The 57,671-nt window shown below is 41.4% G+C and carries 45 protein-coding genes and 9 tRNA genes (1 of these 54 running past the window's edge); 30 read left to right on the top strand and 24 right to left on the bottom strand.

Going from position 1 to position 57,671, the window contains the following annotated elements:
• Positions 1–37 carry the 3' end of a hypothetical protein gene (locus L1068_RS00270; protein ID WP_054979496.1) on the top strand. The gene continues 353 nt to the left of window position 1, outside the view, so the window shows 37 of its 390 coding nt (coding positions 354–390); its start codon lies beyond the left edge, outside the window; its stop codon occupies positions 35–37.
• A 90-nt stretch (positions 38–127) separates the two neighbouring features.
• On the opposite strand, the gene L1068_RS00265 is transcribed toward L1068_RS00270, so the two are convergent.
• Entirely contained in the window at positions 128–883 is a 756-nt protein-coding gene (locus L1068_RS00265; protein WP_237128562.1) for a Nif3-like dinuclear metal center hexameric protein, read from the bottom strand.
• 152 nt (positions 884–1,035) lie between these two features.
• Between L1068_RS00265 and L1068_RS00260 the strand changes: the two genes are divergently transcribed.
• Positions 1,036–1,428, top strand: coding sequence for a hypothetical protein (locus L1068_RS00260; protein ID WP_237128561.1), 393 nt, complete (start codon positions 1,036–1,038; stop codon positions 1,426–1,428).
• Between the two features lie 77 nt (positions 1,429–1,505).
• On the opposite strand, the gene L1068_RS00255 is transcribed toward L1068_RS00260, so the two are convergent.
• From L1068_RS00255 to L1068_RS00245, 3 genes are read right to left on the bottom strand one after another with little or no spacing between them, the layout of a single operon-like run.
• Positions 1,506–2,483 carry a glutathione S-transferase family protein gene (locus L1068_RS00255; RefSeq protein WP_237128560.1) on the bottom strand — a complete coding sequence of 326 codons (978 nt, stop codon included), beginning with the start codon at positions 2,481–2,483 and terminating at the stop codon, positions 1,506–1,508.
• A gap of 10 nt (positions 2,484–2,493) precedes the next feature.
• Complete coding sequence (locus tag L1068_RS00250; protein WP_237128559.1) at positions 2,494–3,192, bottom strand: pirin family protein; 699 nt, start codon at positions 3,190–3,192, stop codon at positions 2,494–2,496.
• Positions 3,193–3,208: 16 nt separating this feature from the next.
• Positions 3,209–3,661, bottom strand: a complete 453-nt coding sequence (locus L1068_RS00245; RefSeq protein ID WP_010560360.1) for a DoxX family protein — start codon at positions 3,659–3,661, stop codon at positions 3,209–3,211.
• A gap of 142 nt (positions 3,662–3,803) precedes the next feature.
• Between L1068_RS00245 and L1068_RS00240 the strand changes: the two genes are divergently transcribed.
• Positions 3,804–4,715, top strand: a complete 912-nt coding sequence (locus L1068_RS00240) for a LysR substrate-binding domain-containing protein (protein WP_237128800.1) — start codon at positions 3,804–3,806, stop codon at positions 4,713–4,715.
• 141 nt (positions 4,716–4,856) lie between these two features.
• Here L1068_RS00240 and L1068_RS00235 read toward each other — a convergent pair whose 3' ends face one another.
• Together L1068_RS00235 and L1068_RS00230 are read right to left on the bottom strand one after the other, a co-directional pair.
• Positions 4,857–5,678, bottom strand: coding sequence for a M90 family metallopeptidase (locus L1068_RS00235; protein ID WP_237128558.1), 822 nt, complete (start codon positions 5,676–5,678; stop codon positions 4,857–4,859).
• A 63-nt stretch (positions 5,679–5,741) separates the two neighbouring features.
• Positions 5,742–6,689: a hypothetical protein gene (locus L1068_RS00230; protein ID WP_038641117.1), complete on the bottom strand. Its 948-nt coding sequence runs from the start codon at positions 6,687–6,689 to the stop codon at positions 5,742–5,744.
• A 65-nt stretch (positions 6,690–6,754) separates the two neighbouring features.
• Between L1068_RS00230 and L1068_RS00225 the strand changes: the two genes are divergently transcribed.
• Complete coding sequence (locus L1068_RS00225) at positions 6,755–9,121, top strand: helicase-related protein (RefSeq protein ID WP_237128557.1); 2,367 nt, start codon at positions 6,755–6,757, stop codon at positions 9,119–9,121.
• Positions 9,122–9,168: 47 nt separating this feature from the next.
• Here L1068_RS00225 and L1068_RS00220 read toward each other — a convergent pair whose 3' ends face one another.
• From L1068_RS00220 to L1068_RS00195, 6 genes are all read right to left on the bottom strand, one after another.
• A complete protein-coding gene (locus tag L1068_RS00220; RefSeq protein WP_237128556.1) occupies positions 9,169–9,909 on the bottom strand; it encodes a hypothetical protein in 741 nt (246 codons plus the stop codon).
• A gap of 173 nt (positions 9,910–10,082) precedes the next feature.
• Positions 10,083–10,823, bottom strand: a complete 741-nt coding sequence (locus L1068_RS00215; protein ID WP_237128555.1) for a hypothetical protein — start codon at positions 10,821–10,823, stop codon at positions 10,083–10,085.
• Between the two features lie 77 nt (positions 10,824–10,900).
• Entirely contained in the window at positions 10,901–11,650 is a 750-nt protein-coding gene (locus tag L1068_RS00210; protein ID WP_237128554.1) for a hypothetical protein, read from the bottom strand.
• Positions 11,651–11,768: 118 nt separating this feature from the next.
• A complete protein-coding gene (locus tag L1068_RS00205) occupies positions 11,769–12,416 on the bottom strand; it encodes a CatA-like O-acetyltransferase (protein ID WP_237128553.1) in 648 nt (215 codons plus the stop codon).
• A gap of 106 nt (positions 12,417–12,522) precedes the next feature.
• Positions 12,523–13,563 (bottom strand): Glu/Leu/Phe/Val dehydrogenase dimerization domain-containing protein, encoded by a 1,041-nt coding sequence (locus tag L1068_RS00200; protein WP_010560366.1) that lies wholly within the window; start codon positions 13,561–13,563, stop codon positions 12,523–12,525.
• A 464-nt stretch (positions 13,564–14,027) separates the two neighbouring features.
• Positions 14,028–15,554, bottom strand: coding sequence for a fumarate hydratase (locus L1068_RS00195; RefSeq protein ID WP_237128552.1), 1,527 nt, complete (start codon positions 15,552–15,554; stop codon positions 14,028–14,030).
• 156 nt (positions 15,555–15,710) lie between these two features.
• On the opposite strand from L1068_RS00195, the gene pabB reads away from it, so the two are divergent.
• The 3 genes from pabB (at position 15,711) to L1068_RS00180 (ending at position 19,131) form a co-directional block, all read left to right on the top strand.
• Complete coding sequence (gene pabB / locus L1068_RS00190) at positions 15,711–17,066, top strand: aminodeoxychorismate synthase component I (RefSeq protein ID WP_237128551.1); 1,356 nt, start codon at positions 15,711–15,713, stop codon at positions 17,064–17,066.
• Positions 17,067–17,086: 20 nt separating this feature from the next.
• Positions 17,087–17,659 carry a CoA pyrophosphatase gene (locus L1068_RS00185; RefSeq protein ID WP_237128550.1) on the top strand — a complete coding sequence of 191 codons (573 nt, stop codon included), beginning with the start codon at positions 17,087–17,089 and terminating at the stop codon, positions 17,657–17,659.
• Positions 17,660–17,754: 95 nt separating this feature from the next.
• Positions 17,755–19,131, top strand: coding sequence for an L-serine ammonia-lyase (locus L1068_RS00180; protein ID WP_237128549.1), 1,377 nt, complete (start codon positions 17,755–17,757; stop codon positions 19,129–19,131).
• Positions 19,132–19,194: 63 nt separating this feature from the next.
• Here L1068_RS00180 and cysB read toward each other — a convergent pair whose 3' ends face one another.
• Complete coding sequence (cysB, locus tag L1068_RS00175; protein WP_100913165.1) at positions 19,195–20,172, bottom strand: HTH-type transcriptional regulator CysB; 978 nt, start codon at positions 20,170–20,172, stop codon at positions 19,195–19,197.
• Positions 20,173–20,394: 222 nt separating this feature from the next.
• Here cysB and L1068_RS00170 point away from each other — a divergent pair, with 222 nt between their 5' ends.
• From L1068_RS00170 to L1068_RS00160, 3 genes are all read left to right on the top strand, one after another.
• Positions 20,395–21,939: a response regulator gene (locus L1068_RS00170; protein ID WP_237128548.1), complete on the top strand. Its 1,545-nt coding sequence runs from the start codon at positions 20,395–20,397 to the stop codon at positions 21,937–21,939.
• Between the two features lie 2 nt (positions 21,940–21,941).
• Positions 21,942–22,625, top strand: coding sequence for a HAMP domain-containing sensor histidine kinase (locus tag L1068_RS00165; protein ID WP_237128547.1), 684 nt, complete (start codon positions 21,942–21,944; stop codon positions 22,623–22,625).
• 109 nt (positions 22,626–22,734) lie between these two features.
• Complete coding sequence (locus L1068_RS00160; RefSeq protein WP_237128546.1) at positions 22,735–23,496, top strand: hypothetical protein; 762 nt, start codon at positions 22,735–22,737, stop codon at positions 23,494–23,496.
• A 48-nt stretch (positions 23,497–23,544) separates the two neighbouring features.
• Here L1068_RS00160 and L1068_RS00155 read toward each other — a convergent pair whose 3' ends face one another.
• The 3 genes from L1068_RS00155 to L1068_RS00145 all read right to left on the bottom strand — a co-directional run bounded on the left by L1068_RS00155 (position 23,545) and on the right by L1068_RS00145 (position 27,404).
• Positions 23,545–24,141 carry a CBS domain-containing protein gene (locus L1068_RS00155; protein ID WP_237128545.1) on the bottom strand — a complete coding sequence of 199 codons (597 nt, stop codon included), beginning with the start codon at positions 24,139–24,141 and terminating at the stop codon, positions 23,545–23,547.
• A gap of 88 nt (positions 24,142–24,229) precedes the next feature.
• Positions 24,230–26,479, bottom strand: coding sequence for a response regulator (locus L1068_RS00150; RefSeq protein WP_237128544.1), 2,250 nt, complete (start codon positions 26,477–26,479; stop codon positions 24,230–24,232).
• Between the two features lie 124 nt (positions 26,480–26,603).
• The gene (locus L1068_RS00145) at positions 26,604–27,404 is read right to left on the bottom strand and encodes a M48 family metallopeptidase (RefSeq protein ID WP_237128543.1); all 801 of its coding nucleotides are present in this window, start codon (positions 27,402–27,404) and stop codon (positions 26,604–26,606) included.
• Positions 27,405–27,607: 203 nt separating this feature from the next.
• On the opposite strand from L1068_RS00145, the gene L1068_RS00140 reads away from it, so the two are divergent.
• Entirely contained in the window at positions 27,608–28,786 is a 1,179-nt protein-coding gene (locus L1068_RS00140) for a Bcr/CflA family efflux MFS transporter (RefSeq protein ID WP_237128542.1), read from the top strand.
• A gap of 75 nt (positions 28,787–28,861) precedes the next feature.
• On the opposite strand, the gene grpE is transcribed toward L1068_RS00140, so the two are convergent.
• Together grpE and L1068_RS00130 are read right to left on the bottom strand one after the other, a co-directional pair.
• A complete protein-coding gene (gene grpE, locus L1068_RS00135; RefSeq protein ID WP_237128541.1) occupies positions 28,862–29,443 on the bottom strand; it encodes a nucleotide exchange factor GrpE in 582 nt (193 codons plus the stop codon).
• Between the two features lie 56 nt (positions 29,444–29,499).
• Entirely contained in the window at positions 29,500–30,444 is a 945-nt protein-coding gene (locus tag L1068_RS00130) for an HrcA family transcriptional regulator (RefSeq protein WP_237128540.1), read from the bottom strand.
• Positions 30,445–30,515: 71 nt separating this feature from the next.
• Here L1068_RS00130 and nadK point away from each other — a divergent pair, with 71 nt between their 5' ends.
• From nadK to recN, 3 genes are all read left to right on the top strand, one after another.
• Entirely contained in the window at positions 30,516–31,394 is an 879-nt protein-coding gene (gene nadK, locus L1068_RS00125) for an NAD(+) kinase (RefSeq protein ID WP_237128539.1), read from the top strand.
• Between the two features lie 210 nt (positions 31,395–31,604).
• Positions 31,605–32,123 (top strand): hypothetical protein, encoded by a 519-nt coding sequence (locus L1068_RS00120; protein WP_237128538.1) that lies wholly within the window; start codon positions 31,605–31,607, stop codon positions 32,121–32,123.
• Between the two features lie 164 nt (positions 32,124–32,287).
• Positions 32,288–33,952, top strand: coding sequence for a DNA repair protein RecN (gene recN, locus L1068_RS00115; RefSeq protein ID WP_237128537.1), 1,665 nt, complete (start codon positions 32,288–32,290; stop codon positions 33,950–33,952).
• A 99-nt stretch (positions 33,953–34,051) separates the two neighbouring features.
• Here the strand turns inward: recN and L1068_RS00110 are convergent, their stop codons facing one another.
• From L1068_RS00110 to L1068_RS00095, 4 genes are all read right to left on the bottom strand, one after another.
• Entirely contained in the window at positions 34,052–35,467 is a 1,416-nt protein-coding gene (locus L1068_RS00110) for an FAD-dependent oxidoreductase (RefSeq protein WP_237128536.1), read from the bottom strand.
• 10 nt (positions 35,468–35,477) lie between these two features.
• Positions 35,478–39,935, bottom strand: a complete 4,458-nt coding sequence (gene gltB / locus L1068_RS00105) for a glutamate synthase large subunit (protein WP_237128535.1) — start codon at positions 39,933–39,935, stop codon at positions 35,478–35,480.
• A 479-nt stretch (positions 39,936–40,414) separates the two neighbouring features.
• The gene (locus L1068_RS00100; protein WP_237128534.1) at positions 40,415–41,314 is read right to left on the bottom strand and encodes a transporter substrate-binding domain-containing protein; all 900 of its coding nucleotides are present in this window, start codon (positions 41,312–41,314) and stop codon (positions 40,415–40,417) included.
• Positions 41,315–41,390: 76 nt separating this feature from the next.
• The gene (locus L1068_RS00095; RefSeq protein WP_010560386.1) at positions 41,391–41,723 is read right to left on the bottom strand and encodes a Grx4 family monothiol glutaredoxin; all 333 of its coding nucleotides are present in this window, start codon (positions 41,721–41,723) and stop codon (positions 41,391–41,393) included.
• 494 nt (positions 41,724–42,217) lie between these two features.
• On the opposite strand from L1068_RS00095, the gene L1068_RS00090 reads away from it, so the two are divergent.
• The 4 genes from L1068_RS00090 to L1068_RS00075 all read left to right on the top strand — a co-directional run bounded on the left by L1068_RS00090 (position 42,218) and on the right by L1068_RS00075 (position 47,789).
• Positions 42,218–42,799: a Fe-Mn family superoxide dismutase gene (locus L1068_RS00090; protein ID WP_010560387.1), complete on the top strand. Its 582-nt coding sequence runs from the start codon at positions 42,218–42,220 to the stop codon at positions 42,797–42,799.
• Between the two features lie 223 nt (positions 42,800–43,022).
• A complete protein-coding gene (locus L1068_RS00085; RefSeq protein WP_237128533.1) occupies positions 43,023–44,945 on the top strand; it encodes a PrkA family serine protein kinase in 1,923 nt (640 codons plus the stop codon).
• 38 nt (positions 44,946–44,983) lie between these two features.
• A complete protein-coding gene (locus L1068_RS00080) occupies positions 44,984–46,264 on the top strand; it encodes a YeaH/YhbH family protein (RefSeq protein WP_237128532.1) in 1,281 nt (426 codons plus the stop codon).
• A 16-nt stretch (positions 46,265–46,280) separates the two neighbouring features.
• Positions 46,281–47,789: a SpoVR family protein gene (locus L1068_RS00075; RefSeq protein ID WP_237128531.1), complete on the top strand. Its 1,509-nt coding sequence runs from the start codon at positions 46,281–46,283 to the stop codon at positions 47,787–47,789.
• Positions 47,790–48,063: 274 nt separating this feature from the next.
• On the opposite strand, the gene L1068_RS00070 is transcribed toward L1068_RS00075, so the two are convergent.
• Both L1068_RS00070 and L1068_RS00065 read right to left on the bottom strand, forming a co-directional pair.
• Complete coding sequence (locus tag L1068_RS00070; protein ID WP_237128530.1) at positions 48,064–51,210, bottom strand: HD domain-containing phosphohydrolase; 3,147 nt, start codon at positions 51,208–51,210, stop codon at positions 48,064–48,066.
• A gap of 84 nt (positions 51,211–51,294) precedes the next feature.
• A complete protein-coding gene (locus L1068_RS00065) occupies positions 51,295–53,028 on the bottom strand; it encodes a DEAD/DEAH box helicase family protein (protein WP_237128529.1) in 1,734 nt (577 codons plus the stop codon).
• 205 nt (positions 53,029–53,233) lie between these two features.
• On the opposite strand from L1068_RS00065, the gene L1068_RS00060 reads away from it, so the two are divergent.
• The 12 genes from L1068_RS00060 (at position 53,234) to L1068_RS00005 (ending at position 57,427) form a co-directional block, all read left to right on the top strand.
• On the top strand, positions 53,234–53,848 hold the full coding sequence (locus tag L1068_RS00060) for a 50S ribosomal protein L25/general stress protein Ctc (protein ID WP_237128528.1): 615 nt from the start codon (positions 53,234–53,236) through the stop codon (positions 53,846–53,848).
• A gap of 19 nt (positions 53,849–53,867) precedes the next feature.
• Positions 53,868–54,458, top strand: a complete 591-nt coding sequence (gene pth / locus L1068_RS00055) for an aminoacyl-tRNA hydrolase (protein WP_010560394.1) — start codon at positions 53,868–53,870, stop codon at positions 54,456–54,458.
• Between the two features lie 32 nt (positions 54,459–54,490).
• Positions 54,491–55,582 (top strand): redox-regulated ATPase YchF, encoded by a 1,092-nt coding sequence (gene ychF / locus L1068_RS00050; RefSeq protein ID WP_237128527.1) that lies wholly within the window; start codon positions 54,491–54,493, stop codon positions 55,580–55,582.
• A 716-nt stretch (positions 55,583–56,298) separates the two neighbouring features.
• Positions 56,299–56,375: transfer RNA gene (locus tag L1068_RS00045), tRNA-Met, on the top strand.
• 110 nt (positions 56,376–56,485) lie between these two features.
• Positions 56,486–56,570 (top strand) — tRNA-Leu (locus L1068_RS00040).
• Between the two features lie 37 nt (positions 56,571–56,607).
• Positions 56,608–56,682: transfer RNA gene (locus L1068_RS00035), tRNA-Gln, on the top strand.
• A 21-nt stretch (positions 56,683–56,703) separates the two neighbouring features.
• A tRNA-Leu gene (locus L1068_RS00030) sits at positions 56,704–56,788 on the top strand.
• 48 nt (positions 56,789–56,836) lie between these two features.
• A tRNA-Gln gene (locus L1068_RS00025) sits at positions 56,837–56,911 on the top strand.
• A 94-nt stretch (positions 56,912–57,005) separates the two neighbouring features.
• Positions 57,006–57,090 (top strand) — tRNA-Leu (locus tag L1068_RS00020).
• Between the two features lie 48 nt (positions 57,091–57,138).
• Positions 57,139–57,213: transfer RNA gene (locus L1068_RS00015), tRNA-Gln, on the top strand.
• Positions 57,214–57,215: 2 nt separating this feature from the next.
• A tRNA-Met gene (locus L1068_RS00010) sits at positions 57,216–57,292 on the top strand.
• A 50-nt stretch (positions 57,293–57,342) separates the two neighbouring features.
• Positions 57,343–57,427 (top strand) — tRNA-Leu (locus L1068_RS00005).
• The last annotated feature ends 244 nt before the right edge of the window (positions 57,428–57,671 follow it).

Here is a 57,671-nt window from a genome sequence, read left to right as displayed (position 1 = left end):
TGACCAGCAAATTACCATTTTAAAAGGTGGTTACTAGCTAATACACTGTATTCTCAGCGGTATATTGCTACGGAAGTCAGCAAATAGAACCAAATAAAAAAGCAGCGTAATCGCTGCTTTTTTTGCATTAAACTGGATTGTCTATATCAATAAATTCAACGTCTAAATCAAATTTTTCCGCTAAATATTCACCCACAGCCTTTACACCATAACGTTCAGTTGCATGATGACCTGCTGCAAAAAAATCGATACTTTGTTCGCGCGCACTGTGTATTGTTTGCTCTGACGCTTCACCCGTCAGGTAGGCATCGATACCTTGGCTTGCGGCTAAATCAATATAGCCTTGGCCACCGCCTGTACACCAGGCAATGGTCTCTATGTTTTTGCCACGTACACTTTCAACTAACGGTTTGCGATTAAGTACATGTTCTATTTTATCGGCAAACTCTTCAGCGCTCAGTGGTGTTTTTAAGCGCCCTTTCACTGCAATGCTTGGTTCACTGTAAGGATCAAGGCCTGCTTCATACTCAATATCTAATAACTCAGCGAGCTTGGCATTATTGCCAAGGGTTGGGTGCACATCAATTGGCAAATGATAGCCAATTAAGCTGATGTCATTTTTGATTAAGGCACCAATGCGACGCTTTTTCATACCCGTAATCGGATAGGCTTCGCCTTTCCAAAAATAACCATGGTGAACCAAAATCGCATCCGCATTTTTCTCTATTGCGGCATCAATTAACGCTTGGCTTGCTGTTACGCCAGTAATAATTTTGCTAACGGTGTCTTTTCCTTCTACTTGAAGGCCGTTTGGACTAAAGTCTTTTACCTTATGGGGGGCGAGTAAACTATCTAATTCTTGGAGCAATTTAGAAAGTTGCATTATGCATACCTATAAGTTGTTTTTGATCATTGAATTGTCCTTAACCTACCGCTAAAAATAAAGAAAATTCTCAAAAAATTGAAAAATGACGTGAAACTAGGTATAAATGTATTTTTAACAGTAATCTTCGTATCAAATAAACGGGATATACGATGAGTAAACTCGATAAAACTGAAGTGCTTGCTGCGTTTGAAAAAGCGTATGAAGCAGCAAATGGTAAGAAACCTGAGATCACAGCAAAAAGTGGTTGGTACAGTGTAGATGGCGGTAAAAACGTTCGCCTTGCTGATTTAGTAACGCTAACAGAAGAACTTTCTTCTGGTGCGGCACCGGCAGCAAAAGAAGAAGCGCCAGCTAAGCCTGCTGCTAAAAAAGCACCGGCTAAGAAAGCAGCGACTAAAAAAGCAGCGCCAGTAACTGCAACTAAAGAAAAAGAATACACAGTTACTAAACCAAATGCTGAAGGGTTTACTGCTGAAGAGTTCTGGATTAAAGAACTTGCTGAGCGTGACCACGACACTCGTCTTCCACGCGGTGTTGTTTAATAGCTAATTAGCTATTAAAAGTAAAAAAGGCAGCGTATAAGCTGCCTTTTTTATTGCCTGTAATTCAATTTTTCATTTTAAAGTGACGAACGATTATGCGCGCTGCTGTAATCCACTTTTGGCCCAACTGGTACCACTTGCGTTGGGTTAATCATAGTGTGGCTAAAATAGTAATGGCGTTTAATATGATAAAAATCGACCGTTTCAGCCACGCCCTTCACTTGATAAAGCTCACGAATATAATTTGCAATATTCGGATACGACTCAAGCATACGTTGATTACATTTAAAGTGTGAAAAATAAACCGCATCAAATCGTATTAAGGTTGTGAACAAACGCCAGTCTGCCTCAGTAATTTGTGTACCTACCAAGTAGCGCTGTTTAGCCAAAATGGCTTCAACTTTATCAAGTGCATTAAAAAGCTCAATATACGCCCCTTCGTATGCGTCTTGTGTTGTCGCAAAACCCGCTTTGTATACTCCGTTATTAATACTGTGATAAACAAATTCGTTAATTTCATCAATTTCAGCCCGTAAATGCAGAGGATAATAATCATGCTCGCTGCCTGTTAAATGATTAAAGGCAGTGTTAAACATGCGAATAATCTCTGACGACTCATTACTGACGATACAGTTTTGTTTTTTATCCCAAAGCACAGGTACGGTAACACGGCCGCTGTAGTTTGCGTTATTACGCGTATATATTTGATGCATATAATCAAAATCAAACAATGCATCGCCCGTACTGTGCTGTGTTTTATCAAATGTCCAACCATGTTCTAACATGTCTGGGCTTACAACAGATACAGAAATATGCTGCTCTAGCCCTTTTAAAGCGCGAAAAATAAGGGTACGGTGAGCCCATGGGCACGCCAGAGATACATATAAATGGTATCGGCCAGATTCTGCAGCAAACCCATTTGTACCTGAAGGACCCGCTTCACCGTCTTGTGTGACCCAATTACGTAACTGCGAAGCTTCACGTTCGAACTTACCTTTACTGTTTTTGGTGTCGTACCACTTATCGTGCCATTTACCTTCAACTAATAATCCCATGATCTACTCCTTAAACCTGTGGTAATTCAAAAATAATTATTGTCGCTGGGGTGTTAGATACGTTTTCAAATACTAATTCAGTTTCATCTAACACTTTTGCACCATCACCACTTTCAATTTGAGTAGCATTAACTAAAGTGCTGCCTGAAACTTGATGTACATACACAGGTTCATTATTTGCTTCAAATAAATACTGCTGCTTTGGTTCAAGGATCAGTTGATATAGCTTTGCATCTTGTTTTATCGCAAGCGTGCCATTTTCGCCATTTGGCGTAACAATCGTCGTTAAACCAGCTTCTTTACCAAAATCTTTTTGTTGATAACCCGGTTTACCACCAAAGCTATTCGGCTCAATCCAAATTTGTAAAAATCTCAGTTGCTCTTCATTTGATGCATTGTATTCACTGTGAAAAATACCTTTGCCTGCCGACATTAACTGAAATTCACCTGCTGGAAGCGTTTTGATATTGCCCGCACTGTCTTTATGTTCAATGGTGCCTGACAACACATAGCTGATAATTTCCATATCGCGGTGGCCATGGGTATCAAATCCCGCGCCCGGTGCCACAACATCATCATTAATAACACGAAGGGCTGAAAAGCCCATGTGTTTAGGGTCGTAGTAATTTGCAAAAGAGAAGCTATGTTTGCTCTTAAGCCAGCCATAGTCAGCGCCGCCGCGCTCATGTGCTTTTCTAAGTGTGATCATCGTGCTTCCCTCTTAATTAAGCGTGTTGTGTCAATTTATCTGAAATAAGCGCATCCAGTGAAGCTTTACCCGCACCCGAGAACACTAAAGAAATACTTGCTGCCAACAAAGCTAAGCCAAACTCATATCCATTGTTAGACATAAACAGTCCGTTTTCAAAATGCACAGTAAAGATTGCAACAATCATAGTGCCTGCAAGTGCTAACGCCGCTGGACGAGTTAATAAGCCAAGTAAAATAAATAAACCGCCAAAAAACTCCGCACTGCCAGCCATTAGCGCCATTAAATAGCCCGGTGCCAAGCCAATAGATTCCATCCATGCACCCGTGCCTTCAAGGCCATAACCACCAAACCAAGCAAATAATTTTTGCGCGCCATGTGCCATAAAAATAATGCCGATAGGTAATCTTAACGCCAGTGCTGCGTAACCGGCTTGGCTTGATGTCAGTGTTGTTAATAGTGTTTTCATATTTTATTCCTCAAAAATTTTAAACTTATCTAATTTATTAAAGCATCTGCTTAACTGATGAAATTAAGTATAAGCATGCTAAACTCAATAAAAAATCGGAACATTTTGAACCCTTAGTTCAAATTTTTTGAATAAAAGAATTATGTATCAAGCCATCACTATTGACGCCTTAAAAGCACTCGATGCTATCGATAAAAAAGGCAGTTTTGCCGCCGCAGCCGAATCACTTTATAAAGTGCCTTCGGCGCTAAGCTACACTATCAAAAAACTTGAAGAAGACATTGGCACGCCACTGTTTGACCGTTCAAAACAGCGAGCAGTACTCACCCCTGCGGGTAAGTTGGTGCTAGAACATGGCAGGCAAATTTTGCATTCCACCAGCAAAATGCTCGATGCCGTAAGCCAATTAGAATCAGGCTGGGAAAAACGCTTGCGCATCGCTCGTGATACCGTGATCCCAGAAGGTGTCATTTTTGAGTTGTTAAAAGAGTTCACCAAACGGCCTGAACAAGTTGATATTCAACTAAGCGTTGAAGCCTTAGGTGGCGGCTGGGATGCCTTACATAGTAAGCGTGCCGATATTGTTATCGGTGCAACAGGCGAATTGCCAAAAGGCGTGTATCGCACCCACAAAATCGCGGAATTAAGCTTTATCTTTGCTGTCGCAGCATCGCACCCTTTGGCAAAGGTTACTACACCACTGGACGACGATGATTTAAAACACTACCCCGCGATTGTGGTATCAGACACTTCCACTTTGTTGCCAGAACGAAGTACCGGGCTATTTAGCGCCAAGCAAGTAATCAATGTTAATTCAATGCAGGCAAAACTCACTGCCCAACTTGCCGGTATTGGTGTGGGATTTTTGCCAAGTCATATTGCTAAACCGTATCTTGCAAATGGCGAGCTAGTGCAAAAAGAGTGCACCATTCCAAGACCAAAACAAGACTTATACATTGCGTGGCATAAAGATAATCAAGGCAAAGCCTTTCAATGGTTTATTGAAAGGCTTACCCAAGCTAACTGGCAGATTGATACCAATTGCATTAATTAGCTGGTCATTTATTGCGACAGAGAAATGGCTCAGAAACAAGGCTTATAATTCGACATGTAGTTGTTCTACTTAAGAATTTTAAAACGCAGTTTATGGGTCATTTAACTCGCTAGAATGTTCAAATGATTAATAAAATTGGTATTAGTTCCAGCGCCTTGGGTCAAAGCCAAAGTAATTAAGCAATAAATCAAAAATGACCGGATCATAGGCTTTTAATTCGCTGGGTTTTTCAATAAAGGTTTCGGTGATTACTGCGAAAAACTCCGCTTCATTGGTGGCACCGTAACTGTGAATAACGTGGGGCATGCCATACGCCACATGCGCTTTTAACATATTGTAGGCACGAGAGAATTCGCGTCCCCAACTTTCATAGGTAAGTTTGTCTTTTAATAGCGGCGTGCCTGTTGTTGCACCAGTTTCTTGATCGAGTTGATGGGCAAACTCATGAAATACTAAATTATGGCCATCGTTTGGTAAACGGTTACCGTTAAGTACATCATGCCATGAAAGCACTAAAGTCCCACCCGGCCACGACTCCCCTTGCCTAACTGTTTGATGAAAACTCACAAGGCCTGCGCCATCACGGCTTTCTGAATTTGCATAGTAGGCGCTTGGGTAAAGCAAAATTTGCTTTACGTTTTTATACAGCGGCCAAGGTTTATTAAGTACCAACACACAAGCATCGGCCGCCACTATCAATTTCATTGCGTGGTTTACTACTAAACCATCGCGTCCTAAAAAGTCTTTGGTCGCTAAAAACCAGATGATGTGTTTTTCTAGTCGTGCGCGCTCGCTATCTGTCATTCGGCGATAAATCGGCATGTACTTAAGTAATACATTGCGATCGCTGTCGCTTAATGTGCGATCTTTTAGTTTATGTTCCCAGTAAATAGTGCGTAGCGTATCGAAATGCCAATAAGCAGCGATAAATACCAAGGTTAATATTATTAGTATGAAGTCCATGCTCCCCCCTTCTCTATTTAATTGGGTGAAGCATGGGATTGTTCAAGGTAGGGAATATATTATTTAGTTCTTTCTTAAAACAACAACGTCACGGAAAATTGATTCGCTCATGCGATGCGGTGCTTCAAACTCAAGTGCACTAAGGCCTGCCGCTTCAAAAACCGCAATCAGCTCTTTGCGCTTTGGAATGTACTTATTAAACGCAATAACGCAAATACCGTCTTTATGCAGTAAATCTGCCCATTGCGGCGCACATTCTTCTAACACAGCAATTGGGTTGCGGGTTTTTTCAGTCGTAAAGTGTTGCACACCGTAAGGAATATCACTAATGATTAAATGCTGCTTTTCACGCTTTAATAAATCACACGCAGTAGTCGCATTACCATTAATAATCCGGGTATTAACGCCATTAGCAGTAAAATCAATAAACTTACCCTTGTTTTGTTTATTGGCTTTACCAATAAAACCCTCTTTTAGCTCATGCTTTTGGCGATGCAGCTTAGTCCATTTTTTGGCAAAGGTTCTAAAGTCCAATACCGCATTTGGGTCTTGCTCAATGCCTTTTGATTTTATGCCGTAACGCATTGCCCACATTAAAGTAGTGCCGCGCCCGCACATAGGGTCTAGCAATTTAATCTTGCTGACGTCTTTTTCTTTACAGAAACTTAAACCCACATTGAGCAACAACTGCGTTAAAATTTCATTGGTTTTGCCTTTGTATTTGCTACCAAATACAAAATCACTGTGTAAGTTAAAATCAGTATTTAGCGATAGCGGCGTTAATGTGCCCGAATCATAACTAAAAATGCCTTGTACAAATGATAAACGAGCTAGTGCTTCAAGTTTTTGCTCTGGCAATTGGGTTTGCAAAAATTGCATGCCGCCAATCTCGTTTAGTGTCAGATCATACTCGCCAATACACTGTTTAAACTCTTTTTGTGCAATATCGATGGTTTCGTTAAAATAAGCACCGTTTGCAACAGGTGAAATTAAAATCGCAATGTCTTTCAAAACATTATCCTAATAGACAAATAATACCGTCAATTATATCGCGACTCGGACAAAGAAATAAACGCATGCTACCAATCAACCAGATTAAAACCGATTTTTTAGCCCATATTGGCAACAACAATAGCTATCAACCAATTATTGTCAGCGCCAATACGGGTACGGGTAAATCAACCCAATTGCCACAGTGGTGCACACAAAGCGGTAAAGTATTGGTTATTGAGCCAAGGCGTATTGCCTGTACGAGCCTTGCCGAGCGCGTCGCAAACGAAATGCAAACATCCCTTGGCGACAAAGTGGGTTATGCCATTCGTTTTGAAGTACATGCAAACGACAACACCGAGATTGTATTTGTAACCCCAGGTGTGGCACTGCGTTGGTTAAATGAAGGGTTATTACAAGATTTCAATACCATTATGCTCGATGAGTTTCATGAGCGCCGCTGGGACACCGATTTACTGCTGGCTTTACTGCTTGAGCACAATAAAACCAACAATCAACGCCATAAGCTTGTGATCACCTCCGCAACATTAAACGCTGAGCAACTTATTAACTATTGCCAAGGCATACATTTACACGCTGAAGGTAAAGTGTTCCCCGTCGAAGAGCATTACCTTGCTCCCGCTATGCGTGATATGCCACATAAAGACAACCTCACTGAGCGCATGGCATTTGCCGCTGAAAAAGCGTATCAACTTGGCAGCCAAGATGTATTGGCATTTTTGCCCGGCAAAGGGGAAATTCAACTTTGCGCCAGTTATTTGCGCGCACGATTGAACGACCAATTCGATATAATCACCTTGCATGGTGCAAGCCCCATCAGCGAGCAAAAACGCGCTTTGCAACCAGGGGAAAAACGCCGCCTTATTTTAGCGACTAACGTGGCAGAAACATCCTTAACCATTCCGGGTGTTGACGTGGTGATTGATTCAGGGCTTGAGCGCCGCACACATATTCGAAACGGCCAAAGTGTGTTGGATTTAACTGCCATCGCCAATGACTCCAAACTACAACGCCGAGGCCGTGCGGGGCGAATTACTAAGGGTGTCTACTTAGCACTCTTTGGTCAACACGCACCGCTTGAAGCCCATACACCCCCTGAAATTCAGCGAGAAAACTTAACAGATATGATGTTGGCAGCCGCGGCAAATAATCATGCCCTTGGCAATTTGCGCTTTATCAACCCACTGTCACAACAAGCCCATGATTTAGCGCTTTCAACGCTTAAAACCATTAATGCCATTAACGATGCGGGTATTGCAACTGACTATGGTAAAGCCCTTGCGCCATTACCCATCGACGTTTCGCTTTCCCATTTAGTGGCAAGCATGCCGAATAACCGCCTAAAACAGGCAATGGCCGACCTTGCAGGTGCCCTAAGCGTGCCAGCAAAACTGTTCACCCTAGATAAAAATTCAGAAAAATTTATACAATTAGAAAATGACTTTCCTAACCTGTGTGACTTTAGCTTGCTCATTGGCTTAGTGCGTGGAAAGTTTTTAGAGTATATCAGCGCAGAAGAAAACGCCCTTGTTGAGGCCAAACAATTTGCCAGCCAGCTGCGTAGCCATTTTGATTTACCCGAACTCAGTAAATACGCCAGTTACAACATCACTGAATTGCAACACGCCATTGCCGCATTACTGCCAAGCTGCGTGTATATTAAAAAGCAAAACCGCCGTGGCAGTTACAATAATGGTAAGCAAGAAGTAGTGATTGCCAAAGACAGCTACTTAAGTAACGAGCCCGACGCCCTACTGGTACTCAAAACCTACAGCCTAGCTGGGCGTGCAGTAAAAGACCGAAAAACACTGGCAACTAAAGTAAGCCCCATAACAACCAACGCTATTATTGATAATAACTTAGGTGAAGCAAAGCTATGCTCATCTGAAATTACTGAGCAAAATGAATTAATAGGCAATTACCAATATCAATACGCAGGCACCATATTAAAATCATTTAGCGCCGCAGTTAAAAGCCATGAATTTATTACCGCCACCGTTAACCTAATTGAAACTGGCGTGCTTTGTGAATCACTCTATGATGAATTAACACAGGAATACCAGCAGCTTTGTCTTTACCAAAATGTACATAGCACCGATTGGCAATTATTAGCACCACACGAACAAATCACACGGGTATTAAGTGATTTAGAAATAAGCTCGCTTGATGAGCTGGCACTTCTTAATAACAGTGATTTTGCCTATGGCTTAGTTGATGACTACACATGGCAGCAATTTTGTGAGCTGTACCCGCTAACAGTGGTGTTGCCACAGCAACAACTCAGGGTGGAATACTTTATAAGCGCAAAACGCGTGGTGCTTCATTACACGAGTGGTCAGCGTGTAGAAGCCCCAAAAAAGTGGGAGCTACCCAATTTTAATGGCGCAAAAATACAATATCGCCGCGCCAGTAAATTGGTGGATATTAAATAACCAGCTGAATCACAATACTCTGGTTTGCTGCGTTTTACAGCAAACCATTACAGTCCATAAAAATGTTTCGTCCTTGGCTTTTTAATTTCGTCCTGGCAATTCAAGCTGTCATAACAGACAATTTCTGGGTAGCGATAAAACCACTCTTTATAAATGGGGTTGTATTTCGCCTTAATGCGGGCCTGCTCTTCGGGCGAAAACTGCGGTAAATACTTTTCTCGCATCATGCGAATTTGTTGATAAACCGCGTTTCCTAAGTTATATCGCTCTCTGTGGTATTGCTGCTCCCCCGAGTGGTGCTCTTTGGTACTCGGCGCAAACTGCGCCATTTTGGCTTTACCTTCTTTAGCCCACCCTTCAATGCGTGCTAATTTCGCTTCAAACGGTTCGGCATCAAGGGTGAGCGGAATTGTTTCATCCGCGCGACTTGGCGCAATCCCTCTTTCGGTAAATGAATTAGAATAAAGCGGGTGCGCCAACGTAAAGAGCATATTGGCGTAGGCATTTGATATAAATAGTTGCAGCTTTTCCCGCGGAAAAACCACTGCTTGATTAGCGTAGCCGAGCTTTTTATGGCGATAGTGGTTGTAGCTATCATCACGGGGGCAGCCGCCATGACCACAGGTTTCAACATGGGCCGATGTGATAACAAATGGCTCTGGCGATTCAATGCCATCTTGCGGCTTTACCGTCACCGCAATGGGCCCGCGGTAGCCGTGTGACTTATCCATCAAGCTTGTGCACCCGGCCAAAACCAAAATGCTAAGTGTTAAAAATAAGCGTTTCATTTTATTGTTCCTTGTAAAGCGCCGTTAGCCTTGGTATTGGGGGATTAAATACCAAAATAGACTCGCCGATGATATGGGTGATCCTAGGGTGAGTGGTATTCGTGTCATGGGCTATACCTGTTAGGCTCACTCCTGATAGTGTTAAGCAGAACACTAATTTCGCCAGTTTAAAATTACAGTCCATAAAAATGTTCCGTCCTTGGTTTTTTAATATCGTCTTGGCAATAGACTTCTTGTCCGCAGGTGGTTTCTGGGTAGCGGTAAAACCACTCTTTATAAATGGGGTTATATTTTGCCTTAATGCGGGCCTGCTCTTCGGGCGAAAACTGCGGTAAATATTCTTCTCGCATCATACGAATTTGCTTTCTAACGGCATTTCCTAAATTGTATCGCGCTTGCTCGTATAACGTTTCATTTGAATGATACTCTCTAGTCCCCCGCGCAAACTGCGCCATTTTGGCTTTACGATCATTCGCCCACCCTTCAATGCGTGCTAATTTTGCTTCAAACGGCTCGGCATCAAGAGTAAGCGGAATTGTTTCATCCGCGCGACTTGGCGCAATCCCCCTTTCGGTAAATGAATTAGAATAAAGCGGATGTGCTAACGTAAAAAGCATATTGGCGTAGGCATTTGATATAAATAGTTGCAGCTTTTCCCGCGGAAAAACCACTGCTTGATTAGCGTAGCCGAGCTTTTTATGGCGATAGTGGTTGTAGCTATCATCACGGGGGCAGCCACCATGACCACAGGTTTCAACATGGGCCGATGTGATAACAAATGGCTCTGTCGATTCAATGCCATCTTGCGGCTTTACCGTCACCGCAATGGGCCCGCGGTAGCCATGTGACTTATCCATCAAGCTTGTGCACCCGGCCAACACCAAAATGCTAAGTGTTAAAAATAAGCGTTTCATTTTATTGTTCCTTGTAAAGCGCTTTGTTGTCTTATCATATTGTTGTTATTGGCCATTTTTAGTCACTTTTCGCTACACTAGAGCGCGTTAAAGTGCTGTGTTCGTGGTTTTTGTGCATCTTGTTCACAGTGTGCTTCTAGGTCGCAGTTTGTCTCGGGATAACGATAAAACCATTTTTTAATTATCGGATTATATTTTGTGGTAATTTTGGTTTGGTCTTCAGGTGTAAATTGCGGCAAATACAATTCGCGCAACATGCGAATATGCTCGTTTACCGCTGCGCCTAGCTGATAACGCGCTTTTAAGTATTCAGCTTTACGAGACAGAAACTCTGGATCTTTTTGGTTAAACCCAAACTTGAGCATTTTTGTATTTTTCGTATCGGCGTCTTTCTCTAAGCGTTTAAGTCGCTCTTCAAAATACTCAACTTCAATGGTTAAGGTACTTATCTCAGCCTGCTCTGCTTGGGCAAGCGTGACTTCTTTGGTTAGTTGCCCATAGTTCGGGTGATAGATTGAAAAGGCAATTGTCGCTTGCGTGTTCGCGTCTGCGCCCTGAAATGCTTTAAAAGGAAATACCACAGGTATGTTGATATAGGTTGATTTTAAATGGCGATAGTTGTTATCACTATTAGGCGTGTCACATCCTGTGTTGTTACAGGCTTTAACAAGTGCTGACTGGATAAAAATAGGTTCATCCGGCGCTGCACTTGCTTCTACGGTGACTTTAATTGGCCCATGACCTTGATAAGGTTTGTCGACCGTTTTGCAGGCGGTTAGCATAACTAAGCAGGCAACCGTTACGCCAATATAAAGAGGAGATTTCATTTAACACGTCCGTTTGTTTTCCTTAAGTCGGTACATGTTAACGAGTAGCAATTGCTAACTCAATAATATTACTGATTTTTTATAAAAATAAAGCTGCATTATGCTGCTTTAAAAGAGCTTAACTTAAACTTTTAGCAAGTGCTGTCATTTCTTGCTGTAGCACATTTACAAACTGCGCAACGTGAAAGCCGTCCATTAAGCCGTGGTGCACATCAATGTTGAGTGGCATGGTGCCAAGCTGTTTATCAAATTTACCAAACACATATTTGGGAATGCCATTTTGCTCACCAAACGGTGTTGCATGGGAAAAGCCTGTAAAATCAAGCCAGGGTAACACCGACACATGAATACAGTTAAGGCGTCCTTCTATTGAGTTAAACTCTTCTGAGAAAAATGGCTGACTGATTGCTTTTTCAAATGCAATTTTGCCTTTTTCACTAAATTCAGCAAAGCCTTCAGCATAAGGTAAGTATGAAATCTTAAAGAGGTTTTGCTCATCTAATTGCACCGCGTTAATTTCAATTTTATCGCACAGCCATACTTGGTTGTTATCAATACGGTGGCAAACAGGTTGGTAAGTATTATTGGCTCGCAGCAAAGCGTAAAGGCAAGCTAAATAGAACGACTGACCACTTTGCTTACATGCGGCAAACAATTCACCCGCATCTATACGCACACAGACCGAAAAGTACGGGTTTGCTAAGTCTTTAAAAAATGAAAAGTGTTCGGCGCGTTGCCAGGTAGAGAGGTCGATTTGAGTTGCCATAATCTTAAAATAAAAATGCCCGCAATTGCGGGCACCTTACCGAGCATAGCATGAACTTTCAAGCTCATTCTTTTACTCGTGTTTTTACAAGCAAAAAACGGGTAAATTACAAACCGTTTTCGATGATTTCTTGTGCTAGTTCGTCTGCAATAATATGCGTTGACTTTTGCTCGTCTTCTGAACGCTTGAAGATTTCGCTTAGTGTATCGAAAATACCTTCAACGTGTTTAGTTGCCGCTTCTGCACTGTAACCTTCTGGCGCTGTTTCGTAGTAAACGTTGATGATACCACCTGCGTTAATTACGTAATCTGGCGCGTATAAAATGCCTTTTTCACGAATAATTTCACCGTGACGTGGCTCTGCAAGCTGGTTATTCGCACAACCTGCGATAATGCCTGCTTTAATGCGAGGAATAGTCTCATCATTGATTGTTGCACCTAGTGCACACGGCGCGTATACATCAACATCTAGGTCGTAGATTTCGTCAATGTTAACTGCAGTTGCGTTAAAGTCGTTAACTACACGGCTAACACGCTCTTCGTTGATGTCCGTTACAAACAGCTCAGCACCTGCTTCGTGTAGGTATTTACACAGTGTGTAAGAAACCGCGCCAAGACCTTGTACTGACACTTTTACGCCCGCTAAGTCTTGATGACCGTGCTTGTGTTGGTAAGCCGCTTTAATACCTAAAAACGTGCCTAGTGCTGTAAACGGTGATGGGTTACCGCTTTTACCTTCAAGACCAAGTACATAGTTTGTTTCAGTATTCATTACAGCAACGTCATCACAGGTGATGTTTACGTCTTCTGCTGAGTAATAACTACCACCTAAACGCTCTAAATGACGACCAAATGCTTTAAATAGTGCATCTGATTTGATTTCTTTTGCATTACCGATGATTACTGATTTACCACCACCGAATGGTAAGCGCGCAACTGCATTCTTATATGTCATGCCTTTTGATAAACGCAGTACATCGTATACTGCATCTTCGTCACTTGCGTAATCCCATAAACGACAACCACCCACTGCTGGGCCTAATTTAGTGCTGTGTACAGCAATAATTGCTTTTAAGCCAGTTTCTTTGTCTGCACAAAAAACAACGTTTTCGTGGTTATCAAATTCAGTACGATTAAAAACAGTCACACGACTCTCCAACTTGTAAATGTTTAACGCACATAATAAGTATGGCGTTAAATGAACGGGTTATTCTTGGTTTGCACCGACTCTAACATTATCCTTTCATCAAGACTACAATTTTAGATGAACAACCCAGTTAAACTTACAATTAAACATATTCAATTTAAACTATACTCATTTCAATTAAAAACAATGCAATTACAGACCTATTCCAAGCAAAATATCGCAAAGATCCGCTAATATTTAAATTGTAGATTGACGTTTACGTAAGCGATAAGCTTGAAAGATAAGAGAGCGTAAAGAAGAAGTTACAGGGTTCAGGGTTCAGGGTTCAGAGCTTAATCAATGCGTGAATACAGCTCAAGCATAATTTCCAATCGTTTTTTGTCAGTTAAGCTCTAGAGTGATGCAATAAAAAAGAGCGCATATGCGCCCTTTTTATTTTGTTAAACTATTTGCTCGACCAAAAATTATTTTAGTTTTGCGTCTAGCTCTTCAATTTTTGCTTTCCAGATTGCAGGGCCTGCACTGTGCGCGTTGTTACCTTCGCTATCTACCGCTACCGTTACTGGCATATCTTCTACTTCAAACTCGTAGATTGCTTCCATACCTAAGTCTTCAAACGCAACCACTTTTGCTTTCTTAATTGCTTTTGATACTAAGTACGCTGCACCACCCACTGCCATTAGGTAAATTGACTTATTGTTTTTGATTGATTCAACTGTTGCAGGGCCGCGCTCTGCTTTACCAATCATGCCAACAATGCCTGTGTTCTCAAGCATTAAGTCAGTAAATTTATCCATACGTGTTGCCGTTGTTGGGCCCGCAGGACCTACTGCTTCGTCGCCTACTGCATCTACCGGGCCTACGTAATAGATAAATTTATTGGTGAAATCAACACCCTCAGGTAAGCCTTCACCTGAATTAATCATGTCTTGCAAACGCTTATGCGCTGCGTCACGACCAGTTAAAATCTTACCGCTTAGCAGTACTGTTTCGCCCATCTTCCAATCGGCTGTGTCTTCTTTTGTTAAGGTATCAAGGTTAACACGGCGTGTATCTTCACCTACTTCAAATGTTACTTCTGGCCAATCTTCTAGCTTAGGCGCTTTAAGATCCGCAGGGCCTGAACCGTTTAATGTGAAGTGAACGTGACGCGTTGCCGCACAGTTAGGGATCATCACTACAGGCTTAGACGCAGCGTGTGTTGGTGCTGTTTTGATTTTAATATCAACAACGGTAGTTAAACCGCCAAGGCCTTGTGCACCAATACCGGTTTTATTTGCGCGCTCAAAAATCTCTAAACGAAGCTTTTCTTCCGCTGTTTCTGCGCCGCGCTCCATTAACTCATGAATATCTACCGGATCCATCAGTGATTCTTTTGCAAGTACTGCTGCTTTTTCAGCTGTACCACCAATACCTATACCTAACATGCCAGGTGGACACCAGCCCGCCCCCATAGTTGGTAACGTTTTTTCAACCCAAGCTGCTACATCGTCTGACGGGTTAAGCATAACCATTTTAGTTTTGTTTTCAGAGCCGCCGCCCTTTGCCGCAATCATTACTTCGACTTCAGCGCCTGGCACCATGTCGATATGCACAACTGATGGCGTATTATCTTTAGTGTTTTTACGGCTGCCTGCTGGGTCTGCAACAATTGATGCACGCAGTGGGTTATCTGGGTTAAGGTATGCGCGGCGTGTGCCTTCATCAACCATTTGCTGAACCGTCAAGTCGGTTTTATCCCATTTAACGTCCATACCCACTTTAACGAAACACGTCACAATCCCCGTATCTTGACACAGTGGGCGCTTACCTTCTGCCGACATACGTGAATTAATTAAGATTTGCGCAATCGCATCTTTAGCCGCTTTGCTTTCTTCTTTTTGGTACGCCTTATCAAGCGCTTGTACGAAATCTAGTGGGTGATAAAACGAAATGTATTGCAATGCATCTTCGATGCTGTCAATAAAGTCTTGCTGACGGATAGTGCTCATTATGTATCCTTATTATATGCCGTGACGGTGGCAAATGTTTACAGTGTGAATAGTGTCAAACACAGCTTACTCATGCAATCTGTGCAGTAATTCGTTAAACTATGCATGTATAATAACCTCCCAACTCGTTTGCGACCAGTCTGGTAGTTAAAGTTAATGATAAATGAACAATTAATATGCAAAAAATTAGACTTAGCGCTAACTAGCGAGCACGTTTTTAGTTTTTTTGCAGATTTGCAGTATGCCATTTTCTTAGATTCGGCAAACCCAGCACACCCTAATAATCGTTTCGACATTATTGTGATTGATCCCATTTCACTGATTGAAGTGAAAAACAATGTGACTTATGTTGATAATCACCAAGTTAAGTGTGATGGTTTTAGTGCAATACACCACGCAATTAGCCCTTTTGCAAAAGTCGAAGCCCCATTTGATTTACCATTTTCTGGCGGCGCTTTAGGTTTATTCAGTTACGATTTAGGCCGCTCAATTGAAGTGATGCCAGAAATTGCGAAAAACGATATCGATTTAGGCCAAATGATGGTGGGTATTTACCCCGATGCCCTGATATTTGATCATCACGAAAACCAGTGGTTTTATATCGCACAGCCATGTTGTGATAGCGAAACACGGCTTAATAATTACCTTGCACCGCTTACAGGCACTGAAAGCGAGCGCATGCCATTTGCCTTAACAACTAAGTGGCAATCAAACCTGACTAAAGATGGTTATGGTGAACGTTTTAATAAAGTGCAAGAATATTTAAAAAGCGGCGATTGCTACCAAATCAATCTAGCACAGCGCTTTGATGCACGTTTTACTGGCAACCCTTGGCTCGCCTATTGTAAGTTGCGAAGTGCAAACCAAGCACCCTTTTCGGCTTATATTAATACTGGTGAGCAACAAATACTTTCACTTTCACCTGAGCGTTTTATTCAGGTAAAAGAACGTCAGGTTGAAACTAAACCAATTAAAGGCACAGTGCCGCGCAGCACAGATGCAAAAATTGATGACGCCAACAAAGCACGCCTTGCAAATTCAACCAAAGATCGCGCTGAAAACGTGATGATCGTGGATTTACTTAGAAACGATTTAGGCAAGGTTGCTAAACCGGGTACCGTTGAAGTACCTAAGCTCTTTGATATTGAAAGCTTTAACGCAGTGCATCATTTGGTATCAACGGTTACATCTACCCTTGCCGATGGTTACAGTGCGATTGATCAATTAAAAGCAGCGTTTCCCGGCGGATCGATCACTGGTGCGCCAAAAATCCGTGCAATGGAAATTATTGAAGAATTAGAACCTCATCGCCGTTCAATCTATTGCGGCTCAATTGGCTATATTTCGGCCTGTGGTACCATGGATACCAGTATAACCATTCGCACCCTCGTTTGTGAGAAAGGTAAAATTTATTGCTGGGCTGGCGGTGGTGTAGTTGCCGATTCAACTCTTGAGTCTGAACTGCAAGAAACATACGATAAGGTAAATCGTATTTTACCTGTACTTGAATAGCTACCCGCTTTGGACCTGTTATGCAGTTAAGTGAATTTCTCGCTCGTTTTCATATTCAGCAGCCGAATAATGAGGTTGGCTTTCCAGTACAAATGCGCAATATTGCCAAGCAAAGCGCTGTATTGGTACCGCTGGTTAATGTGAACGATGAAATTCATTTATTACTGTGTAAGCGTCCTGACTATTTAAAGCATCACCCTGGGCAAATTTGTTTTCCTGGCGGTAAACTTGAGCAGTCAGACGATAATTTACTTGCCACAGCGCTGCGTGAAACACATGAAGAAATTGGCATTGTGGTTAATAACAACCATGTGATTGGTGATATGGATAGTTATTGGACCCTTACTGGGTTTGAGATAAAACCTTATATTGCTCTACTGCCCGAAAAGCCCAATTTATCGCTTGCTAGCGATGAAGTGGCTAATGCTTTTTACCTGCCACTTGCGGCTTTGATTGATCAAACAAATTGGCAAGATATTCAATTCACCCGCCAATTTTCGTCCTATACTCTTACAGGGTTCCAAACCGAGTATGGTTTGCTTTGGGGTGCGACGGCGCAAATTATCCGTAATTTGATTAAACATCTAAATTAAGCACATAAGCATTAATCATACTAATTAAAGTTAACAAGTTTATAAATTAGAGTTATGATACTCGGCCGTTCAATGGTTAAGTAAGAGATATTCGTATGATAAGTGCATTCGATATGTTTAGTATCGGCATTGGCCCTTCCTCCTCCCATACAGTGGGCCCGATGCGCGCTTCAAGACTGTTTGTTAAGTCATTACAAGAGCAAGCGCTATTAGAGCAAGTAACCAGTGTTCGCTGTGAATTGTTTGGCTCACTCGGACAAACAGGTATTGGTCATGGTTCGGGTAAAGCGGTTATTTTAGGTCTAGCTGGTCACGATCCAGAAACTATTGATGCCGATCTGGTACCAAGCATTTTAGATAAAATCGAAAAAGAAGAAACTATCTATCTTGATCAAAGCCATGCTGCGGCATTTCCAAAAAAAGACGCCATTGTATTTCACCGTCGAAAAACTCTGCCAAAGCATTCAAATGCAATGGAATTACAAGCATTTAATGGCGATGAATGTGTCTTCCGTGAAGTTTTTTATTCTATCGGTGGCGGTTTTATCGTACGCGACGCTGACTTTGAGAAAGAAAAAGAAGCGGCACTGACGATACGCGAAGAAAACCCTGCACCATACCCATTTGATACGGGCGCAGAGTTAATGGCGCAGTGTAAAGAGCACGGTTTAAGTGTACCAGCCCTGATGATGGCAAACGAAAAAACCCTTAAAACAGAAAGCGAAATCACTGACGAGCTATACAATATTTGGCTTGTGATGAAAGCCTGTGTTGAGCGCGGTATGCGCACCGAAGGTATTTTACCGGGCGGTTTAAAAGTAAAACGTCGTGCGCCTAGCCTGCACCGTCAACTGAACATTGAAACACATAACGATCCCCTACGTGCAATGGAATGGGTTGATTTATTTGCCCTTGCGGTAAATGAAGAAAATGCTGCTGGCGGTCGCGTTGTTACCGCGCCGACAAACGGTGCAGCAGGTATTCTTCCAGCGGTGCTGATGTACTACCACACGTTTATTAAAGAAGTGGATAAAGACATTGCAACCCGTTACCTGCTGACTGCTGCTGCAATTGGTATTCTTTACAAAAAGAATGCATCAATTTCAGGTGCAGAAGTAGGCTGCCAAGGTGAAGTGGGCGTTGCTTGCTCAATGGCTGCAGGCGCTCTAACTGAAATTTTAGGCGGCAATGTTGAGAAAGTTGAAAATGCCGCGGAGATTGGTATGGAACATAACCTTGGTTTAACTTGCGACCCTGTTGGAGGCCTTGTACAAGTACCGTGTATTGAACGAAATGCAATGGGTGCAGTAAAAGCAATTAACGCATCACGCCTTGCAATGCGTGGTTCAGGTGAGCAAAAAGTATCGCTTGATAAAGTAATCAAAACCATGTGGGACACAGGTAATGATATGAAAACCAAGTACAAAGAGACGGCTCGAGGCGGACTCGCTGTAAATATCATTGAGTGTTAATCACAGTTAACAGATACAAAAAACGCCACATAATGTGGCGTTTTTTTTGAGTCAAAATTCGACTTAACGAACTGGTAACTCAATATCCTTAAATAAATGGTCTACATCATCTTGATTGCGTAACATGCACGCACGCTCAACAATGGTTTTATCCAAGTGTGGCGCAAAACGCTCAATGAAGTCATACATGTAACTGCGTAGGAAAGTGCCTTTTCTGAAGCCAATTTTAGTGGTGCTTGCTTCAAATAAGTGGCTTGCATCAATTACCACGAGATCTTTGTCGTTCATTTCATCAATGGCCATTGATGCCACAACACCCACACCTAAGCCTAAGCGCACGTAAGTTTTAATTACGTCAGCGTCGGTTGCCGTAAACACGATTTGCGGCTCTAAACCATGCTTAGTAAAGGCTTTATCTAGCTCTGAACGCCCAGTAAAACCAAATACATAGGTGATTAATGGGAACGCAGCAACGTCTTGTATCGTGAGGTTATTTGCTTTAGCAGCAAGCGGATGATCTTTTGCCACCACAATGCTGCGATTCCAGTGGTAACACGGCAACATAATTAAATCGGTATACAGATGCAGCGCTTCTGTTGCGATGGCAAAGTCTGCGTCACCGCGTGCAGCAGCGTCGGAAATTTGTTGCGGCGTGCCTTGATGCATATGCAGTGATACTTTCGGGTACTTGTTCATAAACCCTTGGATCACATTTGGCAAAGCGTAACGTGCTTGGGTATGCGTAGTGGCGATATTTAACTTACCTTGATCTGGTAAAGTATGCTCGTTGGCAACCGCTTTAATGCTTTCAACTTTCGCCAAAATCTCACGAGAGATATTGATAATGTCTTTGCCTGCCGGCGTAACATGCGTTAAATGTTTACCGCTACGACCGAAGATTTGCACACCTAGCTCATCTTCGAGCATACGCACTTGTTTAGAAATACCAGGTTGCGAGGTATATAAGTTTTCAGCGGTGGCTGAAACATTAAGATTGTGGTTGAGTACTTCAACAATGTACTTTAGCTGCTGTAATTTCATAGCGAGTATTTTGTATTTATTATTACCTTTATTTATATACTTTTGTCTCTTTTATGCCAAGCATAAATTCAAAACTTACGTATTTATTCCATTTTTAACTACAAACTACCTTAGTATTTTGTAAAAGTCAGAAAAAAGCGTCTAAATTATTAGTATCAAAAATAATTTTCGGTTTTTATGGTTAATCCTCTTCAACGATACAAATCTATCTCGGTGCTTATTTTGGATGATTTTTCCGAATTCCGCCTATCACTAAAACAAATGGTAGAGAGTTTTGGTGTTCATCATGTGGATGTGTGCACCAATGCCGAAGATGCTCTTTCCTGCTACAGCGAACATCAACATGATATTTTGCTAGTCGATTACAACTTAGGTGATGGCTTAAATGGGCTGCAGCTGCTTGCCGAGCTTAATCATCGTAACTTACTAAAATACGGCACAAACTATGTACTGATCACAGGTGAAACTGCCTCAGATTTAGTGATGGGTGCACTTGAATACCGCCCCGACGATTACCTTGCAAAACCATTTACCAAAACAACCCTGAAATCTCGCTTGGATAAGCTCGTTGAAAAAAGCCTCGCGTTTAAGCCTATTTACACCGCGTTAAATCAAGATAAGCCAAAAACGGCCCTCGAGCTTTGTGACCAACTAATGGCAAAAAACAAGCGCGTTGGTATTGATTGTTTGCGCCTTAAGGCTGAAATTTATTTAAAACAACTTAAATATGTGCAAGCACTCAGCATTTATAATTCAATTTTGCATAAGCGAGAGCTTAGTTGGGCACAAATGGGCGCAGCGATTTGTCATTTGGCGCTATCACAAAGCGATCAGGCATTAAGTTTGTGCAAACTGATTACCACTAAAAACCCACAAGCCGTTGAAGCATACGACCTTGCTTGTGAGTGCTTTATTCAACAGCACGACTTCGAAGCAGCATACGCAATTACACAAAAAGCCATTGCCGCATCGCCCAACTCAATTGTCAGGCAGCGCCAGTTAGCCTTGTTAGCAACCCGCTACAATGAACTGGAAATTGCCTTTAACGCTTACAAACGCGTTATGCAATTAGCCAAGTATTCATGCTTAGCGCAACTCGATGACTATATAAATCAGTTATGTGTTTGCACACAGATACAACTTACGGATCAAGCAAACTTTGTGCGACGCGCAAAAAAAGAGTACCCCGCAATTTATCGTACAATTACAAAACTCTACCCCGGTGTGCAAAGTCAATTATCAATTGAAGTACATCAAGTATTTGTTGAGTACTTAGTTAACAAAGACGGCGCAAAAGGTGAAAAACTCATTTTAGTGGTAGATAAAATTATTGATTACCCAGACGCGCTCAATTCGGCATTTATTAACCTGCTCGAAATCATTATGAAGCACGCCGATATTGAAGTGGTAACCGCCAAGCTCGACCCAATTATTACGCGCGGTAAAGCAAAGATTATTTCACACGAAGACCACGAAAAATCAGAGAACTTTAATCAACAAGGCATGGTGAAATACAAAGAGAAAGCATTTGAAAGCGCTCAAGGCGCATTTGCAACTGCCCTAGCCAATGCCCCTAACAACCCAAATATTGCATTAAACCTGTTACAGGCGGCGTATCAATTGCATAAACAAAATCAAAAGTTCACATTAACAAAGCGTCAATTTGCTTTGTCACTGAATGCGTTAAAAACGTTAGCGCCTCACGACCATCGTCACAAGCAAAGTCAAAGTCTGTTAAACTTTGCTAAAGCTAAATTAACGGGATAATTATGGACCATAATAAGCTCGACTTTTCCGTTGTCCTTGGCGCAAGTATGCACGATATGAAAAATTCTTTGTGTATGCTGCTTCAATCGATGGAAACAATTAGTCAAAGTATTGAGCAAACACCTCAAGCACAATCTGAATTCGCCAAGATTCATTACGAAGTTGCCCGCGTTAATTCCAACTTATTGCAAGTACTTGCCCTTTATCGCGAACACAACGCACAACTGCCACTCAATATTGAAGAGCATTTTTTAGATGACGTAGTCGACGAACTGCTTGCTAAAAATGAGCTTTACATCACCAACAAAAATATTGATGTCAGTTGTGATATTGAACAAGATCTGGCGTGGTTTTTTGACGCCGACCTAATTGCCAACTTACTTAATGACATTCTTATTAACGCACTCAAATACACAGCATCAGAAATTCTCATTAGCGCACATCAAAAAAACGACAAGCTTGTTATTGAAATTCACGATAATGGCGAAGGCTACCCCGAAAGCATGCTAGAGAAAGCCAATAATGAAATGTCCTCAGCCCTTATCAGCCAAGGACGCACTGGGCTGGGTATCTATTTCGCCAATTTAATTGCATCAGCACATGTAAATAAAGAAACCAAGGGACATATCGCGCTGGCCAATGACGGGCGATTAGGTGGCAGCAAATTTACCCTTGTTTTGCCATAAAAAAAGCTGGTAATAAAGTGCTATTATTAGAACTTTCCTTTTAACAACACTACACTAAGTAATTAGAATTAGTTAAGATTAGGGCAATTATAAGAATGAGAAAAACTCCATGGTAGTTTATATTATCATCACGCTAATAGTGGCACTAATTGTTATTGGCGTTTGGGTCAACGCGGTGCAGCAGCATAAAGAAAAACAAAATGCTGAGCGACGTCAGGAGCTTACAAAGCAGAAAAAAATCATTGAAGAGACTGAAGAAGTATTAATGAATTCTGCTAATATTCCAATGTCAAAAGCCCTATTTTCGGTATTATATCGACGCATTTATACCGCGTTAGCAGTTATGGCTGAACTCTCACCTAACTCTAAAGAAATCAAAAATCGCTTAACGGAAGCTAAAGAGCGTATCGAAAATTCGTCAAGCCAAGACTCGTCAGCCGAGCGCATTGCGCTACCTGATAATGAAAAGCAAGTCATTGCATTATTACAAGGTGTTAAAAAACTACGTAGCATCGTTCGTTCTGAGCATTCAAAAGGCAAGATTGATACACAAGTGTTCTTAAACGAAGATAAACGTTTAGAAAAAATGCAATTACAAGTAAATATCGACAGCCAATTAAAACGCGGCAAAGCAGCGCGCAGTGCTAATATGCTCGGTTCTGCACGCCAGTATTTTGAAAAAGCGCTTGTGGTAATTAATTCGCTCAACTTTACAGACGAGTATGTCGCGTCACGCAAACAAGAAATAGAAGATATGCTTGAAGAAATAATGACAGAGTTAAAAGCAACCAACGCGAGTGATGCAAAGAAAAAACTTGATAACGAAAAAGATGACTTAGATGAACTCTTTGCACCGAAGAAGAAGTGGTAAGTTAATTCAACTCATTTAAAAAGGGCGTACATTACGCCCTTTTTCATATTATGTGGTTTTGTTTTTTTCTAGTTGCGCAAACACCACATCGAAAATTTCTTTAAAGGTGTGTGCCTTCTCATTAATATTGATTGGGATATGTAATGCTCTTGCGATATCGCTCGCTGAAATAAGCCCTCGTAAAGTATGCTGCTTATCGATCAATAATACATGCTGCTGACCGAGATTTTTTAGCGTTGCCAATACATCACCAATGGTGTAATTGTTAATTTTTGCAAAATCAATAGCGCGCATTTCATCTTTCTTTAGCATCAAGTTCTCAACCGACAAATCACCTCGAGAGACATTTCTAAGCTGCGCGATATGCAGTACTTTGTACGATGATAAATCACTTGAACTGATCACCCCCATAAAATTTTCGTCGTGATCAATTACGATTTTTGAGCGCACATGGCCCATTTTCATCATATACAGCGCTTGGTCAACTAAAACGTCTTTTTCGATTAGCTGTGGCCGTTTTTGACTAAAATCAGTGACAATATGAGAGGCGTTACTTGAAATATCGAGGGCTTGATTACCACATAGATTCGAAATCGACTGCACATTATTTAAAGAGATTGTTTCAATCACCCTAAAGTTTGCCATAAATCCTCCTCATAAATGAGAAAAAGAATGCGAAGTGTCGCGCGACACGTCAATTGAAGCAGTTACTTTTAACTATGGTGAACAGTAGTTAATTTATCAAATTATTGAACGCTTTATGTTCTTCGATATGCAGTTTAAATTGCGACAATACGTCCAAAAGTTCAACCGGTAGAAACGGTTTAAATAATACCTCATCGATACCGAAAGACTTACAATAGCTATACTCATCTTCACGGTCGCTCGACGTAACTGCAATTATCGGTACGCCAATTTTATCGCCGGACTCTTGCATACGTATTGTTTTAGCGGCTTCATATCCACTCATTTTAGGCATAGCACAGTCCATTAAAATAATATCTATTTCATGCTGATGCTGCAGCCACAGTGCCACCGCTTCTTCACCATCAGCGGCAACAATCACATTATCACCACGGTTCATTAAAATCGCGCTAAGAACGCGTTGGCTAATCGGTGCGTCATCAGCTATTAATACGGTTAACGGCACGGTTTCTTGTGGCGTAACCACATCGTTACTCTGCTTAATGTTATTAACCAAGGCTGATTTAATATCACTTGGGTGCTTTGGTAGTTGCCATACTTGGTTATAGCCAATATTCGTGACTCTGCTGACATCTGCATCCGCAATTTCGTCACCAAATACAATTAAATTTGCTGGTCGATTAAATCTGTGACGGTTAATTTTTTCATAAAAACTAACCAATTGATTTTCAAGCTCATTGTGTGACAACAATACAAAGTCGAATCCAGCAAACTGTAAATCATCCCCCAGCATATAATTAAGCGCAGCCTCTGCATCTTGTACATGGGTGACTTGCATTTGCCACTGTGCAAACAGCTCACTTAAATAACGCGCTAAAAACAACTTACTATCTAAAATTAAGACACGTTTATTGGCAAGTAACCCCTCATCATCAAGGTGATTTTCAATTAATGTACTGGTCGGCAGCGCTAAGGTAAATCTAACATCGGTGCCAAGCCCTGCTTTTGAGTTAACCGTAAATGTGCCGCCCATTAAGGTCACTAGGTTTTGGGCGATTGTTAAGCCAAGCGCATTAGATGAGTTGCCTTTTTTGGCTTTTGATTTCGGATTATTTAACTGCGCGAGTACAGTTTCATCAATGCCTTGACCGTTATCACGTACGCTAATTGTAAGCTCTGACAAGCCCGTCGTTACTTCGGCGTCTACATTAATCGAAATATCGCCACGATCAGAATATTTAATTGCTTTGTTTACAAGGTTACAAATAACCTGCTTTAAACGCACCGAGTCACCGACTAAATAGCTATTTATAGCCGGGTCAACATAAGTGACTAAGCGCAGATTTTTCTCTTTCGCTCGCAACTCAGATTCTTGGAAAATCTCACGAATTAATGCATGAATATCGAAAATATGCTGGTCGAGTGCGAGTTGGCTATGCTCAATTTTGGAGTAATCTAAAATACCATTTAGCAGCTCAAGCATATTAAACGCGCTTTTTTGAATAACACTAACGTAGCTGTGTTGGCGGTGATCAAGCTTGGTTTCTGATAACAAATGCGCCATACCCAAAAGCCCATTCATTGGCGTTTTTACTTCCATACTGATATTAGCGAGATATTCACCTTTTAGTTTATTGGCATTCTGCTCTGCTTGCTTTTGCTTTTTAAGATCGCCAAATGATTTAGACAACGCCCCCATCATGGCGTTAAATTCTACAACAAGGCGATTGATTTCATCATCGCGCGCTTGTTTTCGATCGAGTTTGAACTCTTCCGGTGCCGACATATTCACGTGGCTCATTGAATAAGCCAAATGATTTAAATGACGGGTTACTAGTAAGTGCACTAAGGTGAAAATGATCATTGATACAATAAAGGTCTTTGCACCTTGAGTAAGCAAAGTTACCACGACTTTGTCTGCAAGGTAGCCATACACACCCGACATATCCATTACTACAATCAGTTCGCCCAAATGGTATTTAGTACGATTAAATCGGTAATCAATGGCCCAAGATTTACTTTTAGCGTATTTAGTTTGCGTTTTATTAACGGTAAGACGGTTGGCATTATCTTGCCAAATCGTTACTGACGATACGTTAGGAAGTTCGCTAATACCCTGTAGTAACAATTCAAGTTGCTTTTCATCTTCCGCCCAAAGTGCATTGGTAACCGAAGGTAAATGACTTTTTTCAATTTGCTGGAAACCTTGATCGATCACGCTGAGATCGCGCTTGTAGTCCATCCATAAAATGGCGCTGGTGATCATTAACGTTAACACGGAGCTGGTAAGTAAAATACCAACAAGCAGTTGTTTTGCTAAGGGGTTTTTCAGTTTCAACGGACTACATTAAATTATAATTATTCTTATTTATAAATGTAGACCAAGCTGACGTTTTTTTAAACTTTTAATTTGAATTTCTAATTGAGTAAAAATCAATTTACTCAATTAGAAAAAAGCTGCGTTATTCGCAGTGAGGGCGTTTATTTTGTGCTTTTGCTTGATTGTGTAAAGCCATCGCATCTGGCATCCAGCTACGCAAATCACTAATACGGGTGTCTGATGAAGGGTGCGTTGATAAAAATTCTGGTGGTGCACCGTTATTATTTGCCGCCATATTACGCCATAATTCAACTGACTGCTTTGGATTAAACCCCGCTTTTGCCATCAAGTCTAAGCCAATTTTATCGGCTTCGCTTTCATGCATGCGACTAAAAGGCATCATGCCTAAATATTCAGCACCTACACCTAACGCCATCATGGTTTCATTGTGTAAACGGTTTCCTTGCGAACGACTATACGCGTCTGCAACTTGCAGTGTTGCCTGTTTAATACCGGCGGCAGTCATACGTTCGTTTGAATGCTCGGCAATTACGTGCCCGACTTCGTGGCCAAGTACTGTTGCTAATTGGTCTTGCCCTTGTGCTACTTTTAATAGCCCCGTATGTACGCCTATTTTACCGCCAGGAAGCGCAAATGCGTTTGCAGATGGTTCTTCAAATACCACAACTTCCCACTGTTGATTAGCGTATTTTGCAGGAAGCACTGAAATAACGTTGTCAGCAACACATTGCACATAGCGATTGATTTTGGCATCGGTGTTAATTGGTTGCTGCTTTTTCATTTGAACAAAGCTTTGTTTGCCAAGCTGGTTCATTTCCGCTTCAGAATACATGGCAATTTGTGTGCGCCCTGTTGGACTCGATTTACACCCAACCAGCGTGGTAGCCAAAGAGAGTGAGATCAATACATGAGATAATTTCATTACGTTTTCCCTAATGTCGTTTAGCGCTGTTTAACAAATATTGATTTTGCAATATTTACCATCACAAAGCCCTGAATTGGTAAGGTAATTTATTTTTAACAATAAACCTACAATTTAGCAAAGCGCTTAATCGGATCTGTTGTATCAAATCAAGTATTTTACACGTAAAATAGGGTTCCCCGATACCCTGAATAAGTATTTCTGTGACTGAAAAAACGTTATCTAAATCCATCTTACCCCTGCTATCGGCGCTCGTCGCAACAACGCCATTAGCAATTGACCTTTACTTACCTGCTTTTGTTGCAATATCAAGCTACTTCAACACCGATATGGCGCAAGTCCAGCTCTCTTTAAGTAGTTATTTAGCCGGTTATGCCATAGGCATGATGTTATTTGGGCCGCTAATAGATCAAAAAGGCAGGCGTTTGTTCGCGCTCTTTGGCTTGCTAGGCTTTGGCTTATGCTCTTTTTTTCTTACCGTAACACAGTCTATTGATACCTTTATTGTTTTACGCTTTGCGCAAGCATTTTTTGGCTCTGCTGTCACTGTCGTCGTACCTGGTATTATTCGCTATATGTATCAAGAAAATACTGCTAAAGGCATGTCTTACGTGTCGATGATTATGATGTTAGCACCCCTGCTCGCACCAAGTATCGGCAGTGTATTAATGATTACTTGGCATTGGCACGCGATATTTTATGCATTGACGATTTATGCAAGCGTGCTCTTTGTATTAACTTATTTTTATTTGCGAGAAGTACCGATCCACCCGAGTAAAATTAAAGGTTTGGCACTATTTTTTTCAAACTATCGTATTGTGCTTACCAACAAAAAAGCACGATTTGATATTGTTATTTCCATGCTCGCCTCGTTCGCGTTCTTTTGCTTTTTAACCAAAGTATCAGCAATTTATATGGCACACTTTAAGGTGAGTGAAACCCTATTTGGGGTGTTATTTGCATTTAATGTATTGGCGTTAATGTTAGGCAACTTTATTAATACCCGGTTAGTGCCTAAATTTGGCTCACGCAAAATGCTCAATATTGGCTTAGCCATTAGCTTTATTGCGGTAACGTGCCTTATTTTAGTCAGTGTATTTACGCACAATGTGTATTTGGTTGCCGCGTTTATTGCGCCACTGATGATGAGTTTAGGCATTATGGCAACCAACGCCGACGCGCTGATTTTAATCAATTTCAAGAAGAAGTCTGGAACAGCTACCGCAGTGATAGGTACTTTACGCTTTGGCAGTGGCGCCTTTGCTGGCCCAATTTTAGCGTTTATTCCATTGCCACCAAGTATCGGGTTTGCGGTTGCTATGGCAATGGCAGTAAGCGGTATTTTAATCTGCCAATTAAAGCAGTTAAAGTTCGGCCATTAATACCTGTTATTCAATACAACAGGCACAAAAAAAGCTGTAACCAAGGTTACAGCTTTTTTGCATTCTTAAGCACTATTATTCAGCTGCTTTAGACACCATTACCATTGCAGGACGAAGTAAACGACCATTTAATAGGTAACCTTTTTGCATTACTGCAATAACAGTGTTTGGTGCAACATCAGAAGATGGCTGAATTGACATTGCTTGATGGAATTCAGGGTTAAACGTTTCGCCTTGTGGCGCAACAACTTCAACACCAAACTTTGCTACGGCATCAACAAAGCTTTTTGCCGTCATCTCAACACCTTCGATAACCGGCTTAATGTGTTCGTTTTCTTTGTCAGCAAACTCAATCGCGCGCTCTAAGTTATCAAGCACAGGTAGTAGTTCATTGGCGAATTTTTCAAGAGCAAATTTGTGCGCTTTTTCAATATCTTGTGCTGTGCGACGACGCATGTTTTCAACTTCTGCGGCAGCACGTACTACACTGTCTTTTTGCTCTTCAATTGTTTGCTTCGCTGCTTCAAGCTCTGCATTTAATACTGCAATTTCCGCTTCTGCGCTTAGCTCTTCACCACCTTGTAGCTCTTCCGCTACTTGGTCAAGGGTTTCCTGTACTTCTGCTTCTTGCTCTGGCTGATTATTTTGCTCAGACATTGATACTCTCCGAAATCTTACAACTGATGCTAATTATGGGGATTGATAAACGCCTTTCAAGAGCTAATAGCGCAATTAATCGATATTTCGTTGATAATTGCCTCAATTTTCGCCGACTTTGGACAGAGCACACATAAACGGCCTTGGTATATCTCTTGTGAAAAGTACGGCACGCTCAGTAATAAGTAATCTTCCAACGCACCAAACGGCAAGTTGTCGTGGTACATAACCGACATGCCCATTTTCATCGCTAATTTTTGTTCTACATAATCTAAAAATGGCGCGCCAATTTGATTTAACTGCTCGCTAGACAGTGCACCAAATAAATAGTGACTACCAATAACAATGCTACTATCTACATGCAGTTTTTCAGCGAGCGCTTTAATCCACATACCAAGTGAACCATGACAAAACATTGGTGCACTTTGGCGCATCGCCGCCATACGGCGTAACCCTTCGGCCAAGTTATGCCCTGCAAAAACAGTATTTAACCACGCATTAAATTGATTGCGTAACGCATCGTTTGCTTCGCGAGGCTTGGTAATTTGAATGTTTTGGCTATTACCGTCCCTGTCGAATAGTAAAATAAGCCAGTTTTCAAAACTAAAATCGAGCACTTCTGCACGATAAATATGTTGCTGCATCGCCTCTGGCAAACTCACCAACACACACAGTTTATATTGTTGGCTCAAGCGATGAGAAAATTCGGTAAGGTTTTGCGCACTGGGTTCCCAATAGTCTGCAATATCAGAAAGTTGAAAAAATTCATCAAACCAATAGCTAAAACCTAGCTCTGTTGGTACACGTCCCGAAGAGGTGTGAGGCGCATACAATAGCCCCGACTTTTCCATACGCGCCATTGCATTGCGTACTGTTGCACTGCAAATATTAATTTGTTTCTGCTTTACTACATGGCTTGACGCAACTGGCGTACCTTCACCATTGCAATATAAGTCCATCACGGCAGAAAAAATGAGTTGATCACGGGCGCTTAATTTCATGATTATTATTTATGGCCTGATGATTAAAAATCAAGATATACTGTAGGCAAGACTTTATCAGTGACGATTTTATGGCACAAGTATTTAATAACATAGGATTGATTGGCAAACCGAACCATGAAGGCGCGGCTGTAACACTTGCCAAACTGCATACCTTTTTAACGGCTCTCGGTTATCAAGTTTACGTTGAAAGCCGTGTCGCTGACCCCATTGTTAATGAAGAGTATTCAGCGTCGTTAGTTGAAATTGGCCGCAACTGTGATTTAGCGATTGTGGTTGGTGGTGACGGTAACATGCTAGGCGCTGCTCGTGTGCTGGCCCGCTTTGATATTGCGGTTATCGGCGTGAATAGAGGTAATCTCGGTTTTCTTACTGACCTTGATCCCGATAATTTTGAGCGTGAACTTGAACAAGTGCTGGCTGGTAAATTTAGTGAAGAAAAACGCTTCTTACTGGAAGTGGAAATCTATCGCCATGAAGTGCTAAAAAGCTCAAACACGGCGGTTAACGAAGCCGTGCTGCATGCCAATAAAGTTGCACACATGATTGAGTTTGAAGCCTTTATTGATAGAGAGTTTGTATTCTCGCAAAAATCTGACGGCCTGATTGTGTCAACGCCAACAGGCTCTACAGCCTATAGCCTTTCTGGCGGAGGGCCCATTTTAAACCCAAAACTCAATGCCATTTCATTGGTGCCTATGTTTCCGCACACACTAACAAGCCGCCCACTCGTGGTGGATGCAAATAGTGAAGTAAAACTGGCATTGAGCCCAGCAAATGATGTGGACTTACAAGTGAGTTGTGATAGTCATGTTGTGTTAGCGGTATTGCCAGGTGATGAAATTGTAATCAAACGAAGTGAACAAAAGTTACGCATGGTACATCCAAGCAAATATTCGTATTACAATGTACTGCGCCAAAAGTTAAACTGGGGCAGCCGTTTATATTAATCAACCTGAAATCAAAATAACAAATTAAGTTCTAGCGGACACTAAGGCATTACATCGTTAAATGTGCGTACACTAGCCCTATTTTATCGCACAAATTTGTCTTGTACTTGGAAAACCGATAAAACTAGAACGCACAAGAACATTATTGCTAAGTGTGTTACCCAATTTACTTAGTCAGATTCAGAGTAATCAATTGAAAGGAAATAAAAAGTGGGGTTTGTAGTATTTTTAACCACCGTTTTATTAATTGTACTGTTAACGACATTTCTAGTCATAGATAACAATCGAAAAAAAGCATTAGCACTTGAAAAACAACAACAAAACGAACGTATCGAAGTTGTTAGCTCTCGTTACAGCAAAATAGTGCAAAGCTATACTAAATCACGCATCGTAAAACCAAAAGACATTAGTGGGTTATCGCAAATCAACAACAATTATTTTGTAATGCAACGTAAAAACGATAAAACCATTACCCATTATGAACAAGTAATCGGTAACCTAACTGACTTACTCGAAAATGAGCTAATAAAGTTTGAATCGGCAGAAGATAAATTGACGTTAAGTAAACAAATCTATGCCTTTGTTGAACAATTACCGACATCCGGGCACCAATTCAACAGTGATTTTTATTTGCATCAATTGCCTTCATTAAGCCAACAAGTGATAACGCCAACACTTGCATCTACTGATGAAAACGTTGAGCCGGAACTTCACGAAGAAAACGCTTAATGTGATCTGCGCTAAAGGCTAAATATCAGCCATTAGCGCAATCCCTTTTCAATACTTCTGCTTACTCCTTTTTTCTTCCGCAACAAAATATCTTCATTTTTAACTTGCCTATTTTTTATTTACTGTATAAATTACCAGTAAATGTACTGTATGGATAATCAGTTATGTTAGCATCATTACAAGTAACAAATTTTGCAATTGTTGAACACCTTGATATTGAATGGCATCAAGGTATGACAACTATCACAGGTGAAACTGGCGCAGGTAAATCCATCGCAATAGACGCCCTATCGCTATGTTTAGGCGAACGTGCCGAAGCCAGCATGGTGCGTGAAGGCGCCGATAAAGCCCAAGTTTCTGCAGTGTTTGATATTCAGAACTTACCTGCTGCACAACACTTTATTAGTGAACATGAATTAGGTGATAGTAGCGAATGCATTATCCGCCGCGTAGTATCGGCAAACGGCCGCAGTAAAGCCTATATAAACGGCGTAATGGTGCCTGCAGGCCAGTTGAAGTCACTCGGCGGCCTGCTTATTTCAATTCACGGCCAACACGCGCACCAACAGCTCAATAAGGCCGGTTATCAATTGTCGGTAGTCGATAGCTTTGCTGGACACATTGAACTTGTGAACGACGTTAAAACGGCATACAACGCACTGCAATCACTTGAAAAAGAAAAGGCGACGCTAAGCCAGTCTCTCCAGCAAGCAGCAGCCGAAAAGCAATTGCTCGAGTATCAAGTGGCTGAGTTAGATGAGTTTTCTCTTGAACACGGTGAGTTTGAAGAAATTGAACAGCAACATAAACTGCTAAGTAACGCAAATTCGCTGCTTGAAGGTACACAAAAAGAGCTGCAAATTATTTATCAACAAGATAATTATAATGCGTACTCTATGGTGCAATCGAGTGCAAACCAAATTGCAGAGTTAGCAAGTTTAGATAAAAAATTGGCTCCAATCGCTGACTTGTTATTTGAAGCAGGTATCAGTTTAGAAGAAGCTGCGCGCGAACTTAGCCATTATCAAGACAGCGTTGAAATGGACCCTGCGCAGTTATCAGAACTCGATGACCGTATCGCACGCGCACTTGATTTGGCAAGAAAGCACGATATTTCACCTGAAGCAATCCCAGATTTACACGCTGAGCTAAAGCAAAGTCTTGCCAACATTGAACAAAGTGACGAACGTCTTGGTGCACTAGAAAGCGAAATCGCCGAAGCTAAAGAACATTATATGACTGTCGCAACGCGCCTTTCGCAAAGCCGAAAAACCGCAGCAGATGAACTATCAAAGCAAGTTACTGAATCACTAGTGATGTTATCAATGGAAAACGCCAAGTTTGCCATTGTGGTTGAGCAACAAGAGATAACCAGTAGCAAAGGCTTAGACAGTATAGATTTTCAAGTAGCTGCTAACACAGGCCAACGTTTACAACCGCTTGTGAAAGTAGCCTCGGGTGGTGAGCTATCACGTATTAGCCTTGCCATTGAAGTTATCATTGCAGATAAAATGACTACGCCAACCTTAATTTTTGATGAAGTTGATGTGGGTATTTCTGGCCCAACTGCATCAGCAGTTGGCAAGTTATTGCGCCAATTAGGCAATAGTACTCAGGTAATTTGTGTAACCCACTTACCGCAAGTAGCATCAAGTGGTCATAATCAATTTTTTGTCAGTAAAAGCGATGATGGCACGCACACGCATACCCATATGTCGGTGCTGGATAACTCGGGGCGAATTGATGAGATTGCACGCTTACTAGGTGGCACGAATATTAGTGAAATTACCCGCACTAATGCCTCAGAATTACTGTCGCAATATCATTAAGTACAGAAAAACATAAACACAAAAAAGGTGGGCATTTACCCACCTTTTTTAATGTTATAAGCTGCCTTAAATGTTTAACCACATTCAGGCTACACAGCACTAAACTTCGAGATAGTCCATAATGCCTTCTGCTGCGTTGCGGCCCTCATAAATAGCGGTAACCACTAAATCAGAACCCCTTACTGCATCGCCACCAGCAAAGATTTTAGGATTAGATGTTTGATGCGTATATGCGCCTTGCTCCGGTGCCACAATGCGGCCCCATTTATCAAGCTCTACATCAAACTCACTTAACCACGGCATTGCATGAGGCTGGAAACCAAATGCCATGATCACCGCATCGGCTGGCACAACATGCTCAGAACCTGCTACTTCCTCTGCACGGCGGCGGCCATTTCCATCGGCCTCGCCAAGCTGCGTTTTAACCATTTTTACGCCAGTTACTTTGCCACTGTCATTAAGTACAACCCCTTTTGGTTGTACATTAAACATAAACTCAACGCCCTCTTCTTTGGCATTTTTTACTTCACGTACTGAGCCTGGCATATTGGCTTCATCACGACGATAAGCACACACAACGCTACTTGCATTTTGACGAATTGAGGTACGCACACAGTCCATTGCCGTATCACCACCACCTAACACAACGACGCGTTTGCCTTGCATATTGATGTAAGATTCTGGTGTTTCATCATAACCCATTTGAAAATTGGTATTGGCAATTAAAAATGGCAATGCATCAAACACACCATCAGCATCTTCGTTTTCAAGACCTGCACGCATATTTTGATAAGTGCCCACCGCTAAAAATACCGCGTCGTATTCATCAATAATGGTTTGTAGTGCAATGTCTTTACCGACCTCGGTATTTAACACAAATTCAACGCCCATCCCCGTGAAAATTTCACGGCGGTTTTCCATTACCGATTTTTCTAATTTAAACGATGGGATACCAAACGTCAGTAAACCGCCAATTTCAGGATGACGGTCAAACACCACAGGCTTAACACCATTACGCGCAAGAATATCAGCACAACCTAACCCTGCAGGCCCCGCTCCGATAATAGCAACTTTCTTATCGCTCCAAACCACGTGCGACATATCTGGCTTCCAGCCCATCGCAAAGGCCGTATCAGAAATATACTTTTCGATATTACCTATGGTTACCGCGCCGAATTCTTCGTTGAGTGTACACGCACCTTCACATAAACGGTCTTGCGGACATACGCGTCCACACACTTCAGGCAGGCTATTGGTGCGATGCGACAATTCAGCCGCTTCGATCACTTTGCCGGCTTTGATCAATTTTAACCATTGTGGAATATAGTTGTGTACAGGGCATTTCCATTCACAATATGGGTTACCACAATCAAGGCAACGATCGGCTTGCGAATCAACTTGTTTCGCAGAAAACGGTTCGTAGATTTCAACAAACTGTTTTTTACGTGACGAAATAGGCTTTTTGCGCGGGTCGACACGCTGCACATCGATAAATTGATATACGTTTTGTGACATTGTACTTCTCCTATTGCGCCTGTATTCTTAATTCAGCACTTGAACGTGCTCTATGACCAAGCAAACCTTTCACATCACTCGACTTAGGTTTAACCAATCTAAATTGCGCAATGTATGACTCAAAATCAGCAAGAATTTGCTCTGCACGATTTGACTGTGTTGCTTCTAAATGCTCGCCAATTAAGCCGCGTAAATGTTCGTGATGAATATTTAAATCTGCAAGCTCTAATAACTCAACCAACTCTGTATTGATGCGTTTATCAAAGTCGCCTTTTTCATCAAGTACGTAAGCAAAACCACCTGTCATACCCGCGCCAAAGTTAATACCGGTGTCGCCAAGCACGCACACAATACCGCCAGTCATATATTCACAGCCGTTATCACCGAGTCCCTCTACTACCGCAATAGCACCCGAGTTACGCACCGCAAAGCGCTCACCCGCTCGACCAGCAGCAAATAATTTACCGCCAGTAGCACCATACAAACAGGTGTTACCTGCAATCGTTGCATGATGTGATTTAAACGATGAACCAAGCGGCGGACGTACGGTAATTTTACCGCCAGCCATGCCTTTACCGACATAATCGTTAGCATCACCAGTTACATGCAGTTCAAGACCGCCCGCATTCCAAACACCCAATGATTGACCTGCCGTACCTTGCAATTCGATAATAATCGGATCGGCCGCTAAACCCTGATTTCCGTGAAGATCAGCAATATGGCCAGATAACAACGCACCAACTGAACGATCGGTATTTTGAATAGGCGCTCGCAATTTAAGAGACGTTTTGCTCTCAATTGCCTCTTTTGCTTGAGCCAACAAACTTTCATTAAGTTTGCCTTCGTAGTGCGATGTATTTGGCGCACTGCAATATAAGGTTTCACCACTCTTATTATTTGGCTTTGCAATAACAGGCGATAAATCGAGCTTGCTTTGTTTTGCTGTTGTGCCTTCAAGCACTTCAAGCAGATCGGTTCGGCCAATTAAATCAACTAATTTAGTTACGCCTAAGCTCGCCATAATTTCGCGCGCTTCTTCAGCAATAAACTTAAAGTAGTTCATCGCCATTTCCGGTAAACCGTGATAATGCTTCGCACGCAGTGTTTCGTCTTGCGTTGCAACACCTGTTGCACAGTTATTTAAATGACAAATTCGCAGGTATTTACAGCCAAGTGCAACCATAGGACCGGTGCCAAAACCAAAGCTTTCTGCACCTAAAATAGCCGCTTTAATAATATCTAAACCAGTTTTCAAACCACCATCGGTTTGCAAACGAATACGGTGACGTAAACCATTTTCAACCAGTGCCTGCTGCGTTTCTGCAAGGCCAAGTTCCCAAGGACAACCCGCATACTTAACAGAGGTTAATGGTGAAGCGCCCGTACCACCATCGTAACCGGCGATGGTAATAAGATCGGCATAAGCTTTAGCAACACCAGTAGCAATTGTGCCTACACCCGGTTCGGATACTAGCTTCACTGAAATCATGGCATCTGGGTTTACTTGCTTTAAATCAAAAATAAGCTGAGCTAAATCTTCGATTGAATAAATATCATGATGCGGTGGTGGCGAAATTAATGTTACGCCAGGTACTGAATAGCGTAGCTTAGCAATGTATGGTGTCACTTTTTCACCCGGCAATTGCCCGCCTTCACCTGGTTTTGCACCCTGAGCCACTTTAATCTGAATGACATCTGCATTTTTGAGATAGTGCGGCGTCACGCCAAATCGACCCGATGCAACTTGCTTAATACGCGAATTCTTTTCGGTGCCGTAGCGAGCGACATCTTCACCGCCTTCACCTGAATTTGAACAGCCACCTAAGCGGTTCATTGCAATCGCTAGCGCTTCATGTGCTTCAGGCGATAACGCTCCAATACTCATTGCCGCTGAGTCAAAGCGCTTATAGAGTTCAGTCGCATCTTCCACTTCACTCACATCAATAGCCGTTTGCCCTGTTTTCAGTTTTAACAGGTCACGAATATTAGTGACTGGACGAGTGTTTACTAAATCCGCATATTTTTGATAATCCTGATAATTACCTGAGCGCACAGCTACTTGTAATGTTTGGATCACATCAGGGTTGTACGCGTGATACTCGCCGTTATGTACGTATTTTAACAAGCCTCCGTGGTCGAGCGGCTTGCGCTTGATCCACGCTTTACGCGATAAATTAATAAGATCTTGGTGGAAATCGTTAAAGTCTGCACCTTGAATACGCGAAACAACGCCTGAGAAACACAAGTCTACAACTTCATCGCTTAACCCTACTGCTTCGAACAGCATCGAACAACGGTAGCTAGCAACGGTACTAATGCCCATTTTGGACATTATTTTGTAGAGACCTTTGTTAATTGCATTACGATACGCCAAGGTCACATCGCGATACGATTTTTCTATGATGCCGGTATCTACCATTTGTGTTAGCGTTTCATATGCTAAATATGGGTAGATAGCGGTAGTACCAAAGCCGAGTAATACGGCAAATTGATGTGGGTCACGACAGCTCGCTGTTTCAATAATAATGTTAGTATCACAGCGTAAGTTCTTACTCACTAAACGACGCTGCACAGCACCCACTGCCATCGCAGCAGGAATCGGCAAAGTGTCAGGCGTTAAACCCTTATCACTTAATACAATCAATACCGTACCTTGACGCGCCAATTCTTCCGCTTGATCACATACGTTTTCAATTGCCGATAACAATGAGTCATCTTTATCATAATTAATCGACAATGAGGCAAATGAATAATGCGCCTGATCTGCAGACAATAACTGACTCATATCAGAGTAAGTCAACACTGGCGATGAAAACTGTAAGCGTTTTGCGTGCCCTGTTGTCTCGTTAAATACATTCTGTTCACGACCAATGCAGGTAGCCAGTGACATAACATGGTTTTCACGTAATGGATCTATTGGCGGGTTAGTCACCTGCGCAAATTTTTGACGGAAATAGTCATACACTAAACGTGATTGTGACGACAGCACCGCAAATGGCGTGTCATCGCCCATTGACCCCGTTGCTTCTTGGCCTGAGCTGCCCATTGGGCGAATAACTTGGTCAAGTTCTTCATTACTGTAAGCAAACTGCTTGTGGTAAATCGCCAACATATCATCGTCGTATTCACGTTGACCGATAAGGTCTTGCTCGTCAATTTCCTCAAGTGGTACTAAACGTTTCACGTTATCAGTTAACCACTGCTTATAGGTATGACGCTTTTTCAAATCTTCGTCGATTTCGCACGATTGCCATACTTTGCCATGCAATGTATCAATAACGAGTAATTCACCCGGCCCAACACGGCCTTTTTCTTTAACCTCGTCAGCAGAGTAACCCCAAATACCCACTTCTGACGCTAAAGTAATATGATTGTCTTTAGTAATTACATAACGCGCAGGACGTAATCCGTTTCGGTCTAAGTTACACGCGGCAAATCGGCCATCCGACATTACTAACCCTGCAGGACCATCCCAAGGCTCCATGTGCATTGAGTTAAAATCATAAAAGGCACGTAAGTCTTCATCCATTGCACGGTTTTTCTGCCATGCAGGTGGCACTAGCATGCGCATCGCTCGGAAAATATCCATACCACCCGCTAAGAAAAGCTCTAGCATATTATCTAGGCTTGAACTGTCTGAACCCGATTCATTAACAAAGGGTGCTGCGCTTTGTAAGTCAGGAAGTAATGGTGACGAAAACTTATATGCGCGCGCTCTCGCCCACTGGCGATTACCTTCGATAGTGTTAATTTCACCGTTGTGTGCAAGGTATCTAAATGGTTGTGCCAACGGCCAGCGCGGTTGCGTATTAGTAGAAAAACGTTGGTGGAAAACGCAGATAGCAGATTCCATACGCATATCAGCTAGATCAAGGTAGAAGTTCGGCAAATCTGCCGGCATCATTAAGCCTTTATACACCGATACTAAGCCCGACAGGCTCGCAATATAAAAATGATCATCGTTAATTTGTTTTTCTATGCGACGTCGTGCGATGTACAAACGGCGCTCTAAATCTTTTGGACGCCAGCCTTCTGGCGCTGAAATAAAGACCTGCTGAAAATTCGGTAATTGTTCTAGCGCAATAGGTCCTAGACTTGCTGGATTAACGGGCACATCGCGCCAACCAACCAGTTTTAGCGTTTCTTTTTCTAGTTCTTCACTAATAATCTGTTTGTTGTGCTCTGCGATAACCGGATCAGGACTTAGGAATAACATACCAACAGCGTAGTTTTTACCTAAGTGCCAATCGTTTTCAGCGGCAACAGCACGGAAGAAACCGTCTGGTTTTTGCAATAACAACCCACAGCCATCGCCGGTTTTACCATCTGCTGCAATACCACCGCGGTGTTGCATTCGGTCTAACCCAGTGATCGCTGTGCGAACTAATTTGTGACTCGGCTGACCTTCAATGTGCGCGATAAGGCCAAAACCGCAATTATCTTTTTCTAATCTCGAGTCATATAACATGTTGGACTCCTCCCTTGCTACAGCTCAAGTGAACAAAACAGTTGTGATTGACGGAAGTATTGGCGTGACCGTATCGAAGTTTTATGACAGTTCGATAAGTAATAGCGATTTTGTTAACGCGAAACAAAGGTTGCTAATGTTGGTACGTGCCGAGTGTTCACTTGCGCGATTCTCAAAATTAACCAAGATATTGCTTAGAGTCAACCAAATTATGAATACATATTCAGGTTATTGAATATTTTTCACTTATACATAAATTCAACAACCTAACCGGGGAAAGCCTCTAAATTGGGGTTATCTTGGTTATAGGATCTCATTGACACCGGTATCATATTAACACCATGTAAATAAAAACAACTCTCAACTGTAGTTTACGTAAACGTAAACCATTCATGATTTTGAATATTTATTCATGGTAATACCAATTAACCGAAAACCCTCTTTTTAAACTTGAATTATCTTGTACATCAGGCAGGACGCTAGTTTGCGGGCGCACACTTTCCGGCGTTTTGTTGAATGGTTTTAATCGTTCCGGCTTGCTCAAACTCTGATAGCTTGGTATTAATTTTAACTTGCAGCGATTGCCACATTGCGTTGCGTTTACTTATAGCATAGTAAAAATCATTATATTGAAAGGCCGGTTCAATAAATTTAATTTGATTTTTGTCACTTCGCTCGTCGTGACTTAATAGGTAATCGACTACATTGGGATCAGCAACAATGTAATCTACCCGACTCGCCAATAAGAGTTTTAGGTTTTGTTGATCATCGCGCGCTTGAATTGCATTAAAAAAGCCAATATCAAGGTGCTTATCAAACTCAGGGGTATTTTGATACCCTCTTACAACACCAATTCTCGCACCTTGGATCGACTGAAAAGTGCCATCGTATTTTGCTTTATAATTTTCTCGGCTCATTAGCCCGATTAAGCCGCCTGCGTAAGGGTTTGATAACGCTAAGTTGTTACGTCTAAAGCTATGTGCTATTACATCACTTGGAGCAGTCACTTCTATAAAGTATTCTGGGAACAAAATATCAGCCTGCCCTAATTCAGCCATACGTACCGAGCGAGCCCAAGGAAAAAACTCGACGCTAATACCAAACCCAAGTTCATTAAATAGTGCTGCGGTAAGTTTAAATACCCAACCTTTGTCACATAAATTACGGTCAATGTATGGCGGCCAATCAAGCGTTACTAAGCTTAATTGCTGTGGTAGTTCACGGGCTATTTCAAAACGGTTGGCAGAGGGCTGATTAACGGTGATCGTTTTAGTTTGTTGCTGATGTTGATATGAAAGTTCGAATGATTTTGCAACGCTCTCTAAACTCAATAAAAGCAGCGAAACAACTAGAGGAATAAAATAAGGTTGAAAAGTCATACTAAGCTTAAAACATCATACTAATGGTTTAAGCTTAGCAAAAATACCACAAAATTAATTACTACTTAACGTAATATTATTCTGCTTCTTTATTTTTAGCGGCAACTTCAGTGATTAAAGGTTGTAGTTCACCGCGTTGGAACATTTCAACAATAATGTCACAACCACCAATTAGCTCACCTTCAACCCATAACTGTGGGAACGTAGGCCAGTTTGCATAAGCTGGTAACTCTGCACGGATATCAGGGTTTTGAAGAATATCAACGTATGCAAATTGCTCACCACATGCCATTAAAGCTTGTGACGCTTGAGATGAAAAACCACAGCTCGGTAATTTTGGAGAGCCCTTCATATAAAGTAGAATTGAGTTTTCTGCGATCTGTTGCTTAATCTTGTCTAACGTTTCCATTTACTACCTCGACACCTTTTGGCGTAATTTATCTTTGTTTAGCAATTCAACCGAGTGATTTACTCGCCTTATTTGGCACACTAGCGCAGTTTCATTGTCGATTATTACTCTTTTTCAACATGCCAATAGACTTATTCGCATCTATTGGCAGGCATTTGACCATGCACATCTCACACACTAAATTATCAATGACATCAGTTAAAACGAGACGATAATCGCGCGTTAGGCCTTAGCTCAAACACCTAGCTGAAAAAACATCAACAAAGTTAAATGCACCCTATCACAATAGGTGAATTTTCTTTAAGTTAATACTATGCTAGACGCGTTGAATAACAGTTAAAATGTAACTAACTGTTTAAAATATAACCGCAAATTATTTCTAGCATTGCTGTTTATAAAAACTTGAGTAAAATACTCGGGTATAGTTTAACACTTATATCGGACATCTTCATGTAAAATGTTGTCCGCTTTTTTAACGCCAACGGAGAAATAAAATGGCTTTTGAACTACCGTCACTACCATATGCAATCGATGCGCTTGAGCCGCATATCTCAAAAGAAACACTAGAGTTCCACCACGGTAAGCACCACAACACATACGTTGTAAAACTAAATGGTCTAGTAGAAGGCACTGACTTCGAAGGCAAAACTCTTGAAGAAGTAGTATGTAGCTCTGAAGGTGGTGTATTCAACAACGCAGCACAAATCTGGAACCACACATTCTACTGGAACAGCCTTTCACCAAACGGTGGTGGCGAGCCAACAGGTAAAGTTGCTGAGCTAATCAACGCAAAATGGGGTTCTTTCGCTGAATTCCAAGCTGCTTTCAACGACAAAGCTGTTAACAACTTTGGTTCAAGCTGGACATGGTTAGTACAACTAGCTGACGGCAGCCTAGACATCGTTAACACGTCAAATGCAGCTACACCACTAACTGAAGCGGGTGTTACGCCAATCATCACTGTTGACCTTTGGGAACACGCTTACTACATCGATTACCGTAACGTGCGTCCTGAATACCTAAACGGTTTCTGGGCACTAGTTAACTGGGAATTTGCAAACGCAAACCTAGCTTAACACCTGTTTTTGTCAGTAAAACGCATGCGTTTTACTGACATTTCAAAGCTCTTTTCATAATTCCTCACCGACTATTGCACAATATTCAACGCTCTGAAATATAGTAAAGTTTTTTCTTTAAATATCTTTTATTTATCTCGCACAATCAAAAATCCCGTCTAACCTTATAAATAGTGGCTAGTTTTATTGCTGTTGCAAAATTTCCGGTATTTAGGAGGTCTATATGACAATTTTTGATCATTTCCAATCTCGTTACGAAGCCGCAAAAGAAGAAGAATTTACTATTGCTGAGTTTCTCGAGATCTGTAAAGAAGATAAATCCGCCTATGCCAGCTCAGCAGAGCGGTTATTAATGGCGATTGGGCAGCCTGAAATGGTGGATACATCACAAGATCCAACACTCAGTCGTATTTTTTCTAACCGTGTTATTGCGCGCTACCCTGCCTTTAAAGAATTTTACGGCATGGAAGAAAGCATTGAACAAATCGTTGCCTACTTAAAGCATGCAGCTCAAGGGCTTGAAGAATGCAAACAGGTACTTTATTTACTTGGTCCTGTGGGTGGTGGTAAGTCATCACTTGCTGAAAAGCTAAAGTACCTAATGCAAAAAGTACCTATTTATTGCCTTAAAGATTCCCCTGTAAATGATCACCCCCTTTGCTTATTCGACCCAGTAGAAGACGGCAATATTCTCGAAAAAGAATATGGTATTAGCAATCGATACATAAAAACAATTATGTCACCGTGGGCCACGAAGCGCCTGCACGAATTCAACGGTGATATTACGAAATTTAAAGTAGTAAAGCGTTACCCATCTATTCTAGACCAAGTTGCTATCGCGAAAACTGAGCCTGGCGATGAGAATAACCAAGACATCAGCGCGCTTGTCGGTAAAGTGGACATTCGTAAGCTTGAACATTTTGCGCAAAGCGATGCCGACGCATACGCCTATTCCGGTGCACTTTGTCACGCTAACCAAGGCTTAATGGAATTTGTCGAAATGTTTAAAGCACCAATCAAAGTGCTTCACCCATTATTAACCGCAACCCAAGAGGGTAATTACAACGGTACCGAAGGTCTTTCTGCCCTGCCCTTCAATGGTATGATTTTGGCTCACTCTAATGAATCAGAATGGCAAACGTTTAAAGGCAATAAAAACAACGAAGCGTTTTTAGACCGTGTTTACATTGTGAAAGTGCCTTATTGCCTGCGTGTTTCTGAAGAAATGAAAATTTACGAGAAACTACTACAACACTCAGAACTAAACGAGGCGCCATGTGCCCCAGGCACATTAGAGACACTAGCGCAGTTTTCAGTGTTATCACGAATTAAAGAGCCTGAAAATTCAAGTCTTTATTCTAAAATGCGCGTGTACGATGGCGAGAGCTTAAAAGATACCGATCCGAAAGCTAAATCGTTCCAAGAATACAAAGATTACGCCGGTGTTGACGAAGGCATGAACGGCCTATCAACGCGTTTTGCCTTTAAGATTTTATCGCGTGTTTTCAACTTTGATCACACTGAGGTGGCAGCCAATCCAGTTCATTTATTCTATGTGCTAGAGCAACAAATTGAGCGCGAACAATTCCAACAAGAAACCCAAGAGCGCTACCTTGAGTTCTTAAAAGGTTTCTTAATTCCGAAGTATGTGGAGTTTATCGGTAAGGAAATTCAAACCGCTTATTTAGAATCCTATTCTGAATATGGCCAAAACATTTTCGACCGTTATGTAACCTATGCCGATTTCTGGATCCAAGATCAGGAGTTCCGCGACCCAGATACAGGCCAATTATTTGATAGAGCTGCACTCAATGCAGAACTAGAGAAAATTGAAAAGCCAGCGGGAATTTCTAATCCAAAAGATTTCCGTAACGAGATCGTAAACTTTGTTTTAAGAGCACGTGCTAACAACAATGGTAAAAACCCTGTTTGGACGAGTTATGAAAAATTAAGAACGGTCATCGAAAAGAAAATGTTCTCAAATACCGAAGATCTACTGCCTGTTATTTCATTCAATGCAAAAACCAGCGCCGAAGATCAACAAAAGCACGAGGACTTTGTTAACCGCATGGTTGAAAAAGGCTATACAGCTAAACAAGTTCGTTTGCTCAGTGAATGGTATTTACGAGTTCGTAAGTCACAGTAAGTTAGTAGTAATTGTAAAGAAGACCTACGGAGGCGTATATGGCACATTTTATTGACCGACGCTTAAACGGGAAAAACAAAAATACGGTTAACCGCCAACGCTTTATTAAGCGTTACAAGCGCCAAATTAAAGAGGCGGTTTCCGATGCGATTGCCAAACGCAGCGTAACTGACGTGGAAACAGGCGAAAGCATTTCGATTCCAAGTCGTGATATGCAGGAGCCTATTTTCCATCAGGGTAAAGGTGGCAAACGCGATATGGTGCATCCAGGCAATGACCAATTCAGTCAAGGGGACAGAATAAAACGACCCCTTGACGGACAAGGTCAAGGGGCGGGCGAAGGTGATGCCAGTGACTCTGGAGAAGGCCAAGATGATTTTGTTTTTTCCATTTCAAAAGATGAATACTTAGACTTGCTGTTTGAAGATCTTGCACTGCCAAACTTGAAACAGAATCAACTCAATAAGTTAGTTCAAATGAAAACCCATCGTGCTGGTTACAGTAACGATGGAGTGCCTTCAAATATTGATATTGTTCGTTCATTGCAAGGCTCAGTCGCAAGACGCATTGCAATGACCGCAGGCAAAAAACGTCAATTAGCCGAACTTGAGCAAAAACTTGCTGAGCTGACAAAAAACAAAAAGGACAACCAAAGCGAAATTGCCCTGCTTGAAAAAGAAATAGAGCAACTTAAAAATAAAATTGCCACAGTACCGTTTATTGATACCTTTGATTTACGTTTTAGAAACTATGAGAAGCGCCCTGAGCCAAGTTCTAAAGCTGTGATGTTTTGCTTAATGGATGTGTCGGGCTCGATGGATCAAGCAACCAAAGAAACCGCAAAACGGTTTTATATTTTGCTTTATTTATTTTTAACCCGTACCTACAAGGACATCGAAGTTGTTTACATTCGTCACCATACCCAAGCGAAAGAAGTGGATGAACACGAGTTTTTCTATTCGCAAGAAACGGGTGGCACCATTGTATCAAGTGCATTAAAGCTCATGGACGAAATAATCAAAGAGCGCTATGACTCTGAACAGTGGAATATTTATGCTGCGCAAGCATCTGATGGTGATAACTGGGCTGATGATTCGCCACAATGCAGTGATTGGCTTACAAATAAAATTCTGCCTGTTACGCGCTATTACGCTTATATCGAAATCACCACCCGAGCACATCAAAGCCTATGGCGTGAATATCAAGTGCTCGCTGATACCCATGAAAACTTCGCCATTCAACACATTAAATCTGTGGAAGACATTTACCCTATATTCAGAGAGTTATTTAAAAAAGATACCACCGCAGATGTAGCTTAATTTTCAAGGACTAGTTATGAGTAAAAAAGTACTAAGCGATGGTCCTGATTGGACATTCGATTTACTCGGAGAATACCAAACCGAGATTGCTAGGGTTGCAGAGATTTACCGCCTCGATACTTACCCTAATCAGATTGAAGTAATTACCGCAGAGCAAATGATGGATGCCTACTCCAGCGTTGGTATGCCTATTGGCTATAGTCATTGGTCTTTTGGCAAAAAATTTATTCAAACAGAGCAAAACTACAAGCGTGGTGCAATGGGGCTTGCCTACGAAATTGTAATCAATTCAGATCCGTGCATTGCATACTTAATGGAAGAAAACACCATGCCGATGCAAGCGCTTGTTATGGCACATGCCTGCTATGGCCATAATTCATTTTTTAAAGGTAATTACCTGTTTAAAACCTGGACCGATGCAAGCTCTATAATTGATTATTTACTGTTTGCTAAAAATTACATTGCCGAATGTGAACAAAAGTACGGCGTTGAAGAAGTCGAAAAACTTCTCGACTCGTGCCATGCATTAATGAATTATGGTGTAGACCGCTACAAACGACCTCAACAAATATCCCTGTTTGAAGAACAAAAAAGGCAGAAAGAACGCGAGGATTACTTACAATCTCAAGTTAATGAGTTGTGGAAAACCATTCCCTCACAACAAAGCGAAGCTGAAACACAAGCCGCACGTTTTCCCAGTGAGCCACAAGAGAATATTCTTTATTTTATTGAAAAACGAGCACCATTACTCGAAATTTGGCAGCGTGAAATAATCCGTATTGTGCGCAAAATTTCGCAATATTTTTACCCACAAAAGCAAACACAAGTAATGAACGAAGGTTGGGCAACATTTTGGCACTATACCTTGCTTAATCATTTGTACGATGAAGGTAAGTTAAGTGACGCCTTTATGTTAGAAGTGCTGCAATCCCATACCAATGTTGTGTATCAACCGCCTTATAACTCGCCCTACTATTCTGGCATTAACCCCTATGCCCTCGGTTTTAATATGATGGTGGATATTCGTCGTATATGTGAAAACCCAACAGATGAAGACAAACATTGGTTTCCTGAAATCGCTGGCAGTAACTGGCTCGATACTCTGCATTTTGCGATGGAAAATTTCAAAGATGAAAGCTTTATCAGTCAGTTTTTATCGCCTAAGTTAATGCGCGACTTTAAGTTTTTCTCTATTTTAGATAACGAGAAAGAAAGCCACTTAGAAGTGAGTGCTATTCACAATGAATCCGGCTACCACGCCATTCGTCAGGCACTCTCTGAACAATATAACCTAAGTAATTTGGAACCCAACATTCAGGTGTTCAATGTTAATGTTCGAGGTGACCGTGCGCTTACACTGCGTTATACGCCACACAACGATATACCGCTTGCGGACACTAAAGACCAAGTGATTAAACATTTATATCGTTTATGGGGGTTTGACGTGATTTTAGAGCAAGAAGATGCAAACGGTGAAATAAAAGAAATTGCCCGTTGTCCGCTCTCGACTGCGGATAGTATGTAAAAAGCGGCTGTGTGAACAAGTAACCCATCGTCACAACCTAAATTAGGCAAAATCAAACCAAATTAGGTTACATCTCAAGAAACTAAAAAAGGCTTTTAACAAGCCTTTTTTAATTTCTTATAACCATGCTATTTCAGTTATTGATATAGCTAAACACACCAAAAGCCAAACGAAAAATTCGACCCTGAGCTATCTAATTTTCAACTCTCAACACTCTTAATAATGCATTTGCTTCGTTAACATACTCACACAGTTATAAAATTTATATCATAGGCTATAAGTACTTAGTTAAATCAATCTCATCAATTTGTTCTTTTGGCATGTACTTTTGTGCATATTGTTTATACACGCCAGAGCGTAAAAATAGCTTAAACACTTCAATATCAACATGCTGGTCGAGTGACATTTTATGCAAAATATCAATCGCCACACTAAGGGGTTTTGCCTTTTTATAAGGTCTATCGGATGCGGTAAGTGCTTCAAATATATCGGCAAGTACCAAAATACGCTCAGGAATTGATAAATCATCCCCTGTTAATTTTCTTGGATACCCCGTTCCTTTGAGTGTTTCATGGTGAGTTGAGGCATAACGTGGCACATTCGATAATTCACATGGGAAAGGCAACGAATCAAGCATTTTAATTGTGCCGATAATGTGCTCGTTAATAATAAAACGATCTTCCGCGGTCAGTGTGCCACGGCCAATTTTAAGGTTATACAACTCGCCTAAATTCGCTTTATACTCAGGCACTTCAATATTGATACCTAAATGAGGCGCATACTCAACCGCCTGTTCTCGTTTGATGATGTGACCTTTTTTATCAGCTAATAATTGCTCAGTAATTGGCAATACTTCATCAGGTTGATCATTCTTTAACTCTTCAAGCGGTGATAATCCTTTTTTATCACTGAAATGGCGCAGCCATGTACGTTTTGCTATTTCTTCTAAGCGCGTTATTTTGTCTTCTTCCATAAATTCGCCACCTTGGTTAATTTTGGCAACAAATTCGTACTCTTCGTAAAGCGCTTGCTGAGTAGCATTTAGCTCAAGTTGTAATTCGCTTTCGCGTTCTGGCTGTTGCTGCAACTGCTTATAAAAACTAATTTCGGCATCGCGTAATAAGACTTCAAAACGCATTCTTATCTCGTGAATACGGTTATAAATACACTCTAACTTAGTACCTTTATCAACAATGTGTTCTGGCGTTATTATTTTGCCGCAATCATGTAACCATGCTGCTAATTTGAACTCTCGTTTTTTATCATCGGTATCCAGTTTAAATGCTTTAAAGTGAGGTTCGTCGCAATCACTCGCATGACCCACAAGCATAAGGCCCAGTTCTGGTACACGGTTGCAGTGGCCGGCTGTGTAAGGTGATTTATCATCGATTGCTTGCGCTATTAATTTTACAAAGGAATCGAGCAGTTCTGCTTGTTTTGCTTCATGTGCTTGAATAGATTCGGCCATTTGATTGAGCGAATCAAACACATCGTCAATTTCTTTAATAAAGCTATGCTCAACGTCAATTGCGTTATATTTCCGTTGTTTTATTTTTGTATTCTCTGCACTTAAACGGCGCATTGCAGCGACAATGGGGCTCGCAACAAAGTAGGTTAATGGCATTAACAAACACAAAATAATGGTTGTCACAATTATTGATTTAGTGACATAGCTTAGCCCTTCTGAATACGCGAGCTTAGTGGGGATCAACAAGGCTAAGTAATTTTGTTCTTCTGTACCAAGCGTTGTAGGTGCGATAAAAAGTAAATAGTCGGTATTTTCAATTTCGATAACTTGTAAGCGATTATGGTTAGCATTGTCTTTTGACAGAGTAATTAATTGCTTATAAGGCACAACTGTTGAGGCATCCACGGCCTGAGCGCTTCGATCAAACGTTAGCCACTGCTCAGATAAATAAGCAAGTTCCTGTTGCGTTACATTTTCAAGTGCAAAGTTTAGCAGTTCAATAATTTTGTTGTCTTTTGCTACCATACGAAGGTGTGTATCAAAACTTAATAAGCTCGCATCAATATTTGTATGAAATTGCAGCCCGTCAATAAAAAACATCTTCGCCGTATAGGCTAGTATCAACTGACTATCAATTGCGGCATCTACCGTGCCATTTTTAACTGCTAACAGTGCCGTTTGTAAGTCGGCGACTTCAACAATGGTGATTTCAGGGTAACTGTGCTTTATTGCTGCAACCAGTGACCAGCCTTCAGGAATGGCTAATCGCTTATTATTAAGATCAGAAAGAGATGAAATCGTATTATTTTCGGGTAAGGTTGCGAGTGTCAGTGGTAAATTAAGCAAAGGCTTAGAATATACGCCCCACTGTTTATTGCTCAATGTTTGATGTACTGGCTGCAACACATCAATTTTGCCATTTTGATACAAAGAAACTAACTCAGACCACGTATAACCATTGATAAAATTAATCTCTAGGTTAAGTTTTTGTCCGAGTAAGGAGATTAATGTTGGTGTATACCCTTTCGGCATACCTGAAATGGAAAAGTCGACCGGCGCCCAATTTATTTCATTACTTACACTAAGAGAGCCAACTTCCTTTACTAATGCTTGCTGCTCACTAGAAAGCGTTAACGGCTCAACATTAAGTACTGCGTTATCTTTGCCATCTAAATTGCTAAGTAGTAACTCACCTTGACTATCATAAATATACGCTTCAATACTGTCTGAGTTGCGATTATGCTCAAAGCTGCCATTAAGCTGCTTAGCGATTGTTTGCAATGTTAAGTCAACGGCCACAACATGGTTGGTGCCATGAACAATCTTCGAATAGGTTTGGCCAGAAGCCTGTAAATGATGAAATAGATAAGGTGGGGATTTTACAACACGTTTTGTATTGGCGTTAATAAACCAGTGCCTGCTACTTGCATCATAATCACTCTCTTCAACTTTACTGTGTCTTACCTGCAATTTATCGTTAAGGTACTCAGTTTTTCTAACTCTTTGCTCATCATCGGTATAAATATGTATTTTAACAAACCGGTCTTCCATTGCGGCATTAAGCTGTTTCCGGACTTTTTGGTTGGTCTCAAGATTAATCAACTCATAAAAATCGCCATTATCAAATCCATAGTAAATGGCATAAAAATCATTATGATCAATTAGCAGCTCAGTGAGAATCTGGTCTGCTTCTCCAACAAGCGTATGACCTTCAATTAAAGATGAATATTTAGCGAGTAATGATGTAGTGTTCTTCGCCGTATCATCCATTTTTGATACAGATAATTCAACTTGCTTGGCAACTTGTTCAGCAAACTGCTGACTGGTGCTTACCGTAATTTGTTTAGAAAAGTAGTATTGTAAGCCAATAGCAACGCATGCAGTAATTACAGCAATTAACAAACAAATAAACGCGAGCGTTACGCGAAAAGTAATTCTAGTACTTGAAAACATCGTCCCTGCCTGTTTTTTTTCTTAGAGTTTAGTTCTATTTTTGAACAAGCGCCAAATACTTATTGTTTGTTTTATATAAATTTTTTATCTTAACTCATGTGCTTTTCTAAATTGTCCTTGGTAGTCAAAAATTCGCTCTATCACTTTATTTTTACCTTTGTCTCGTTTTGCAACCACAAAGTCCGGCACCTTTAGCAATGATTGATGAGTAACGATTGAGTTAGGGTTAGAAAAATCAATTTTACTGGTAACACCCACACGCAAAAACTGCCGTTTAAAATAAAATGACGCTTTATCTGACGATAAGCTAAAATATTCGCTCACGTCTGCACCATCTTCATCATGATAAGTCACTTTCAGTCGCTGATTATGTGCTTCTAACTGCATGCCACTGACGCGCAATACCAACGCATTTTTTAAATTAAGCGCATCGCGTAACTTATCATCAGGATCAACAATAGGTTGATGGCACTGATGACACTGCCTCGCGGCAATATCATTTTGTGCGCCACACTGCTCACATTCTTTATAGCGAAAGCGAAAATCACACTGCTCGCTATGCCCCTCGTCTTCTAAGATCCCCTGACAACGACGACCAAAATGCTCTATGACTTTGCCATCACTATCGGTTTTACCCCAAAAGGTGTTAGCAAAACCACAACCGGGGCACAGCACCTGCACGGGTTCACTGTCACTATTAGGTTTAACGCTGCCAACCTCGGGGTGAAATAAATCAAAACCATTAGCGGCATAATCAATGACCAAGCATTCGGTTTTACCTTCAGCAAGGCGTAAACCCCGCCCCACAATTTGTTGATACAAACTAACCGACTCGGTTGGCCTTAAAATAGCGATAAAATCCACATGCGGTGCATCAAAGCCTGTAGTGAGTACTGATACATTCACCAAATATTTAATGTCTTTTGCTTTAAATCGACGAATAATTGCATCGCGTTCAGCGTTATGGGTATCACCAATCACCAGCGCACTTTGCGTTTTTGGTAAATATTCAATGATCTCTTGTGCGTGTTGAATGGTTGAAGCAAAAATCATCACCCCCTGACATGAGTCAGATAGCTCAAGCACCTGATTAATTATCGCTTTAGTCGCACGCTGATTTTCTTTAAGCAGTTGATTGAGATCACGTTCGCTAAAACGCCCAAACGTATCTTTACTGAGTGAATCAAAGTCATAGTGCGTGATTGCGGCGTTGATTAATTTTGGTGGCGTAAGGTATTGATGCTTAATCATATACCTTAATGGCAGTTCATAAATGCAATGTTCAAACGGGGCATTTTCATCTCCCCTGACAAAGCCATGATAGTGAAAGCGGTAAATAAATCCCATGCCTAATCGATAAGGTGTGGCGGTTAGACCCAGCACTTTTAACTCAGAGTTATTCCCTTTTACATGGGCAATCAACTTTTGATATTGTGAATTATCATCGCCAGAGACGCGGTGACATTCATCGATAATCACCAATGAATACTCGTCATTTAGTGCATCAAGGTTTTGCCCAAGTGACTGAACGCTGGCAAAGGTAACCTGGTGTGCAAGCGACTTTTGCTTAAGCCCTGCAGAATAAATGCTCGCTTTTAAGCCAAAACTTTCATATTTTTCATGGTTTTGCTCAACAAGCTCTTTAACATGTGTCACCACCAGTATTTTTTTACGTGCAAGACGCGCAAGTTCGGCAATTACTAAACTTTTCCCTGACCCTGTTGGTAATACAATAACCGCTGAGCGACTGCTTTTGCGAAAATGAGTTAAGGTTTTTTCAACCGCTTCTTGCTGATAAGGTCTTAGTTGATACGCCACGTGATACTTGCTTTGATTATCGAGTTAATCTAATTATGCCATTAGGTTTTGCAATCATGAAACCAACATTTCACCCTTCGCTTTTTAAAAGTACAATAATGGTTTCTTTTATTAGGTTGCAGTGTTACTATAGCGCGCCTTTTTTAGGTGAGAGCTTTGGTCGCGAAGCTTTCAACATACTTTAATTAAAATATTGGAGACATTCATGTCTAACGAATTATACACATTAGATGCAGAAGTACGTTCTGACTTAGGTACTGGTGCGAGCCGCCGCCTACGCCGTGCTGACAAAGTTCCTGCTGTTCTTTACGGTGCAGAAAAAGAAGCTGTATCTCTTACTCTAGCTCACAACAAAGTGATCAAAGCACAAGAAGATGAAGGTTTCTACAGCCACATCCTTACTTTAAACATTGGCGGTGAAAAAGTTGAAGCTATCCTTAAAGATATCCAACGTCACCCATTCAAGCCTAAAGTAATGCACTTAGATTTCCAACGCGTTGACGCTAACCACAAGATCCACACTAAGGTTCCTGTACACTTCCTTAACGAAGAAGCTGCAACTAAAGGCGGTAACACTGTTGCTCACCTTGTAACTGAAATCGAAATCACATGTCTTCCAGCACAACTTCCTGAGTTCATCGAAGTTGACGTTGCTGCGTTAGAAGTTGGTGCAACTGTACACCTTTCTGATATCGCTCTTCCAGCTGGTGTTGTTTCAGTTGAGCTTGCTAAAGGCGCAGATCACGACCAAGCTGTTGTGACTTTAAACGCTCCTAAAGGCGCTGCTGCTGAAGAAGCTTCTGAAGAAGCTGCAGAATAATTATTAAGGTGTTAGCACCTTGAATAATATTCAAATGCTTGTGGGCCTGGCTAATCCAGGCCCCGAATACGCAAAAACCCGTCATAATGCTGGTGCATGGTTCATCGAAGAACTTGCCAAACGTTACAACTGCATTCTCAAACACGATTCTAAACATCACGGCCTAGTTGGCAAAGTGATTATCCAAAATCAAGAATTCAAATTATTGATACCTACTACTTTTATGAACTTAAGTGGTAAAGCGGTCAGTAGTTTAGCCAATTTTTACAAAATTCCTGTTGAAAATATTTTAGTCGCACACGATGAAATGGACCTTGAGCCTGGTATTGCCAAAATTAAAAAAGGCGGTGGACACGGCGGCCATAACGGACTAAAAGACATCATTAGTAAAATGGCAAACCAAAAAGAATTTATGCGTTTGCGAATTGGTATTGGTCACCCAGGTCATAAAGACAAAGTCACTGGCTGGGTACTAGGCAAAGCCCCCGCCGCAGATCAAGCTTTAATTGATGATGTGGTGGATGAGGCAGTTCGCTGCATGGAAATACTAGCAAAAGACGGTGTGTTAAAAGCACAAAACAGATTACATACATTTAAACCAGTCGCTTAAGACTGGTTTAACTTAGTTTAAGGTTTATTATTATGGGTTTTAAATGTGGCATCGTTGGTCTACCAAATGTAGGTAAATCAACACTATTTAATGCACTTACGCAGGCTGGTATCGAAGCTGCAAACTTTCCATTTTGTACCATCGAACCAAATACAGGTGTTGTTGCGGTTCCAGATGCACGCCTAGATCAACTAGCTGCTATCGTAAATCCACAAAAAGTACTGGCAACAACAATGGAATTTGTTGATATTGCAGGTCTTGTAAAAGGTGCGTCAAAAGGTGAAGGTTTAGGTAACCAATTCCTTGCAAATATTCGTGAGACTGACGCAATTGGTCACGTTGTACGTTGTTTTGAAAATGAAAACATCGTACACGTTGCAGGTCAAATTGACCCTGCAGACGATATTGACGTTATCAACACTGAGTTAGTACTTGCTGATATGGAAGCGGCTGATCGTGCAGTGCAACGTAACGCTAAAAAAGCAAAAGGCGGCGACAAAGACGCAAAATTCGAGCTAGTTGTACTTGAAAAAGTGAAAGCGCACCTTGATGAAGGCCTTACACTTCGTTCATTAGAGCTTGAAAAAGAAGAAAAAGCAGCAATCCAGTACATCAACTTCTTAACGATTAAGCCGACAATGTACATTGCTAACGTAAATGACGATGGTTTCGAAAATAACCCATTCTTAGATAAAGTGCGCGAGATTGCAGCACAAGAAAACGCGGTAGTTGTTCCTGTATGTGCTGAAATCGAAGCTGAGCTTTCAGAGTTAGACGACGAAGACAAAAAAGAGTTTATGGATGACTTAGGCTTAGAAGAGCCAGGTTTAAACCGTGTAATTCGCGCGGGCTATGAATTGCTTAACTTACAAACCTACTTCACTGCTGGTGTTAAAGAAGTACGTGCATGGACTATTCCTGTCGGTGCAACGGCGCCGCAAGCTGCAGGTAAAATCCACACTGACTTTGAACGCGGCTTTATTCGTGCTCAAACCATCGGCTTTGATGACTACATTGAGTTCAATGGCGAATCAGGTGCTAAAGAAGCAGGTAAAATGCGTCAAGAAGGTAAAGATTACATTGTTAAAGATGGCGATGTAATGAACTTCTTATTTAACGTATAAGAAATAGTGTTTTAAAAGGCTCGCATTTGCGGGCCTTTTTTCTTTCTACTGGCCCATGCTAGGGCGCCAAGACAGCTTTAATACTAAATTCAAATGTTCACTCATTAACTAAGCGTGCTTATCTGAAGCAAATCCCAATTTATCCATTTCACAAATCCAGCTTAATTTGTTCAACTCAACTTCAGATGTGTATTCAAAATACTAAAGCACCTCAACTTAGAAAACCTGTTATTACTGCAATCAAGGGTTTTGCTTAATGTAAAGTTCATATTCGTGAAACAAAAGTACGGGCCAATAACATATAAACCTAAAGTAAAATTACGCTATAACAATGCGATAAAGACATTCGTTATCCAGATCTGCAATCACTGGCAACCTTACAGTTGTTCATAATTCCGCTGCGATATTTAGATATGCTTAAAAGATAAGCTAGCAATATTCCTTAACGTTACTATTTTCACTTCTTAACGCAATAAAATACGCAGCATCCGCAAGTAAAAATGAATGAAGGCTTTTAAATATTTAAATTCCAGCAGTACCCTTTGTATAATATTTAACTTAAACAACCTTCTGTTTTGCGGTTTTTTGTTCAGTTCGAATAAAAAAAACGCAAACAACTCGGAATATTCATTTTTTTGAAAAAAAGGTGTTGACGGATTTGGGGGTAATCAGCATAATACGCCCCGCATCAGCGATGATGACAACGAACAAAACATGGCTACGTAGCTCAGCTGGTTAGAGCACATCACTCATAATGATGGGGTCCCCTGTTCAAATCAGGGCGTAGCCACCATGTTTTAAAACATGCTACCATAGTTTTGTTTAAGTATGCGAAAGTTGCGGGATTGGCCAACGTTTTGAATTAGACGCTGGATTTAGGTTCCAATATTACTCGAGCAATATGCGGGAGTGGCGGAATTGGTAGACGCGCTGGATTTAGGTTCCAGTATCTTCGGATGTGAGAGTTCAAGTCTCTCCTTCCGCACCATGTTCTGATAGGAACTAAAACTATCTACTACCATTGCTGGAGTATCGCCAAGCGGTAAGGCAGCGGGTTTTGATCCCGCCATTCCCAGGTTCAAATCCTGGTACTCCAGCCATCTCTTCTAGAGATACCCTGTGCGGGAGTGGCGGAATTGGTAGACGCGCTGGATTTAGGTTCCAGTATCTTCGGATGTGAGAGTTCAAGTCTCTCCTTCCGCACCATGTTCTCGATAAGAACTAAACTAATCACTTTCTCGAAAGAGTAATCGTTGGAGTATCGCCAAGCGGTAAGGCAGCGGGTTTTGATCCCGCCATTCCCAGGTTCAAATCCTGGTACTCCAGCCATCTTTCTTAGAGAAGCCCTATGCAAAAGTGATGGCATTGACAGATGTCTTGAAATAGACGCTGGATTTAGGTTCCAAATATACTTAAGCAATATGCGGGAGTGGCGGAATTGGTAGACGCGCTGGATTTAGGTTCCAGTATCTTAGGATGTGAGAGTTCAAGTCTCTCCTTCCGCACCATGTTCTCGATAAGAACTAAACTAATCACTTACTCGAAAGAGTATTCGTTGGAGTATCGCCAAGCGGTAAGGCAGCGGGTTTTGATCCCGCCATTCCCAGGTTCAAATCCTGGTACTCCAGCCATTGGCTACGTAGCTCAGCTGGTTAGAGCACATCACTCATAATGATGGGGTCCCCTGTTCAAATCAGGGCGTAGCCACCATGTTTTTACATGACTACCAAAACAGTTTATCTGTTGAAAAATACCCATGTGCGGGAGTGGCGGAATTGGTAGACGCGCTGGATTTAGGTTCCAGTATCTTCGGATGTGAGAGTTCAAGTCTCTCCTTCCGCACCATTTTTCAATTATACTTCCTCTTTTATCTCTTTTATCTCTTTTATCAAAATCTAACGCTGTTCTGTTAACTGTCTAGTGTTAATAATCAACGTTTACTCCTGACCCAAACTATTCAGTTTTAATTAAATTAATAACGTTGTGCTAAATACCTATTTTTTGAGATTATGATCATACGTAACGTTAGATGAATGAGATTTGGGGGTAAGCGGACTTCTCTAAACAAGCTTTTATCGCAAGCTAGACT

Origin of the sequence: Pseudoalteromonas sp. MMG024 (assembly GCF_021654175.1) — a bacterium.
Taxonomy (GTDB): domain Bacteria; phylum Pseudomonadota; class Gammaproteobacteria; order Enterobacterales; family Alteromonadaceae; genus Pseudoalteromonas.
This window is presented reverse-complemented; position numbering and strand designations above follow the sequence as displayed.

Coding starts and splice junctions, on each gene's coding strand:
- L1068_RS00265 (WP_237128562.1), bottom strand. CDS start 883: ATGCAACTTTCTAAATTGCTCCAAGAATTAGATAGTTTACTCGCCCCC.
- L1068_RS00260 (WP_237128561.1), top strand. CDS start 1,036: ATGAGTAAACTCGATAAAACTGAAGTGCTTGCTGCGTTTGAAAAAGCG.
- L1068_RS00255 (WP_237128560.1), bottom strand. CDS start 2,483: ATGGGATTATTAGTTGAAGGTAAATGGCACGATAAGTGGTACGACACC.
- L1068_RS00250 (WP_237128559.1), bottom strand. CDS start 3,192: ATGATCACACTTAGAAAAGCACATGAGCGCGGCGGCGCTGACTATGGC.
- L1068_RS00245 (WP_010560360.1), bottom strand. CDS start 3,661: ATGAAAACACTATTAACAACACTGACATCAAGCCAAGCCGGTTACGCA.
- L1068_RS00240 (WP_237128800.1), top strand. CDS start 3,804: ATGTATCAAGCCATCACTATTGACGCCTTAAAAGCACTCGATGCTATC.
- L1068_RS00235 (WP_237128558.1), bottom strand. CDS start 5,678: ATGGACTTCATACTAATAATATTAACCTTGGTATTTATCGCTGCTTAT.
- L1068_RS00225 (WP_237128557.1), top strand. CDS start 6,755: ATGCTACCAATCAACCAGATTAAAACCGATTTTTTAGCCCATATTGGC.
- L1068_RS00220 (WP_237128556.1), bottom strand. CDS start 9,909: ATGAAACGCTTATTTTTAACACTTAGCATTTTGGTTTTGGCCGGGTGC.
- L1068_RS00215 (WP_237128555.1), bottom strand. CDS start 10,823: ATGAAACGCTTATTTTTAACACTTAGCATTTTGGTGTTGGCCGGGTGC.
- L1068_RS00210 (WP_237128554.1), bottom strand. CDS start 11,650: ATGAAATCTCCTCTTTATATTGGCGTAACGGTTGCCTGCTTAGTTATG.
- L1068_RS00205 (WP_237128553.1), bottom strand. CDS start 12,416: ATGGCAACTCAAATCGACCTCTCTACCTGGCAACGCGCCGAACACTTT.
- L1068_RS00195 (WP_237128552.1), bottom strand. CDS start 15,554: ATGAGCACTATCCGTCAGCAAGACTTTATTGACAGCATCGAAGATGCA.
- pabB (WP_237128551.1), top strand. CDS start 15,711: ATGATAAATGAACAATTAATATGCAAAAAATTAGACTTAGCGCTAACT.
- L1068_RS00185 (WP_237128550.1), top strand. CDS start 17,087: ATGCAGTTAAGTGAATTTCTCGCTCGTTTTCATATTCAGCAGCCGAAT.
- L1068_RS00180 (WP_237128549.1), top strand. CDS start 17,755: ATGATAAGTGCATTCGATATGTTTAGTATCGGCATTGGCCCTTCCTCC.
- cysB (WP_100913165.1), bottom strand. CDS start 20,172: ATGAAATTACAGCAGCTAAAGTACATTGTTGAAGTACTCAACCACAAT.
- L1068_RS00165 (WP_237128547.1), top strand. CDS start 21,942: ATGGACCATAATAAGCTCGACTTTTCCGTTGTCCTTGGCGCAAGTATG.
- L1068_RS00160 (WP_237128546.1), top strand. CDS start 22,735: ATGGTAGTTTATATTATCATCACGCTAATAGTGGCACTAATTGTTATT.
- L1068_RS00155 (WP_237128545.1), bottom strand. CDS start 24,141: ATGGCAAACTTTAGGGTGATTGAAACAATCTCTTTAAATAATGTGCAG.
- L1068_RS00145 (WP_237128543.1), bottom strand. CDS start 27,404: ATGAAATTATCTCATGTATTGATCTCACTCTCTTTGGCTACCACGCTG.
- grpE (WP_237128541.1), bottom strand. CDS start 29,443: ATGTCTGAGCAAAATAATCAGCCAGAGCAAGAAGCAGAAGTACAGGAA.
- L1068_RS00130 (WP_237128540.1), bottom strand. CDS start 30,444: ATGAAATTAAGCGCCCGTGATCAACTCATTTTTTCTGCCGTGATGGAC.
- nadK (WP_237128539.1), top strand. CDS start 30,516: ATGGCACAAGTATTTAATAACATAGGATTGATTGGCAAACCGAACCAT.
- recN (WP_237128537.1), top strand. CDS start 32,288: ATGTTAGCATCATTACAAGTAACAAATTTTGCAATTGTTGAACACCTT.
- L1068_RS00110 (WP_237128536.1), bottom strand. CDS start 35,467: ATGTCACAAAACGTATATCAATTTATCGATGTGCAGCGTGTCGACCCG.
- gltB (WP_237128535.1), bottom strand. CDS start 39,935: ATGTTATATGACTCGAGATTAGAAAAAGATAATTGCGGTTTTGGCCTT.
- L1068_RS00100 (WP_237128534.1), bottom strand. CDS start 41,314: ATGACTTTTCAACCTTATTTTATTCCTCTAGTTGTTTCGCTGCTTTTA.
- L1068_RS00095 (WP_010560386.1), bottom strand. CDS start 41,723: ATGGAAACGTTAGACAAGATTAAGCAACAGATCGCAGAAAACTCAATT.
- L1068_RS00090 (WP_010560387.1), top strand. CDS start 42,218: ATGGCTTTTGAACTACCGTCACTACCATATGCAATCGATGCGCTTGAG.
- L1068_RS00085 (WP_237128533.1), top strand. CDS start 43,023: ATGACAATTTTTGATCATTTCCAATCTCGTTACGAAGCCGCAAAAGAA.
- L1068_RS00080 (WP_237128532.1), top strand. CDS start 44,984: ATGGCACATTTTATTGACCGACGCTTAAACGGGAAAAACAAAAATACG.
- L1068_RS00075 (WP_237128531.1), top strand. CDS start 46,281: ATGAGTAAAAAAGTACTAAGCGATGGTCCTGATTGGACATTCGATTTA.
- L1068_RS00070 (WP_237128530.1), bottom strand. CDS start 51,210: ATGTTTTCAAGTACTAGAATTACTTTTCGCGTAACGCTCGCGTTTATT.
- L1068_RS00060 (WP_237128528.1), top strand. CDS start 53,234: ATGTCTAACGAATTATACACATTAGATGCAGAAGTACGTTCTGACTTA.
- ychF (WP_237128527.1), top strand. CDS start 54,491: ATGGGTTTTAAATGTGGCATCGTTGGTCTACCAAATGTAGGTAAATCA.